This window comes from Pseudoalteromonas sp. B160 (genome assembly GCF_037162485.1).
In the GTDB taxonomy this organism is placed as follows: Bacteria; Pseudomonadota; Gammaproteobacteria; order Enterobacterales; family Alteromonadaceae; genus Pseudoalteromonas; species Pseudoalteromonas rhizosphaerae.
The window spans coordinates 865,069-922,739 of sequence record NZ_JARLUX010000001.1 but is presented as its reverse complement, the minus strand read 5'-3'; the positions used below and the strand labels follow the sequence as shown (position 1 = coordinate 922,739).

The 57,671-nt window shown below is 40.3% G+C and carries 54 protein-coding genes and 8 pseudogenes (1 of these 62 running past the window's edge); 34 read left to right on the top strand and 28 right to left on the bottom strand.

Going from position 1 to position 57,671, the window contains the following annotated elements; translation table 11 throughout:
- The first annotated feature begins 199 nt into the window (after nt 1–199).
- The 3 genes from P4S61_RS04295 (at nt 200) to P4S61_RS04285 (ending at nt 2,204) form a co-directional block, all read left to right on the top strand.
- Nucleotides 200–991, top strand: coding sequence for a LytR/AlgR family response regulator transcription factor (locus tag P4S61_RS04295; protein ID WP_220493146.1), 792 nt, complete (start codon nt 200–202; stop codon nt 989–991).
- Nucleotides 992–1,111: 120 nt separating this feature from the next.
- Nucleotides 1,112–1,945 (top strand): CPBP family intramembrane glutamic endopeptidase, encoded by an 834-nt coding sequence (locus P4S61_RS04290; RefSeq protein WP_337117837.1) that lies wholly within the window; start codon nt 1,112–1,114, stop codon nt 1,943–1,945.
- A gap of 10 nt (nt 1,946–1,955) precedes the next feature.
- Complete coding sequence (locus tag P4S61_RS04285) at nt 1,956–2,204, top strand: hypothetical protein (RefSeq protein WP_145237690.1); 249 nt, start codon at nt 1,956–1,958, stop codon at nt 2,202–2,204.
- A 731-nt stretch (nt 2,205–2,935) separates the two neighbouring features.
- Here the strand turns inward: P4S61_RS04285 and P4S61_RS04280 are convergent.
- Nucleotides 2,936–3,829 carry a LysR family transcriptional regulator gene (locus tag P4S61_RS04280; protein ID WP_145237687.1) on the bottom strand — a complete coding sequence of 298 codons (894 nt, stop codon included), beginning with the start codon at nt 3,827–3,829 and terminating at the stop codon, nt 2,936–2,938.
- 148 nt (nt 3,830–3,977) lie between these two features.
- Here P4S61_RS04280 and P4S61_RS04275 point away from each other — a divergent pair, with 148 nt between their 5' ends.
- A complete protein-coding gene (locus P4S61_RS04275; protein ID WP_145237684.1) occupies nt 3,978–4,733 on the top strand; it encodes an SDR family NAD(P)-dependent oxidoreductase in 756 nt (251 codons plus the stop codon).
- Between the two features lie 263 nt (nt 4,734–4,996).
- Here the strand turns inward: P4S61_RS04275 and P4S61_RS04270 are convergent, their stop codons facing one another.
- The 7 genes from P4S61_RS04270 to P4S61_RS04240 form a co-directional block, all read right to left on the bottom strand.
- A complete protein-coding gene (locus P4S61_RS04270) occupies nt 4,997–5,563 on the bottom strand; it encodes a DUF2799 domain-containing protein (protein ID WP_145237681.1) in 567 nt (188 codons plus the stop codon).
- Between the two features lie 160 nt (nt 5,564–5,723).
- Nucleotides 5,724–6,308 carry a ShlB/FhaC/HecB family hemolysin secretion/activation protein gene (locus P4S61_RS04265; protein WP_337117833.1) on the bottom strand — a complete coding sequence of 195 codons (585 nt, stop codon included), beginning with the start codon at nt 6,306–6,308 and terminating at the stop codon, nt 5,724–5,726.
- Nucleotides 6,309–6,559: 251 nt separating this feature from the next.
- The gene (locus P4S61_RS04260) at nt 6,560–7,357 is read right to left on the bottom strand and encodes a hypothetical protein (RefSeq protein WP_337117832.1); all 798 of its coding nucleotides are present in this window, start codon (nt 7,355–7,357) and stop codon (nt 6,560–6,562) included.
- Between the two features lie 128 nt (nt 7,358–7,485).
- Nucleotides 7,486–7,866, bottom strand: a complete 381-nt coding sequence (locus tag P4S61_RS04255; protein ID WP_145237675.1) for a hypothetical protein — start codon at nt 7,864–7,866, stop codon at nt 7,486–7,488.
- A complete protein-coding gene (locus P4S61_RS04250) occupies nt 7,863–8,231 on the bottom strand; it encodes a hypothetical protein (protein WP_179959150.1) in 369 nt (122 codons plus the stop codon). The genes P4S61_RS04255 and P4S61_RS04250 overlap by 4 nt, the downstream gene beginning before the upstream one ends.
- 116 nt (nt 8,232–8,347) lie before the next feature.
- The gene (locus P4S61_RS04245) at nt 8,348–9,238 is read right to left on the bottom strand and encodes a dienelactone hydrolase family protein (protein ID WP_145237672.1); all 891 of its coding nucleotides are present in this window, start codon (nt 9,236–9,238) and stop codon (nt 8,348–8,350) included.
- An 84-nt stretch (nt 9,239–9,322) separates the two neighbouring features.
- The gene (locus tag P4S61_RS04240; RefSeq protein WP_337117831.1) at nt 9,323–9,541 is read right to left on the bottom strand and encodes a hypothetical protein; all 219 of its coding nucleotides are present in this window, start codon (nt 9,539–9,541) and stop codon (nt 9,323–9,325) included.
- A gap of 211 nt (nt 9,542–9,752) precedes the next feature.
- Here P4S61_RS04240 and P4S61_RS04235 point away from each other — a divergent pair, with 211 nt between their 5' ends.
- The 4 genes and pseudogenes from P4S61_RS04235 (at nt 9,753) to P4S61_RS04215 (ending at nt 12,903) form a co-directional block, all read left to right on the top strand.
- Nucleotides 9,753–10,616, top strand: coding sequence for a PA4780 family RIO1-like protein kinase (locus P4S61_RS04235; RefSeq protein ID WP_337117830.1), 864 nt, complete (start codon nt 9,753–9,755; stop codon nt 10,614–10,616).
- Nucleotides 10,617–10,734: 118 nt separating this feature from the next.
- The gene (locus P4S61_RS04230) at nt 10,735–11,067 is read left to right on the top strand and encodes a PBPRA1643 family SWIM/SEC-C metal-binding motif protein (RefSeq protein WP_145237663.1); all 333 of its coding nucleotides are present in this window, start codon (nt 10,735–10,737) and stop codon (nt 11,065–11,067) included.
- Nucleotides 11,068–11,586: 519 nt separating this feature from the next.
- Nucleotides 11,587–12,119: pseudogene (locus tag P4S61_RS22885) on the top strand (GGDEF domain-containing protein).
- Nucleotides 12,120–12,318: 199 nt separating this feature from the next.
- The gene (locus P4S61_RS04215) at nt 12,319–12,903 is read left to right on the top strand and encodes a YqaA family protein (RefSeq protein ID WP_145237660.1); all 585 of its coding nucleotides are present in this window, start codon (nt 12,319–12,321) and stop codon (nt 12,901–12,903) included.
- Nucleotides 12,904–12,932: 29 nt separating this feature from the next.
- On the opposite strand, the gene P4S61_RS04210 is transcribed toward P4S61_RS04215, so the two are convergent.
- Nucleotides 12,933–14,909, bottom strand: a complete 1,977-nt coding sequence (locus P4S61_RS04210) for a phytase (protein WP_337117828.1) — start codon at nt 14,907–14,909, stop codon at nt 12,933–12,935.
- A 240-nt stretch (nt 14,910–15,149) separates the two neighbouring features.
- A complete protein-coding gene (locus tag P4S61_RS04205; RefSeq protein ID WP_337117827.1) occupies nt 15,150–16,316 on the bottom strand; it encodes a hypothetical protein in 1,167 nt (388 codons plus the stop codon).
- Between the two features lie 131 nt (nt 16,317–16,447).
- On the opposite strand from P4S61_RS04205, the gene P4S61_RS04200 reads away from it, so the two are divergent.
- Both P4S61_RS04200 and P4S61_RS04195 read left to right on the top strand, forming a co-directional pair.
- Nucleotides 16,448–16,903, top strand: a complete 456-nt coding sequence (locus P4S61_RS04200) for a MarR family winged helix-turn-helix transcriptional regulator (RefSeq protein ID WP_337117826.1) — start codon at nt 16,448–16,450, stop codon at nt 16,901–16,903.
- Between the two features lie 95 nt (nt 16,904–16,998).
- Nucleotides 16,999–17,736, top strand: coding sequence for an RIO1 family regulatory kinase/ATPase domain-containing protein (locus tag P4S61_RS04195; RefSeq protein ID WP_149980918.1), 738 nt, complete (start codon nt 16,999–17,001; stop codon nt 17,734–17,736).
- 44 nt (nt 17,737–17,780) lie between these two features.
- Here P4S61_RS04195 and P4S61_RS04190 read toward each other — a convergent pair whose 3' ends face one another.
- The 3 genes and pseudogenes from P4S61_RS04190 to P4S61_RS04180 form a co-directional block, all read right to left on the bottom strand.
- A complete protein-coding gene (locus P4S61_RS04190) occupies nt 17,781–19,193 on the bottom strand; it encodes a family 43 glycosylhydrolase (protein ID WP_337117824.1) in 1,413 nt (470 codons plus the stop codon).
- A 201-nt stretch (nt 19,194–19,394) separates the two neighbouring features.
- Nucleotides 19,395–19,861: pseudogene (locus P4S61_RS04185) on the bottom strand (hypothetical protein).
- Complete coding sequence (locus P4S61_RS04180) at nt 19,861–21,003, bottom strand: PepSY-associated TM helix domain-containing protein (protein WP_337117823.1); 1,143 nt, start codon at nt 21,001–21,003, stop codon at nt 19,861–19,863. Before P4S61_RS04180 ends, P4S61_RS04185 begins: the two are co-directional and overlap by 1 nt.
- A 101-nt stretch (nt 21,004–21,104) precedes the next feature.
- Here P4S61_RS04180 and P4S61_RS04175 point away from each other — a divergent pair, with 101 nt between their 5' ends.
- On the top strand, nt 21,105–23,267 hold the full coding sequence (locus P4S61_RS04175) for a TonB-dependent siderophore receptor (protein ID WP_337117822.1): 2,163 nt from the start codon (nt 21,105–21,107) through the stop codon (nt 23,265–23,267).
- A gap of 61 nt (nt 23,268–23,328) precedes the next feature.
- On the opposite strand, the gene P4S61_RS04170 is transcribed toward P4S61_RS04175, so the two are convergent.
- The 4 genes and pseudogenes from P4S61_RS04170 to P4S61_RS04155 all read right to left on the bottom strand — a co-directional run bounded on the left by P4S61_RS04170 (nt 23,329) and on the right by P4S61_RS04155 (nt 26,175).
- Nucleotides 23,329–24,165 (bottom strand): mechanosensitive ion channel family protein, encoded by an 837-nt coding sequence (locus P4S61_RS04170; protein WP_182819701.1) that lies wholly within the window; start codon nt 24,163–24,165, stop codon nt 23,329–23,331.
- A 35-nt stretch (nt 24,166–24,200) separates the two neighbouring features.
- Nucleotides 24,201–24,908, bottom strand: coding sequence for an LrgB family protein (locus P4S61_RS04165; protein ID WP_337117821.1), 708 nt, complete (start codon nt 24,906–24,908; stop codon nt 24,201–24,203).
- Nucleotides 24,901–25,193 (bottom strand): annotated as a pseudogene (locus P4S61_RS04160) (CidA/LrgA family protein). Before P4S61_RS04160 ends, P4S61_RS04165 begins: the two are co-directional and overlap by 8 nt.
- A gap of 189 nt (nt 25,194–25,382) precedes the next feature.
- Nucleotides 25,383–26,175: pseudogene (locus P4S61_RS04155) on the bottom strand (crotonase/enoyl-CoA hydratase family protein).
- A 297-nt stretch (nt 26,176–26,472) separates the two neighbouring features.
- Here P4S61_RS04155 and P4S61_RS04150 point away from each other — a divergent pair.
- From P4S61_RS04150 to P4S61_RS04130, 5 genes are all read left to right on the top strand, one after another.
- Nucleotides 26,473–27,639 carry an efflux RND transporter periplasmic adaptor subunit gene (locus P4S61_RS04150; protein ID WP_182731872.1) on the top strand — a complete coding sequence of 389 codons (1,167 nt, stop codon included), beginning with the start codon at nt 26,473–26,475 and terminating at the stop codon, nt 27,637–27,639.
- Nucleotides 27,640–27,650: 11 nt separating this feature from the next.
- Complete coding sequence (locus tag P4S61_RS04145) at nt 27,651–30,761, top strand: efflux RND transporter permease subunit (RefSeq protein WP_337117820.1); 3,111 nt, start codon at nt 27,651–27,653, stop codon at nt 30,759–30,761.
- Nucleotides 30,762–30,873: 112 nt separating this feature from the next.
- A complete protein-coding gene (locus P4S61_RS04140) occupies nt 30,874–31,194 on the top strand; it encodes an HI1450 family dsDNA-mimic protein (RefSeq protein ID WP_145237630.1) in 321 nt (106 codons plus the stop codon).
- A gap of 61 nt (nt 31,195–31,255) precedes the next feature.
- Nucleotides 31,256–32,071, top strand: coding sequence for a DUF481 domain-containing protein (locus P4S61_RS04135; protein ID WP_337117818.1), 816 nt, complete (start codon nt 31,256–31,258; stop codon nt 32,069–32,071).
- A gap of 16 nt (nt 32,072–32,087) precedes the next feature.
- Complete coding sequence (locus P4S61_RS04130) at nt 32,088–32,540, top strand: hypothetical protein (RefSeq protein WP_145237622.1); 453 nt, start codon at nt 32,088–32,090, stop codon at nt 32,538–32,540.
- Between the two features lie 61 nt (nt 32,541–32,601).
- Here the strand turns inward: P4S61_RS04130 and P4S61_RS04125 are convergent, their stop codons facing one another.
- Together P4S61_RS04125 and ygfZ are read right to left on the bottom strand one after the other, a co-directional pair.
- Nucleotides 32,602–33,087, bottom strand: coding sequence for an FKBP-type peptidyl-prolyl cis-trans isomerase (locus tag P4S61_RS04125; protein WP_145237619.1), 486 nt, complete (start codon nt 33,085–33,087; stop codon nt 32,602–32,604).
- Nucleotides 33,088–33,099: 12 nt separating this feature from the next.
- Nucleotides 33,100–34,011: a tRNA-modifying protein YgfZ gene (ygfZ, locus tag P4S61_RS04120; protein ID WP_182819699.1), complete on the bottom strand. Its 912-nt coding sequence runs from the start codon at nt 34,009–34,011 to the stop codon at nt 33,100–33,102.
- Nucleotides 34,012–34,141: 130 nt separating this feature from the next.
- On the opposite strand from ygfZ, the gene P4S61_RS04115 reads away from it, so the two are divergent.
- Nucleotides 34,142–34,393 carry an FAD assembly factor SdhE gene (locus tag P4S61_RS04115; RefSeq protein WP_054205400.1) on the top strand — a complete coding sequence of 84 codons (252 nt, stop codon included), beginning with the start codon at nt 34,142–34,144 and terminating at the stop codon, nt 34,391–34,393.
- 40 nt (nt 34,394–34,433) lie between these two features.
- Entirely contained in the window at nt 34,434–34,805 is a 372-nt protein-coding gene (locus P4S61_RS04110) for a hypothetical protein (RefSeq protein ID WP_246175499.1), read from the top strand.
- Here the strand turns inward: P4S61_RS04110 and nadB are convergent.
- Nucleotides 34,765–36,390 (bottom strand): L-aspartate oxidase, encoded by a 1,626-nt coding sequence (gene nadB, locus P4S61_RS04105; protein WP_145237612.1) that lies wholly within the window; start codon nt 36,388–36,390, stop codon nt 34,765–34,767. The genes P4S61_RS04110 and nadB overlap by 41 nt on opposite strands.
- Nucleotides 36,391–36,653: 263 nt before the next feature.
- On the opposite strand from nadB, the pseudogene rpoE reads away from it, so the two are divergent.
- From rpoE to pdxJ, 10 genes and pseudogenes are all read left to right on the top strand, one after another.
- Nucleotides 36,654–37,234: pseudogene (rpoE, locus tag P4S61_RS04100) on the top strand (RNA polymerase sigma factor RpoE).
- Nucleotide 37,235: 1 nt separating this feature from the next.
- Nucleotides 37,236–37,850 (top strand): sigma-E factor negative regulatory protein, encoded by a 615-nt coding sequence (locus P4S61_RS04095; RefSeq protein WP_337117816.1) that lies wholly within the window; start codon nt 37,236–37,238, stop codon nt 37,848–37,850.
- The gene (locus P4S61_RS04090) at nt 37,851–38,807 is read left to right on the top strand and encodes a MucB/RseB C-terminal domain-containing protein (protein ID WP_145237603.1); all 957 of its coding nucleotides are present in this window, start codon (nt 37,851–37,853) and stop codon (nt 38,805–38,807) included.
- Nucleotides 38,808–38,819: 12 nt separating this feature from the next.
- Entirely contained in the window at nt 38,820–39,269 is a 450-nt protein-coding gene (locus P4S61_RS04085; RefSeq protein ID WP_182731875.1) for a SoxR reducing system RseC family protein, read from the top strand.
- Between the two features lie 69 nt (nt 39,270–39,338).
- The gene (lepA, locus tag P4S61_RS04080; RefSeq protein WP_337117815.1) at nt 39,339–41,126 is read left to right on the top strand and encodes a translation elongation factor 4; all 1,788 of its coding nucleotides are present in this window, start codon (nt 39,339–39,341) and stop codon (nt 41,124–41,126) included.
- Between the two features lie 39 nt (nt 41,127–41,165).
- Entirely contained in the window at nt 41,166–42,101 is a 936-nt protein-coding gene (gene lepB / locus P4S61_RS04075; RefSeq protein WP_182758783.1) for a signal peptidase I, read from the top strand.
- A pseudogene (gene rnc, locus P4S61_RS04070) lies at nt 42,091–42,779 on the top strand (ribonuclease III). The gene lepB and the pseudogene rnc overlap by 11 nt, the downstream one beginning before the upstream one ends.
- Nucleotides 42,769–43,701, top strand: coding sequence for a GTPase Era (gene era / locus P4S61_RS04065; RefSeq protein WP_145237593.1), 933 nt, complete (start codon nt 42,769–42,771; stop codon nt 43,699–43,701). Before rnc ends, era begins: the two are co-directional and overlap by 11 nt.
- Before the next feature lie 17 nt (nt 43,702–43,718).
- Complete coding sequence (recO, locus tag P4S61_RS04060; protein WP_145237591.1) at nt 43,719–44,408, top strand: DNA repair protein RecO; 690 nt, start codon at nt 43,719–43,721, stop codon at nt 44,406–44,408.
- Between the two features lie 62 nt (nt 44,409–44,470).
- A complete protein-coding gene (gene pdxJ, locus P4S61_RS04055) occupies nt 44,471–45,202 on the top strand; it encodes a pyridoxine 5'-phosphate synthase (RefSeq protein WP_182758784.1) in 732 nt (243 codons plus the stop codon).
- A 69-nt stretch (nt 45,203–45,271) separates the two neighbouring features.
- Here the strand turns inward: pdxJ and P4S61_RS04050 are convergent, their stop codons facing one another.
- Both P4S61_RS04050 and P4S61_RS04045 read right to left on the bottom strand, forming a co-directional pair.
- Nucleotides 45,272–45,463: a hypothetical protein gene (locus tag P4S61_RS04050; RefSeq protein ID WP_149980895.1), complete on the bottom strand. Its 192-nt coding sequence runs from the start codon at nt 45,461–45,463 to the stop codon at nt 45,272–45,274.
- 54 nt (nt 45,464–45,517) lie between these two features.
- A complete protein-coding gene (locus P4S61_RS04045) occupies nt 45,518–45,691 on the bottom strand; it encodes a DUF1328 family protein (RefSeq protein WP_145237585.1) in 174 nt (57 codons plus the stop codon).
- Between the two features lie 518 nt (nt 45,692–46,209).
- Between P4S61_RS04045 and P4S61_RS04040 the strand changes: the two genes are divergently transcribed.
- The 4 genes from P4S61_RS04040 to P4S61_RS04025 all read left to right on the top strand — a co-directional run bounded on the left by P4S61_RS04040 (nt 46,210) and on the right by P4S61_RS04025 (nt 49,968).
- Nucleotides 46,210–46,455, top strand: a complete 246-nt coding sequence (locus tag P4S61_RS04040) for an OadG family protein (protein ID WP_182731879.1) — start codon at nt 46,210–46,212, stop codon at nt 46,453–46,455.
- Nucleotides 46,456–46,465: 10 nt separating this feature from the next.
- Entirely contained in the window at nt 46,466–48,250 is a 1,785-nt protein-coding gene (oadA, locus tag P4S61_RS04035; protein ID WP_182731880.1) for a sodium-extruding oxaloacetate decarboxylase subunit alpha, read from the top strand.
- 11 nt (nt 48,251–48,261) lie between these two features.
- A complete protein-coding gene (locus P4S61_RS04030) occupies nt 48,262–49,392 on the top strand; it encodes a sodium ion-translocating decarboxylase subunit beta (RefSeq protein WP_337117814.1) in 1,131 nt (376 codons plus the stop codon).
- Nucleotides 49,393–49,791: 399 nt separating this feature from the next.
- Nucleotides 49,792–49,968, top strand: a complete 177-nt coding sequence (locus P4S61_RS04025) for a hypothetical protein (protein WP_167542971.1) — start codon at nt 49,792–49,794, stop codon at nt 49,966–49,968.
- Nucleotides 49,969–50,454: 486 nt separating this feature from the next.
- Here P4S61_RS04025 and P4S61_RS04020 read toward each other — a convergent pair whose 3' ends face one another.
- Both P4S61_RS04020 and P4S61_RS04015 read right to left on the bottom strand, forming a co-directional pair.
- Complete coding sequence (locus P4S61_RS04020; RefSeq protein WP_182734484.1) at nt 50,455–50,880, bottom strand: hypothetical protein; 426 nt, start codon at nt 50,878–50,880, stop codon at nt 50,455–50,457.
- 366 nt (nt 50,881–51,246) lie between these two features.
- Nucleotides 51,247–52,559, bottom strand: a pseudogene (locus tag P4S61_RS04015) (peptidoglycan DD-metalloendopeptidase family protein).
- Between the two features lie 150 nt (nt 52,560–52,709).
- On the opposite strand from P4S61_RS04015, the gene tyrS reads away from it, so the two are divergent.
- Nucleotides 52,710–53,909, top strand: coding sequence for a tyrosine--tRNA ligase (gene tyrS, locus P4S61_RS04010; protein ID WP_145237578.1), 1,200 nt, complete (start codon nt 52,710–52,712; stop codon nt 53,907–53,909).
- A gap of 63 nt (nt 53,910–53,972) precedes the next feature.
- On the opposite strand, the pseudogene P4S61_RS04005 reads toward tyrS, so the two are convergent.
- The 4 genes and pseudogenes from P4S61_RS04005 to folE2 form a co-directional block, all read right to left on the bottom strand.
- Nucleotides 53,973–54,921, bottom strand: a pseudogene (locus P4S61_RS04005) (cobalamin biosynthesis protein CobD/CbiB).
- A gap of 1 nt (nt 54,922) precedes the next feature.
- The gene (gene mtnN / locus P4S61_RS04000) at nt 54,923–55,630 is read right to left on the bottom strand and encodes a 5'-methylthioadenosine/S-adenosylhomocysteine nucleosidase (protein WP_145237572.1); all 708 of its coding nucleotides are present in this window, start codon (nt 55,628–55,630) and stop codon (nt 54,923–54,925) included.
- A 102-nt stretch (nt 55,631–55,732) separates the two neighbouring features.
- Nucleotides 55,733–56,326: a DUF2726 domain-containing protein gene (locus P4S61_RS03995; protein WP_145237569.1), complete on the bottom strand. Its 594-nt coding sequence runs from the start codon at nt 56,324–56,326 to the stop codon at nt 55,733–55,735.
- Between the two features lie 91 nt (nt 56,327–56,417).
- Complete coding sequence (folE2, locus tag P4S61_RS03990; RefSeq protein WP_182732442.1) at nt 56,418–57,338, bottom strand: GTP cyclohydrolase FolE2; 921 nt, start codon at nt 57,336–57,338, stop codon at nt 56,418–56,420.
- A gap of 213 nt (nt 57,339–57,551) precedes the next feature.
- Between folE2 and arcB the strand changes: the two genes are divergently transcribed.
- Nucleotides 57,552–57,671, top strand: partial view of an aerobic respiration two-component sensor histidine kinase ArcB gene (arcB, locus tag P4S61_RS03985; protein WP_145237561.1) — the beginning only. Its footprint extends 2,205 nt past the window's final position; only the first 120 of its 2,325 coding nucleotides appear in the window; it begins with the start codon at nt 57,552–57,554; its stop codon lies off the right edge, out of view.

The window sequence follows — 57,671 nt, the reverse complement described above, 5'->3', positions numbered from 1 at the left end:
CTTTTGGTTTGACCCCTTTTGGTTTTTTGGCATCTTTTAGATAAGGTCGAATGTCTGTAAATTGTTTATTTATCTAAACCTTAAAAGCAGATAGTAGAACTGTGGTATTTTAACGGTCGAAAATTTCAGAAGGTGTATAAATAGTGAAGTTGTGGCTTAAGGATGATTTGGACTCAAAAAAACGCTTATTCAAAGAGCGATGCTATTTTCTGTGGTCACCTTAGTAATATTATTCTTGTTTCAACCTTTTGGCACGCACAGCGATACTATTTCCTATAAATATCTGCGTCTGTCTGGTTATGGTTTAGTGACTTTTTGTGCTTTATTGCTGGCTGGGTTCATAGAGATATTATTAAGCCGTAGACGGTTAAATAGCCACATTAGAAAAGGCCTTATTGCTACTTTGTATATTGGCTTTGTAGCGGTATTTAATCACAGTTATTTTGTGGTGGCCATATTAGGTGTTTGGCATTGGCAGAATCAATTGTTGTTTGTTTTTTATATTTTAGCCATTGGTTTGTTTCCGATTATTTTTATGTTTTTAGTTAATCGACATTCAGTTGCTATTACTCAGTCTCAGCCAATTGCCCTTGAGTCAAGCCAAGCGAAAAACGCTACGCTAACCTTAGAAAAACAAATAACCTTAAGAGGTGACAATAAAGATGACATTGTACAAGTCAGTTTGTCGCAGATTTTATTTATCAAATCTGCGGATAATTATTGTGAGCTTGGTATGCTCGAAGATGAAAATTGCAGTCGTAAGTTATTGCGCGGCTCGTTAACCAAACTGTTAAAACAGCTTCCAGCTGACGCTCAGGTGGTACGTTGTCATAGATCTTATGCAGTAAATCTTGGTTTAGTTAAGTTATGGCAAGGTAACGCCGGTGGTTTGCAATTGACTATGCAGGCTGGCGATTTGGTAGTGCCCGTCTCTAGAACCTATGTAGAAGCAACAAAAAAGGCCTTGTCATTCGCCCCTAAGGCTTGTTAATCACCGCAAATTTTTGTCACTAAACCCTAAATAATCAGCTTTAGCCCTAACTCATCGCCATGATGAATTGGGCTTGGCATGCTTAGCTCGAATTTTGAATTTCTTACTAAGCAGGTAACTATGAATCACACAATCAAATCACTAATATTATTAACCACCTTTATGTTCTGTCACTATTTTATGCGTGATTTTTGGGGCGAGAGTTGGAGCGAAGTATTACTTAACCTAGATCAACAAACTTATCTTTTACACACCTTGGCGAAATATCTATTTATCTACGGGCCACTTGTCTTAGTGGCGGTCTTATTATTTAAACAACACCCTTGGTATGACGTAATAGGTGTAAACGTGTCTGGCAGTCAGCACTACTTATTGGCAGCTGTAGCTTGTTGTTTGCCTATGACCTTAGGGTATGCATTCTTAAGTACCGAATTAGACCTCTCACTGCCTGGCATTATTACCGGCTCAGTATATGCTGGGTTGTTTGAAGAAATTATCTTTAGGGCAGCGTTATTTGGGGTGTTATTTCACTTTTGTCGTTGGGGATTTATTCCTGCCGCATTAATTAGCTCGGTTATTTTTGGTCTAGGGCATATTTACCAAGGGCATGATGTTATGTCTGTTGTTATGGCGCTAACCATCACAACTATCGCTGGAACATGGTTTGCGTGGTTATATTGTGAATGTGGATACCGCATTTGGTTTCCTATGTTTATGCATATTTTCATGAATGCAGCTTACGGTATATTTGGCATGTCAGGCGGCGCCGCTGGTGACCTAGAAGGCAACCTTTTCAAGGCCACTGCCATTATTCTAAGTATAATTTATGTGCATATACTGGTGCGTAAAGGGAAAACACGGGAAATAGCCTTTAAAACACTATGGCGCAACAATGGCGATGTTAATTCACAACCTCAACCTCAATCAGAACTAACCACTCAAAACAGCTACTAGGAGAACCACTATGTTTGAATTATTTTTAGTTATGCTAGCCCTTACCTCACCGATTTTAATTATCATCTTTGTGCGTAATTATTTTAATTACAAATCTGAGGTCAATCAGAAGATATTAGCGCTGCAAAAAGACACAGATACCGAAGCGGTGAATAACATGCAGAAAAGGGTAGAGCAGCTGGCTAAAAGAGTGATAGTGCTTGAAAAAATAGTCACCGATAGCAAGTTTGAGTTGGGGCAGGAAATCAGCCAATTGTGATTGATGTAACAGACAACAATAAACGGCTCATGTTGAGCCGTTTTTTGTTTAATAATTTAGTAACCTGGAGGAGCGCTATCTAACAAATAAACTTAGTTTCACGTTACAAAGTTTTATGGTCGGCTAATAGATAATGAGACATGCAAGATTTGCTTGCTGACAGTCGCAAAAACGGCAAGAGCGGCAAGAGCGGCAAGAGCGGCCGTACGTCATTCAGAACCATACGAGAACATTGTGCCAATGCCCGTCATTCGAAGTCACGTCAGTTAAACTGATTTTGCGATAAATTGTCAGTCTAGTTCGCATCTTAAAAGGGAAACTAACGCCCAAAACGGTCATAAACATTTATCACCTGACCGTTGAAAAAACAAACATAATGGACTTTGCCGCTAAGCTTGTAGTGTTTTTTAAAGCCAAAATCTTTAATTAAAAGCCAGAGGGGTCAAAAGCCAGAGGGGTCAAATCTTGACTTCACACATCAAGAATCATCAATGTCCGCTTCTACCACTTTGCCGATATTACGGCTGTGAGCGATAACCCTCAAGATTTCAAAAATACTGTTTATATTTCATAGTGCCCTTAACTGGGAAGCAGTGAATTATATTGAGAGTGAGTCTACGTAAAAAATTTAGTTCTTAAAATATTTTCAAGTGAACCTTTTTGGAATAAGTACAAGGCGGTTTTCACAATAGATGTGTTCAATAACGTGACCCAAAGCGCTGTGACTTTTATTACCTTGCTAGGGTGATTGATTGCAGCCAATTCATAAATACAGTTAGGCGTTTAGTTGGTTGTCTACGTGATGAATAGAGTAAAGACACCGGCATTGGCTCGGCTTCAAATTGAGGTAGGACAGAAATTAGTAGGCCTTTCTTGATGAGGTTTTCTGCACCAATCGCGGGGAGTTGGGCAATGCCAAGCCCTGCTAAGCAAGCATCTAAATAAGCATCTGTGCCATTAACCGCTAGGCTACTTGGCATGGATTGTTGTTTTACCTTGTCGCCTTCCATGTATTCAAATTGGGCATCGAGATTACCAAGCGTATGAGAATATTCGATCAGTTTATGATTGGCTAATTCTGCAAGACTCTGTGGAATACCATATTTTTCAACATAGCTTGGCGACACACAATTTACGCTTCGGTACAGCGTTAATGGGCGAGCGATAAGGCTGCTATCGTCAAGATTACCCACTCGAATGACGCAATCAATGCTTTCTTTAATTATATCAACTCGATAATCTGCGCTGCTGATCTTTAGGCGTATGTTGGGGTATTTTTCGAGGAAGTCGGATAAATGCGGAATGACAACCGTTGTGGCAAAACGACTAGGCATGTCGACTCTGAGTACCCCGCGAACATCATCAGAGTTACGTTGGAACTGGCTTGCCAAAGCGTCTAACTCGGCGAGCAGAACTTGGCACTGTGGTAAGTAAGTCTCGCCGTCTTGAGTTAAGGTGACGCTGCGCGTGCTGCGATGAAAAAGCCGCGTGCCTAATTCACTTTCAAGCCCTTGAATAGCACTTGATACGCTTGACTTTGGCAGGCCAAGTGCGTCTGCTGCCTTGGTAAAGCTGCCAAATTGAGCAACCAATACAAAGCGCTGCATGGCTTCAAACTTGTCCATATCTTCTACCTTTGTTTGTTTTATCCGAACAATGTTATCACTTTTGTCATGTATATCGAACACAATAAATTATCTACTCTGTTCTACGTGGTCAGAGCCGCTATGGTTTAAGGTTTTAAAATTGTTACAGAATAGATTGGAGAGAGTGATGAATAAATTAGCAATTATTACTGGTGCTAGCCGTGGGTTAGGAAGAAACAGTGCTTTAGCGTTAGCTGACAAAGGCATAGACGTTATTTTTACTTATCACAATAATGTTCAAGCGGCACAAGATGTGATTGAAGAGATTCAACAAAAAGGCCAAAAAGCCTTTGCCCTTCAATTGGATACGCGCGATTTTGATGCCATTCCTGAATTTGTTAGTCAGGTTGACGGATTGTTGACCAATGAATTTGCACGAAGCGATTTCGATCATTTGTTAAATAACGCTGGCGTAGGTTTACGGGTAAGTGTTGAAGAAACCACTTATGAAGAGCTAGAAAATATGCTGGCAATCCATGTAAAGGGACCTTTCTTTTTAACGCAAGCATTATTACCGCATATTAAAGACGGCGGTCATATTCTCAATATTTCTTCAGGTTTGGCACGTTTTAGTATGCCAGGTTCAAGTGCCTACGCGATGGCCAAAGGTGCAGTCGAAGTCATGACACGCTATATGGCAAAAGAGTTCGCAAACCGACAAATTCGCGTAAATACCTTGGCACCAGGTGCTATTGCGACAGACTTTGGCGGTGGTAATGTGCGTGACAACCAACAAGTGAACCAAATGGTGGCATCTGTTACCGCTTTGGGTCGGGTTGGGGAGGCTGACGATATTGGTAAAGCCGTTGCCATGTTGCTTAGTGAAGACAGCGGCTGGATTACGGGACAGCGAATTGAAGCGTCTGGCGGTATGTTTCTTTAATTTTCAGCTAATATTAGTGCTCTGCCGCATTATTTTTTATAAGGATTCAAAGCCCTCTGCGTGAGGGCTTCATCGCTACTATAAAGCTCTTAATATATTGTCAGAATTAGTTAAACTCGAGCAGTGTTTACTGGCTCAGACTTGCTTTGACAGTTCAAGTTAAGACTTATTCACATAAATTACAGTGGTTTTTTTTAATCTGAATTTTGCTTTCGCTTTTTGCATTAACCCAGCCCTATTATTACAGGCTGGGCAGAAGGTAATTAAGGAAAGGTAATTTCAACTGTTGAGGCTTTATTCAATAGTGGTAATAAGGATTTTTCGCGTCTTAAGTCCTTTAACTCACGTTCTAATTGGCGTTGCTGTGTATTTAGCTCTTTACGCTGCGTTTGCGTGATGTTATTGCTGTTTAATTGCTGATTAAGTTCAGAGAGTTGTTGTTTTAGCTCGGTTATACGGTTATCAATTTCTATACGACGTTGTTGAATTTGATAACGGTCGTTACCTTCTTCCCACGCTTTTCGAAATGCACGGCTGTTACATACACCGTTATACGAGACTCCGCGCATAGCAAGAGTAAAGCCGTTTTCAGGTTGACAATACACCGCTAAACCACTTTCGTAGCTACTTTTAAATTGTGCTATGTTTGGGGTAATATTGTAATCGTTACACGTCGCGATCTTTGTTATACCATCGGCATAATCACCACCATTTACGCCGTGTTCATAACCTAAACTTTGCCAATTAGCGACTTTACACTCATCTTGACTTAACGTTGTGCAGCCATTTAGTAGTGCTATACAACTTAATATAAATAAACGATTTGGCATAAACTTCCTGTTCTGTATCGGATTTACTGACATTTTAAATGATCTTTAGCATCGACATTTTTGTTTTGCCGATGCCTTATCTTACTTGCGATCGCTATAAAAAATACACATTTAAATATGTTATAGACTAATTTTATGTAACAAATCTAGTCGATACAAATTAAAAAGTTGTACCCACCGATAATCCAAGTTGCCATGAGTCGACCGCTTGGTAATTACCAAGGGGTTTACTTAAATCGATATGTACGACGTTGTCATTACTAGAGCGCGATGAGAACAGACGAATACCTAAACCAACACTACTAAGCGTACTATCAGTGATATTAGGTGTTTGCACTTTGCCAGAGGCACGCCCAACATCGACAAAGCCCACAAAACCTACATCGGCAATTTGATATAAATTTATGTTTGGATATATACGTATCTCTGCGCTAGCTTGTATACTTTGTGTGCCATGTTGGTAACTTTGTGGAAAGCCGCGCATACCTTCTTCACCACCTACAGCAAGTGGTTGTTCAGCGAATTCGGTATTTTGCCACTGTGCATTTATATGACCATACAAGGCAAATAAAGGGGAGAGACGCAGGTTAACTTGCCCTTTAGAAAATAAAGCGACACGATCTTCAAGTTCAGTACCAATTTCGGCATTTAAGCCGCCGCTAAATCTAAACAGGGTGGATGAATCGCTCGCCCAGGCTTTGTCGATCCCCGTTTCAACAATAAAGCCTTCACCAGGATTAATCATATCAGCACCAAATTTGGCGTTTAATTCCCAGCCAAGGTTAATATCTTCGCTGTGATTGATAAGGTCGATGTCTTGAAGTACGGTAAAATCATCTTGTATCCAGTGAACGCCAAGCCAAGGTGTTGCAATGGTAAAGTTATTTAAGTTAGCGGGAAGCGGTGTGTTGGCAACTTGATCATAGCGGGTGTCTTGATAATCAATCCCCGTAAGCCAATGCGTTGTTGCGCTGCTGTCTTGTGACCATACGCCACCTACTGCAAGCTGCCCTTGTGTATCATCAGAAAAAAACTCAGAGCGAGTTTCGCCATTTTGATATATAGAGGTTTTTGTTGTTGTGTTTTAGCATAATAACGTCTTAGAGCATCACTACTTCGTTGATAAAAAGGTTGTTGATAGTCAAACATAAAAACTTGTCCATCGTCATAGTCATCGGCTTGCAAGCTCAATGTCGCATGCGGTTGCCACGGCACAGGCATTTGCAGCATGGTATGATAACCGCTGCGTTCGTGATCTGTTTTATATTTTACTGATGCGCGTATGCCATAGCCTAAAAAGTTTTCTTCTTTAAAACCAATGCTGAACTTGTTATTGCCACTGCTGCGACCAAAATCAATGGTTGGTAATAAACTCCAGGTGTCCCATGTTTCAACAATTACGGCTTGGTCATTGTTGTCATTACAGTTTGGCGTTGTGCTGATCTTTGCGTCGCGAATATATTTTTTCTTACGCAGGATACGCTCAGCTTCTCTTAATTGCGTGTCATCGACTTGTTCGCCTATCTGAAATGGTAACTGCTCATGAATAACTGCTTTACGAGTATCAATATGTAACCAATTAATAAAGCGATGTAAGGCTGTGGTTTCAGGTGAATGCGGATCAAAAATTGGATTGTTTTTGATAATTATTTCACCAAGCGGTGCATTTGGTTCAATGGTCGCAGGCTGGGGCTCAATAGCATTACAACTCGATATGGACTCGAGTGAGTTAGCAGTCTCTGCATTGCTACAGCAGCAGTAAAATAAACAGCTAGTTAAGATGATGCGTTTCATAAGTGCCTGAGTTTAATGACTGCGTTGAACATGAGTCTGTTCAGCGCAGTGTGGTAGTAATTTAAACTCAGCATAGAAGGCAATACTTAAGGAAAGCTTAACTTAAACTGAAAGTTTGATTAGCCAATCTAAAGCGGTTTTTTACTGCGAGGAGCGCCTAGTACAATCGCTATTTGGCAGACACATATCGACAAAAATCCACTTATGCCCAAAGCTCCGCCAAAATTACTAAGGTAAGGCACTAAATTATCAAACAAAATCGAAAAAATAACACTGGCAGAAAACAGCGTGTAAATACCAAAGCGTTTTGGTGCGCTCATGCCTATAAATGTGCCACCAAAAAAAATGCTGCTATATAGCTCTGCGTTGAACTCGGTGGCAAGTAAAATAAGGTAAGCGATAATAGCTAAAATTGCTGACGCTCTAATCGCATCTAGACGGTTGTGCTTCGCTAAATAAAAGGTCAAAAACGCGCCAAGTAAAGCAAGTGTTACCGATGATAAACTCATGCCGCGAGCCCTTTAGCTAATACAAACAAAGCAACACTAATAAAGGCAATACTTCCTAATTTACCACCAAAGCCAGTAAACACTTTAGTCGTCAGTACGTATAAAATAGCCCCAATCAATGAAATAATTGCTAATTCCCAATAGGTATTAATCAACCCCTGAGAGCACATTCCAGCAAAACTACCAGCATAAACAGCTGCGTAAGGATGATTTGCATACTGTTTTGGAAAAGGAATAAAGCTGCCAATAAGTCCGGTTAGGCAAGATGCAATAACCGCAGGCACTGCAAATTGCGTATGAAGGGTAAAACAAGCGACACATCCACTAAAAAAAGCGATGTATTTTAGGAGAAAAAATTTAGTCATAGAGTCGGTGATTTTTCTTAACTGAAGTACTTAATTCTGAATGAAGTTAGTGCTAGCTTATTATGCTTGGCACTAACATTATGCAATTAATCAAGGTGCAATTAAACTAGATATAATTAAACAAGGTGTTGCTCAAAAAATGCTAAAGTTCGTTGCCATGCAAGTTCTGCATTCGGTTTATCGTAACGGCCCGTTGAGTCATTATGAAAACCGTGATTGGCATCTTTATACATATACATTTTGTAATCTACATTGAGACTTTTTAAATCGCGCTCATAGTCAGGCCATGTTGCATTTACGCGCTCATCAAGCTCGGCTAATTGGATCATTAACGGGGCTTTAATATTTTTGCGCAGAGCTTCGCTGGCGGGCGTGCCGTAAAATGGTACTCCGGCGCTTAATAATGATGAATCAACCGCAGCGAGGTAATTGACAATATAACCGCCAAAACAAAATCCAACGGCACCAAGTTTACCATTACTGAGTGGGTGTGATTTTAAATAGTGGGCTGCGGCAACAAAATCATTTTGAATTTTCTCTTTATCCATTGAGCTTTGCATGGCTCGCCCTTCGTCATCATTACCCGGATAACCACCTAGCGGAAATAGCGCATCGGGTGCAAAAGCGACAAAACCCGCTTTGGCTAAACGACGGGCCACATCTTTTACATAGGGGTTTAAGCCTCGGTTTTCATGCACCACTAAGACTACCGGGCGCTTGCCCTTTAATAGCGTTGGCACTACTAAATAACCTTGTCCTTTGTTATGACCATTGGGAGAATCAAAACTTTGGTAAGTTGCTTTAATTGATTCATCATTAAACGAAACTTGTTCGGCTAAGGCATAATTTGGTAATAACGCTGAAGTGAGCACTGTCATTGAATAACCAAGGGCGACTAAGCCACCAAGTTTTTTCATAAACGTGCGTCTATCCATTTTGCCATGAGCGTATTCATCGTACCAATCAAAGGCTTCTTGAGGGATGTGATCTGAATGTGGGTTATTCATTGCAGTGCCTATATGTTATTGATTTAAGATTTAATAACATAGCTGAGAGAACTCAAAATGTATATTGCTGTATGATTAATATACCTAGCTAACTTCTTCACCGGCATGTTTTGCGGCTAATTCATCAAGTTCTGCGCAAGTGTAATCAAACCCCGCGCCATCGAATTGATAATTTACTTTAACGTCAAAACCACCATTAAGAAGTTTTGTTTTTACCTGGGCGACAGGCCAATGCTTTAATTCGTTTAAAAAACGATTAGCGATTTGACCAGATTGAAAGCGATAGCGTATTTCTGAATTCATATAAAGTAAGTATAATTTGGGCTGTTAACTTCGCAGTTTGTGGATTTAGCCGATTTAGTCAAGTTTTTTGTTCTTTAACATGCTTGATAAGTTCAATTGTGCGCTTATTAGCATTGGTTTTCGTCTGCTTTTGCTTTAACGTAAGGGTCTGTCAGATAAAATAGTTTGCGAGAAGATTACAAGGTATGCCTAAGTACGGTATAAGAGTGTCATGAAAACGCCAAAACAGATTTTACCGTTAATAGAAGACGGTATCGTTGATGAAGTCATCAGCCAATTAATGAGTGGAAAAGAAGCCTCGGTTTATGTGGTTCGCTGTGGCGAGCATATTCGCTGTGCGAAAGTGTACAAAGATGTACAACACCGAAGTTTTAAACAAGCAGTAAAATACCAAGAAGGACGTAAAGTACGCAATAGTCGCCGCGGTCGTGCGATGGAAAAAGGCTCTAAGTTTGGTCGTAAAGAACAAGAAAACGTGTGGCAAAATGCAGAAGTAGATGCGCTTTTCACGCTTTCTCGGGTTGGCGTAAAAGTACCACAACCTCATGGTTGTTACGATGGTGTACTGATCATGGATTTAGTCACCGATAATGATGGTGATGTTGCGCCGCGTTTAAATGATGTGAGTTTAACTGCTGAGCAGGCAATTGAAGATCACGCTACTATGGTTCATTACATTCGCTTAATGCTATGTGCGGGTATTGTGCATGGTGATTTGTCTGAATTTAATGTGTTAGTAGATAGCTACGGTCCGGTGGTGATTGATTTACCGCAGGCAGTAAATGCGGCGGCGAATAACAATGCGCAAGAAATGTTTTTACGTGATGTACGCAACATGCGCTTGTATTACGGGCAGTACGCACCAGAAATACTCGATACGCGTTTTGGTGAAGAAATGTGGGCTTTGTATCAAGCGGGTGAATTAACAGCAGAAACTGTTCTTTACGGTGAGGTTGCAGATAACCATGTTGAGGCTGATGTTGATTCAGTGCTTGATGAAATCAAAGCTGCATTTGAGCAAATGCAAGAAAACCAAGAGCGAATAAAAGCAGCACAAGCACCTGAAGACGACTAAAGTTTATTAGCTTCATTATCGATTTTAAAGATGCGCGCTAACAGCATTAAATTCTGTTAGACTGCGCAGCCTTTAGCTACTCGCGGTGAGTTGCTTTAAATGACAGTTAGGAACGCAGGTGTCAAAATTTTTCTATCGTGGTAAGCCCGATATTATGGGTAAAAATAATCAAGGTACTTATCAGCCTAAACCGAAAGTAAAACCTGGTAGCGAAGAAAATCCGCTCGTTTTACAGGTGCAAAGCGCTGCACGTGAGCTTGAAATAAACGCTATTTTGATAGCTAATGATTTATTTGCAGATATTCGTGTTGATAGTACGCTTGCTGAAGATATTACTCCTTTAGATATTGTGCTTAATAAACCTGTTACTCAAGTTTTTGAAAAAACACCACAACGTAATGATCCATGTTCGTGTGGCAGTAATAAAAAATACAAAAAATGCTGTGGTTAAAATACCTTGTTTAGGTGTGTAAACTCAGGTTGGTGCTGGTGTTAGGAACTTAAAAAATCAGCTCCAGTGATATAAAACGGCAGTTGTATTTAAAAGCTATATATTCATTAGCTTGTGATAGCGTTATTTAATATAGCGCTCACTTAATCAGCGAAACGTGTATGAAATACAGTGATAATAAACTTCAACAACAAACGGCAAAAAACACCTTACAACACGTGTTTTCAGCTGTATTTGTAGTTACTCTGTTTTTAATAGTTACCTCGTATATTTATTTCTATCCTGAATTAGATAACAGTATTTTTTAATGGTGTCCTTACCGACGCAATTAACCTATTAATTGTGGTGGCTATTTTTATCATTGTCCAAAGGGCCAACTTATCAGTTTTTGCTTATGTTAATTTAAGCATCGGTTTATTATTGTGGTCGGCGGGTTTAACCTTTGATCTACTTGATGAAGTGCTGATCCAGCCTTTGTTTATTGGTATTTATGTTGAGGATGTTTTACGTACTGCAGGCATGTTGTTTACTTGTTATGGTTTAAAGCTAACTATAGGCGATTTAACAAGTGTGCAGCAGCAGTTATCAAAAGAGCTGATCACTGATTATTTAACCCAAATAGCGAACCGCCAATTCTTTTATCAATATATGCAAAAAAATCAATCAGCCCCGTATACAATTTTGCTTATTGATATCGATTTTTTTAAAGTGATTAATGATCAGTTTGGTCACGATAGGGGGATCAAGTACTGATCGAATTATCATCTTTATATGCCAAAGCTTTACCGAATAATAGTGTCTTTGCACGTTTAGGTGGTGAAGAGTTTGCAATATACCTGCCCGGTGATAACCGACCAAAAGCCTGCGATTTAAGTGAGCAATTACTATCACTTGCACATACCATTGAACTTGCTGCTAATCGAACGGTAAGTGTAAGTATTGGTGTGTCATTTAAGGCCCCAGAAGAAGCGTTTAATGAGGTAGTTAAACGTGCTGATCAAGCCTTGTACAAAGCGAAAAATAGCGGCCGTAGCCAATATTACATTGCTTAATCCCTAAGCGATTGATTACAGTAAAATTTACAATTTTAATTGGGGGTTTTTACACTATCAGTTAAATTTATTTGCCTGTTCCTGTTAAATTTTATTAAAAAATGCTTATAAAACAATGTACTTATTAATTATGCAAGGCTGGTATTGAGCTTGCAATATGCTTATAAATATAACTTATAAGCACTACCAAGGTGATACTATGGCTGTTATGCAGCGCTTAAAGCAAAAAACACGACAATTTATTGATTCAAAGCATATGTTAACCAGCATAACGGCGGCTTCATTTTTAGAGTCAACAATAGTTCCTATTCCTCTTGAAGCAGTATTGGTGCCGTTGATGCAAGCGCGGCGTGAAAAGCTTTGGCTGATAGCCTTAATGGCGACTTTAGGCTGTATTATTGGGGCCTTGTTTGGTTACGCGCTTGGCTATTACTTGTTTGATGCGGTTGGCGATTGGGTGATCAATACCTTTTCAAATCCAGAGCAGTTTGAACACGTAGAACAACAAATGCAGCAGCAAGGTTTTTGGTTTGTAATAATGTTGGGGATAGTGCCAATTCCTTTTCAAATAGCTATGCTCGCAGCGGGTGCGACCAAATATTCATTAATAATGTTTTTAATTGCAACGACTATTGCTCGCTCAATTCGGTATTTTGGTCTGGCGCTGGTGGTGTATTATGCTGGCAATCAAGCAGAGCGAATTATTACAAAACATAAAACCAAAGCAATGCTTGGTTTGACTGTGTTGGTGTTAGTTATTTGGTGGTTAACAACGGTAATATAGCCGCCAAGTGACGGCTATATTTGTTTAGTTTACTTAACATCGCCATGGATAAGTGAATGTACTTGGCGCCAATCCACCAGTTTAAAATTTTGTGGTTGCTGTGGCATACGATTGTAGCCATCTTGCACTATTAATACGCCAAGAGGGTAGCCAGGCAGCGGTTTGGCTGTAACGGTTAAGCCATCGGTTTCTGACACGCCATCAATACCGTTATTTAAGTTTGCAAGAATATTAAACTTACTGACAAACTCAAGGGTAGGGTGTTTTTCACCTTTATTTATGCGATACACGACATAACTATCGTCACCTTGGCTAGATACCACTAATAAGCGCTCGTCTTTACCATGATAAATCTCCATACCTTCTACATCATCAACTAGCATTTCATTCACGGATTGCAATAAAATAGGCGCTTGCTGTGAATCAGGCTCTGCTTGGATAAACCAAATACCAGCGTCTTCCTCACCGGCAAAAAGTTCCCCATTTTTATCGTCACTACTACAGCCTTCTGGTTGGCTAGGTAGATTAAATTCGCGCACCAGTTTGCCCGAGACTTGTTGCTGTTGGCTGGTTATTTTATATTGCTGATATAACCCTGATTTATCATTCACAAATACATAGTCACCTGATTTCGATGAATACATGCATAAGCCATAAATCTCACTCAAATTGGTAGCCACGCTACCTAAGTGGTGTACGCTGTTTTGTATGTCGACAGTGAACAAACTAATGCTATTTTCACTACGGTTACTGGCTGCAATTAGAGTGTGAGTTGGGTTGTTGATATTACTACTTTGACGAACGTCAACATTGTTAACTCTACCTACGTCAAGGCTTTGAATTTGCTCTCCAGCTAAGTTATAGATCATCAGTCCGCGACGTTTATCGGTGCCAATGATCAAGCTTTTAGCGGCGTCGGTTGGATGCACCCAGATGGCTGGATCGTCTGCGGCATCACCAAATGCTGCAACTGGTGTCGTTTGCACGTTTGCATACACATGTGCTGTTTTTGCAGTGGTGGTGTTGGTTTTTGTCGTACTGGTGATTGGGTCTAAAATTAACTGGCTGCTGCGGTACGCGCCACTTTCATCGTCATACATAATGGCTTGAGCAGTAGTGGCGTTATTATCAATTACCACAGAACCAATACTGAGATCTCCAGAGACACGCCACTTTTGTTGTATACCTTGCTCTGGATTATATCGGTATAGGGTGTTATTGCTGCTGCTAGTAAACCAGAGGCTGCCATCAGTGCTGGTGGTTAATGCGCCAATACCGCTGGCCAGTTCACCAAAGGGAGCAACCATGGTAAGAGGTTGTTTACTCGCTGAAGATTCTGCATTGGCGTTCATTTGCCAAATGCCAAGTTCTTCTTCACTGATAAATAATTGTTGGCTTACATCATTAACCGCACAACCCGCAGCTTCATTTACACCGGCAAATTCTCGGACCGCAATGTTAGTGGTTTGCTCTGTGGCAAAGTTATAAATTAAGGTTTCGCGCATTAAGCCGCGAACATCAGCAACAAAAGCAGAAATACTCCCCGTATTGTGATTGTTAAATAGGCAGACCGCTTCAGGTTTTGCTTGCGGTGCAACAATCGGTGTGTGCTCCGTTAGCTGCCAGTTGCCGTTACTTTTAGTTAGGGTGAAAATGGCAACCAGATCACGTTCGTTATCAATACTGGTCACTAAAAAGCGATTATCGCCAATAGTACGCACTGACAGAGTTTCAAAGTTACCCGCGTTAAGTACTTCGCTATGTTGTTTATTTTGCTCTACTACAATTAAGCCTTGGCTTTCACTGGCTAGTAACCATGCATCATCAAAAAGCCAAGCAGCTTGCGAACCTTGAACATTATTTTGTTGCCAAAATGGTGCGCTGTTAAGCTTTAGTGTAGTTTGGCTTGGTTGAGTGGAATTAACATCTTGGCTGCTGCAAGCGCCTAATGTTGCTGTGAGTGTTAATATGCTCAGTGCATAAGCAAGTGGTTTAAGTGTTGGCACGAGTAAAGTCCTAAGTTAGCCATGTATGCGATGCAAGCTAAATAACTTTTATGACAAAACCGTGACAAAAGAAAGACTTCTGCAGTGAGAGTAAAGCTATTTAGGTTTCCTTTCATTCAATGCTTTTTATTTTATCTATCTGTTTTTATTGGTTTTAATTTTTAATTGTTAGTTTTAAAATGACCCATTAGGGCATCGCTTTCATGCTGAGCTGATGTGACCCTAAGCATGATATAGCGGTTATTTTTCTGTGATGGTGGTGTGTATTTCTGTTTTCATTTGCGCTAATGCTTGCAGCACGGAACGTTGCCAAATAGCTTTAAATGCCTTACTAAATAAATATAAGAAGAGCAAAGGCATGATAAATAATTTGATGATTAGTAACGACACTAAGTTTAAAAATTCAATAAATAAGCCCTCTAAAGAATTAGCCATATCTGTAATGCCAGTGGTAACGGTATCAACGACTTTGCTAATTAAATTGCCAGAATTACCTGCTAGTTGGTCGTTATAATCATGCAGCTGTTGTTGCAGTTGAGCTTTCTGTTGATATAACGCGGCGAACTGATTGTTGATAGATGCTTGTTGTTGCTTTAACTCGCGTTGTTTTTGCAGTAATTGTTTAGCCTCGGGAAGCTCTGTTAAGGTGAGTTTTTCGGCTAAACTGCGGGTCGTTTGAATGGCGTCAATTTGCTTATTTAATTGCTCAAGCTGCTGTTGGTTATCTGTAATAATTGCTTTTAATTGTTGTTGCTGAACGGCAATAAGTTCGAGTTCATCGAGAGTTGTTTGCTTGTCACTGTTAATTTTTGCGCTCAGTTGTGCTGATAGTGTGGAGGTTGCATTAGCCTGTACGCTAAGTGTGTCAACGGTCTTTTCAACATATTGATTTTGATAATTAATTTCTTCATCTAGAAAGGCTTGGCTGGCAAGCCCAGTTGCAAGTACTACAAATGGAATTAAAAACCGCACTAAAATCAGGCTAGCGAGTAACTTACCTTTAAGCTGTTTTAAATACCCAAAATAATCACAGACTAAATAACTAATGACGATGGCGGTAAACAAGGTGCTAAAAAATACCCCTGATGAAATAGTAAATAAAATCCGCTGGATAAACAGTGAGCCTAATGATATGCGCATCGCATCGGCAATGTATTCGGCTAAATCGTTCACCGGATCAAGCAATTGTGCAGGCGCTATGCTGGCTATACCAATACCGACTTCAGCCGACTGCAATAAAGAAATAATGCCGTTAACACTGCGCGCAGAAGCATAAACTAATGATGACTGCACTAAGGTTTGGTCAAGAAAATCCATGACATAGCTGTTAAATTGCTCTGACCAGCAAAGTAGTAGCAGTATAAGTATGGCAATATACTTGATAACATCTCGTTGTTTACTTTGCATGTATTCCTCAATAACATTAGTTAGCTTGTTTGACGCTACACTAATTAGGTGTCACTACGCAATTATGTTTGATTGAATTATTATAGGTATTAATGGTCAATGAGTGACCTTCACGCAGTTTTTGAGAATTTATGAAAGAGTCCGCTTCACTTGTACAATGTTGTATTGATGATCTTGATCCCGTTCAAGATCTGGGTCGGTTAGTTGCTTATTTACGGTCAAATTTAGTAACTCATCTAGATGCTGGCCTTACGCCAATGGATTTAACTTCGGCGCAATATATTGTTGTGGTGCTATTAGCTCGAGGCAAAGTGCATACTTTGGCAGAGCTATGTGAGCATATGGTTTATGATCGTGGCGCGATGAGCCGTTTGTTGTCTCGTTTAGAAGAAAAAGGCTTAGTTGCAAAACAACAATCCGCAGAAGATCGCCGCTCTACGCTATTATGCCTTACGGAAAAAGGCCAACAGCTTTACCCTGAAATACTCCCTATTGTGAATAATATTTACCGCACAGCACTAATCGACTTTTCTGATGATGAAAAAAACTGTTGGCAAAGCTGTTATTTAGAGCAATCCATAATTTGAAATCGTAAATCTAGCTAAGGGTTATATTGCTGTGAGTGCAGAGATTTGATAATATAGTTGCCTAGGCATTTATATTTAACAAGTCGCAGGGTGTTATGATCGAAGCTACTTTATTACAGCAGTTACAGCAGCAATTTCCAGAACATCAGTTTGCAGCCGAAAATTTAAATGTTGTTCATACCGGACGTTTTGCAAATGCTATTGTCTATCGTTATACCGATCAGCAACTCGATTTAGTCATTAAAGATTTTCAACATAGCCCTTGGTGGGTGAGAAAAACCTTTGCGCCTTTATCGGTGAATCAAGAGTATAAAGGGCTGGCTCGTTTAGCTGGCATAACTGGAGTGAGTGGGCGATTTTTACGATTATCGCCGATTGCTGTTGCCTATGACTATATTACAGGCACACCACTTAAACAGTTAGTACAACAAAAAGAAGTGCTACCCGTTAGTTTTTTTAAAGATTTTGAACGACTGGTTGCATTAATGCATCGCCGAGGGGTTGTACATTTAGATTTGCGCAATTTGGGTAATGTGCTTTGTAGTGATGATGGTAAACCGTATATCATCGATTTTCAGTCGACGATACGATACGCGCGATTTCCTCGCTGGTTACAGCAATTTATGCGTGGTGCAGATATGTCGGGTGTTTATAAAGCATGGGCAAAGCTTGCTGATCAACCTCTGCCAGATGCCAAAGCTGATTATTTAAGTAATTTTAATCATGTTAGAAAGCGTTGGATTTTTAGAGGTTACCCGATCCAACGTGCATATATGTGGGGATGTGGAATAGCTACGCAAATCGCCTCCGCTATCATGGAGCGTTTTTTATAAAGCGCGTTATTACACGCTTTATAAATGTTGTTAAGTTGGCTGGTTTAAAATCTTGGCCAACCATTTGAGTCCCAATTTAGTGTGCTGATCAATAGTTTTGGCACACCGTTGTCACCTTTATCATAAGCATGGCGAACCATTACATCGGTATTAAGAATATCTTGGCCGCCAGGTCCGGCCCACTGGCTGTTACCAGCATCTAAAATACTGCCACCACCAGAGAGCATATTGTTGCCATTCTTGTCTAAGTAAGGACCACGAATATCCGTTGCACGCCCATATGCGATACGATAGGTGCTATCGGTTCCTGCGCAACATTTACCAACAGATACAAATAGGTAGTAATATCCTTGGCGATAGATGATCGTTGGTGCTTCAATGCCACCTGAGCGGCTAGCAAGGGAATAGAGCTCACCAAATGGTTTCATCGTTATTGGGTTGATCCGCATTAACTTGATACCTGAATTCCACGAACCGAATGTTAACCATGGCGCACCATCTTTGGCGACGACTAAATCTGGGTCAATGGCATTGTAGTTATTGCTGTTGGTGGTGTTTATCACTAAACCATCATCACGCCAATTACCGGCAGAGATACTACTTGCTGAGGTTAAACCAATTGCCGAAACACGCGAGCCAAAGGTTGATATTGCATAATAAAGCCAGCTGCGGCCATTGTAACTTTTAAGTTCAGGCGCCCAAACATCAATGCCATCGTGTTCAGACACATAGTTAGACCACCAATTTAAGCCATTGGGAAAAATCGCTGCGGCATCATTCCAAGCAACGCCATTATTTGACCACTTTCCAGCGATACCAGGCCCAGTTTGAAATATCCACCACGTGCCATTTTCGTAACTGATGGTTGGATCGTGAGTGACTAAACTACCGGTTAATGGCCAATGATCCGTTGCGCCATTGGTAGTTGAAGGATCAAAGGGAGCGGATTCTACGTTGGCCAGTTTATTGAGCTGCCAAAGCTGTGCATCACTGCCATTGTATGCCCATTGGCTGATATTAGCCCCGTCATTGCCGTCAAAGTCATACAGATCGAGCGCTTTTTGGCTATTGGCATTGATAAAGCTCACATAGCCGTTGCCTTCGCTATTAATTTGCCAATGCTGCGTTGCACCAGCGCTATAGTCATATTGGACTACGTTTGCGCCATCACTAGTTGACCACTCAAAGACCTCCATTGCTTTACCGCTGTTAAGGTTTATTACAGAGTAGTTATTATTTTCAACCTGAGTAATGAGCCAACGTTGGGTATCGTGATTAGTATTAGCCCATTGGCTAATATTCGCGCCATCCGCAGTTGATGCATTGGCGACTTCGACAAATTTGGCGCTATATTTTGATTTTATGGTATAGACACCATTATCGATAGCGAATGCATTATTAAAAAATGGGCTGGCGGCTAAACTAAGCCAGCAAAGTAATTGTGTGGAAAATTTCATTTTATCTCCAAAGTACTGTGTGTGTATGATCCGATAGCTCAAGCAAATTTAGCATTCGATGAGCAGCTCAACGATTAACCTTTAAAAGATTAATTATAATACTTTATTATATTATTACTTTTGTAAAGATAAATGGTGATTTAAGTTAAATAAAGGTTGGGTTTGGGTGGGCGTGGGAGCATGTTTTGCTCCCCATTGTTGTTAGTTAATAAACTGGCTTGGAATTTCCCAGCTTTGAACTAGCAATTCACCTTGCCACGTTTGGAGTGTGATCCATGCCTTATCTTTGCTGGTTATTAATTTTGGTGCAATAGCGTGCACATGTTGACCATGACGCGTGCCATGTAAAATACCTTCATCGGCTTTTGATAACTGACTAAGTGGTAAAGGAGTGGGGCCAATATTCATGTAACCTTGGCGTACATCTGCTATTTTTCCTTTATTAAACATTACCATAAAATCTTTAACGTATTCACCATGGTGGCTATAGGGGGCGCCATATTAAGTGGCATGGGTGCAAGGGTAAACTCTCCCATTGTTTGCTCGCCCCATGAGTCAGGAAATATGAGAATCATTGATTGATATAAAAACCAAAATGGTAAAATTAAAATACTAGCATGTAGTAGATACTTATAGCGTTGCCACCAAGTACTTTTAAGTCGCGCCATTATTGTGCCTCCTGAATATAGTCAGTCGTTAGCAGCTGCGCCTTTGTTGTCTTAGCTAACTTACTACGCCACATCATAAAGCCTGTAATAGACATACCGCTTAAGATCACGCCAAAAATAAACCAAACTAGCTTGGTCCAGATCCCGCCAATTGTGCCGTAATGCAAAGGGTCTGCAATATGAGAAATAGTTTGTAGAGCGTTCATTGATCCAGGACTTTTAGTCTGTGCTAATTCGCCTGTCCAAGGATTTATTGTCGTTGAGAACGCATAGTCATCATAGAAAATAGTGTTGTTCGAGCCGCTGATACTGTACATGCCTCGGCTATGTTCTGGGAACATGATGTAATGAGGTTCAAAGTCAGTAAACTGCTGCTTAGTGAGCTGTAGAGCCTGACTTAGACTGATGGCCGGTACCGTTTTAGAGGTGGGCAAATCAGCTATGCTTACCAGCGGCGGATGCTCTTCAATATCAATTTCGTTATGCCACATAATTGCTTGAGTTAAATACCAAAACCCCGTTAAGCTCATAATGAGTAAAAACCACATAGACCAGACGCCAGCCAAGCTATGTAAATCTTTTAGTAAGGTTTTTTTACCTTGATTAAAGCGCAATTTAGGCTGAGTAAAAGCACACCAGAAATTTTTATAAATAATCAGCCCGGTGACTAATGCGCCAAACATGACTATTGCCATTGTAGATACAAGATAATAACCGACGCTATAACCAGATTGCCATGGAAACAACAGCCAACCATGTAACGCGCGCATAAAACCAATAAAGGTGATGCCTTGATTAACTGCTTGTATTTGCCCTGTGTACTGATTTACGTAGGCAATTGCTTGGGGTTTATTGTGATCTGTAAAAATAATAGCGTTTACTAAATACGGTTCATACACCAATACTGATGTGATATCAGCAGTTGGATGTTGTTGTTCTACTGCTGCTATTAATTCATCGATTGGTTTTGCAGGCAAATTGTTAGGATTACTTGCTCGAGCAGCAGGGTTGGTTAACCAGGTAAGCTCATGACTCACTACAGAGAGAGTGCCTGTAATACAAATAAAACAGAATAAAACCCATACAGGCAATGAGAACCAGCCATGTAATTGAAACCAAAATCGCTTGCTTACTTTAGCCATAGTGAAACCTATTGTTAATGATATTTGTTATCATTCATATTGCATTTCAATAATTGTACTATTAAACTACCTTCAATTTCAATTTGTCCTAAGGAATATTAATGCAGTTAAGTGGAATAAATACACCGTTAAGTATTTTATCTTTGACTCTTCTTTCACTGTTAAATCCTTCTAATGCTGTTGCCGAACAGCATGCTGTGAGTGAAGATCACGATTTAGAAGTTATTACGGTAAAAAGCCAACGAGGTTTGATTTCATACATGAGTGCGTCTGGTGCAAAATCAGACGTGCCAATTATTGAAACTCCGTTGTCTGTTTCAGTTTTAACGCAAGAGCGAATTGAAGATTTAGGCGCACTAACTATTCAAGATGCAATTGGTTATGTGTCTGGTTTATATAACGGTCCATACGGTGTTGATACCCGTGGCGATTGGTCGGTTATTCGTGGTGTGTCGCCCGTACAATACTTAGATGGCTTAAAATCGTTGTATGGTAGTTATAATAATGTTCGCACTAACCCTTATGGATTGTCGCAAATTGAAATACTCAAAGGGCCGAGCTCAGTACTTTATGGACAGGGGTCAATTGGCGGGATTGTTAACTTAGTCAGTAAAAAACCAGAAGCTGAAACATCAGGACAGCTTTGGGGGCAAGTTGGTAATTACTCGCGCAAACAAGTTGCGGGAGATATTACCGGTGCATTAAATGATGATGCTTCATTACAAGGGCGAGTAATTGGTTTATGGCGAGAGAGTGATACCCAAACCGATTATGTGCCAGATAACAGTATTGTGTTTTCTCCATCATTAACCTGGTATGCCACTGATGATACAAAAATAACGCTATTAACTAATTGGCAAAAGAATGAATCAGGCACGAGTACCTCGTTCTTACCTCACTCAGGCACCATTTTAGAAAACGAAAACGGCAAAATTCCATCAAGCCGTTTTGTTTCTGAGCCAGGTTTTGATCGTTATGATACTGAGCAAGCGTCAATCACTGCGATTTTAGAGCAAAATATTAATGCTGATTGGCAGTTTAAACTTGCTGCGCGTTACACCGATAGTCATGCTGATTATCATACGATTTATGGTTGGCCACCTAAATTTTTAGAAGATGGGCGCAGCGTCAAGCGAGTGTCTTATCTTAGCTCCGCTGATTCGCGGGCTATTGCCAGTGATGCCCAGTTTCATGGCAATATAATAACCGGTAATATTGAGCACACAATAGTGATGGGGCTTGATTATCAAAATGCTTATACCGATAACGACTCTGTTTCTGGACTAGCTGGCACGCTAGACTTATTTAACCCGAAATATGGCCAAGTCGCTAATTTACCAACGGTAGATGATATCGTTGATTATGACTCGTCAAAGGTTTATCAAACTGGCTTATATATTCAAGACAGTATGAAAATTGCTGATAAGTGGATAGTCTCAACAGCATTACGTCGCGATAAAGCAACAGCAAACCCTGAAAACGGCAAAAGTGAGTCACAGTATGCGACCACCGGTCGTTTAGGCTTGATGTATTTATTTGACTCAGGGGTTTCACCGTATGCAAGTTATAGTGAATCATTTGAACCATTAATAGGTCAAGATGCTTACGGTAAAGCATTCGAACCAAAAACGGGTGAGCAAGTTGAAGCGGGTTTAAAATATCAACCAGCAGGTACAGAGCATTTATTAACAGCTGCGGTGTATCATATCGTTGAGCAAAATCGCACCACCAGCTTACCAGCTGAACAGGTGGGTAATACAAATCTTATTGACCCTAATGGACAAGTTCAGCAAGGTGAGGTAACTGTTAAAGGTATTGAATTAGAAGCACAGCTAGCTTGGGATACAGTCGATGTTTACGCATCTTATGCATACACTGACGGTTATGTTAGTCAAAGTAATACTCTTGGTGAAGATGGTGCAAAGTTAAGTGCCTTGCCAGATCAGCAAGCATCTATTTGGAGTACTTGGCGACCAGAGTCATTGAACGGCTTTAAAATGGGTTTTGGAGCACGATACGTTGGTGAAACATCAGATGGAAGTGCCTATGTTGAAATGAATAATATAGTTTTAAATGATCCTATTAAAACGGATAACTATACTTTATTTGACGCTATGATTGGTTATGATTTTGATGACTATAGTTTTAGTTTACAAGCGCAAAATTTAACGGATAAAACAGTGATTACATCATGTTTAGCGCGTGGAGATTGCTTCTATGGTCAACGCAGAACTGTAACTGCGAATGTGCGCTATAAGTTTTAAAGCTGTACTATACTAGCCGTAAAAAGGGAGCCGTCAGCGGCTCCCTTTTTATATACTGCATTTAACTATCAAGATCGTGCTTATTAATAGTAATCACCCGTTGTGGGAATGGAATTTCAATATCCGCACCTTGAATCGCACTATATACACCACCGTTTACGGCCAGCTTGGTTTCAATTATTTTCGTCGTCGGCACCCAGTAGCGGTAACTAATAGTTACTCCACTTTCAGCAAACCGTTCAATGCCAACTTGTGATAGCGGTTCATTTGCGACTAACTCATGGTCTTTCAATACGTTTTCTATAAGCTCTATAGCATGCTCAGCACTGGCATTATAGGCAATATCAATTTCACCTTTGACCAATGAATAATTAAATGAGTTATGCAGTATTTCGCCAACGATGTGTTTGTTAGGAATAGTAATTTCGACTTTTTCTTCATTGATCAAAATGGTGTAACCTAGCTCAATGGTTTTTACTTGGCCGCTGACATTTTTAACTTCAATCGTGTCACCAACGATAAAGGGGCGGGTGGCAATAATAGCCAAGCCTGCGCCATAATTTGATAACATCCCTTGCAATGCTAAACCAGCACCAAGAGAAGCTGCACCAATTGCAGCGACAAAAGGTGTGACACTTATGCCAATTTTACCTAGCGCAATAATAATGAACATAACGATAAACAATACTTTCACTACATTACTGACAAAATTAGTGAGAGTAATATCAATATTATTACGCGCCATTAAAGCGGCAATCATCTTAGATATTTTTTGTGCCACCCACAAACCAAAAATCAAGATCAACAATGCGCCAACTAATTGCATGCTGTACTTAACGAGGTACTCACTGATCATGGTGTAGTATTTTTCAACTTGTTGGATTTCTGTACTGATCATCTATTATCCATAAATAAAGTGGTTAAACTATTTCATCATAGCAGAGCTTGACTCAAAAAAGGATAAAGTAATGGTACGATTAAAGCGGTAAGTAATGCGCTCAGTGCCATTGCCACTGAAGCAAATGCACCAATACGCGGATGCTCAACAAGTGCGGCGGCGGTGCCTATTGCATGAAATGCAGTACCAATCGCAACGCCTTGTGCCTGATGGTTATAAATGCCCACCTGACGAAGAATAAGTAGCGCGAACAAAGCACCTAATAAGCCGATAAAAATCACCATCGCAGCTGCCAACGAAGCAATGCCTCCGAGTGAATCAGTCACTAATAGAGTAATGGGAGTAGTGACCGATAAAGCGGCAACAGATGCTGCTAATTGTGCAGGCACATTAAATGCAGCACTGAGTAAGGTTGCAACCACAGTGGCATTGATTATGCCCAGACTACAGCAGCCAACAATCAGCAAGAGATTTCTTCGTATATGCACAAATTGTTGATATAGCGGTAATGCAAGCGCAACAATGGCAGGCTCCAGTAAATAGCTTAATAACCGGCTATGGCTGGCAAATTGCGAGTAGGGCAGTGAAAAACTCACTAGTAATATGGCTATAAGCGTAATAGTGATAAAAACGGGATTAGTCAGCGCTTTTAATAAAGGATTGTTAATGGTTGTATTGAGCTTCCTTAATCCTAAAAACAGCGTGATAATTACAGGAATATTTAACCACCATAGATCAATCATGTTCAATCCTGCCTTTAAATACACTGATCACCGTTGCGATAAGCAGTAAGCTGGTCAATGGCACCAAAATGAAAACTGCACTGAGAAATTGCCATTGCAGGGCGATGATCTCAAGGTGTTCGATAAAACCAACTCCAGCAGGGATGAAAAAAAGCGGCATGACATTTAATAATGGCTTAGCACAGGGAGTTAAGTGATGCTCTTTAACTACGTTTGTTAAAAGTAACGTAAGTAGCATTAGCATCGCTAAGAGGGGGCTGGAAAGCTGCCTTGCAGCCAGTGCATGATTATTTTTGCTATCGCCAAACAACCCAAAATCAAACAGCTGCTGAGTAAATAAGGGAAGATTTTTTAAGCACTTGGGGTCGGGGATCCATTGATTATTTACTCACTACAGGTCGTATTATACTTCATCATATTTGCTTGTTGAAAACTATGCGACTTATTGCTTAGCGTTGATATTAAGTGAATTTGTTACCAACGTTTACTATTTTGATACTCAATGTTATCGGCGCCTTTGGCTTTTGCAATGGCCTTTTTTGTATTGCTGTTAATAAGCAGACGAATTTGGCTAATGGTTTCTTTTGCTAAAATTTGTCTTCTTGGAGTGTTAAAACTTTGTTGAGTAACGCGTTTTATTGCCGCTAAAGTATCCGGTGAGCGAGCTAATAAGGTATTGATCATTGCTAAACAGCGTTGTTTTGGATCCGCATTTACTTCGGTTATTAACCCTAATTGCAGCGCTTTATCAGCACTAATAGGATCTGCATGACTGGCAAGCCACATGGCATCGTCACGTTTTAGTAAGCTAGGTAGTACAACATTTGCACCCATATCAGGGCATAGTCCCCAGCGCGCTTCCATAATGGCTAATTTAGCATCTGGGTGCACAATCCGATAATCAGCCCCAAGAGCTATTTGCAGGCCACCACCAAAGCAATTACCTTGGACGACTGCGAATACCGGCACACTTAGTGATTGCCAACCCAGCACAACTTGCTGCGCTAAATTACAGTTACCCAAGCAACCATTTAAATAGCAACTTGGCAATATTTATGGGACTTTTCATAACGGCAGCAACATCCAGTCCAGCACAAAAATGCTCACCATCACCTTGAATAACGACAGCGCGGATAGTCGGGTCTTTTTTAATTTTTTTAATAATACTTGTCAGCTGTTTGAACATGACAAAATTCAACGCATTTTGTTTATCTTTTCGGGATAATGTAACGAAGGCGATTGCCTGTTGTGTTTCAAAGTTAATCATGTCAACTCCTCTGACCTGTTTCAGTTTAGCTTACGAGTTAATTGAATTGATGTAAAGCGTGGCTTTTTTGAAAAACAAGCTGTTTTAGAGTCAGTTATTATTAACTTGAGATACAAATGATTACAAATTGGTCTATATTTTTAATCGAGTGGCTTGTTATATAATCAGCCAATAATAGCCTCTGAACGTAACTTGACGTTTAAGGATAATTTAAATACATACATAAAGGTAGTTGCGCAGCTACCAAGGAGATAAACCATGCTAAAAAGGTTCACGCCTAGCATTTTAGGAACTTACATGTCATTAGCGATCAAAGGGGTAGTTGGTACAACATTAATCGCTTTTTTAGCTGGTTGTTCAGATGATAACGCTACCAAACAAGTCGCTCCACCTCCCGCGGTTTCAGTATTTAATGTTGTTACCCAAGAGGTGGGGAATTATCGAGAGTTTGTTGCTCGCACGGAAGCTCATCAGGAAGTAAAAATTCGCGCTCGTGTTGAGGGGGAATTAATTGAACGTCATTTTGATGAAGGCTCATTTGTTGAAAAAGGACAGTTATTACTAAGAATTGACCCAAGTGAATACCAATCCTCTGTTGCTGAAATTGAAGCAGACTTAAAAAGTAAACTTGCTGGTGAAGATGGTGCGTCTCGTGATTTAAAACGCGGTAAAGAAGTTGCTGCACAAGGGTTTATTTCACAATCTGATTTAGATAAATTAACCACTAAATATGAGCAAGCCGCTGCTGCTGTTATTTCTGCAAAGGCCAGCCTTGAAAAAGCAAAATTAAATCTAAGTTACACCGAGATAAAAGCGCCGTTTGCAGGGCGTATCGGTAAGGTTAATTATGACGTAGGCAACATTGTTAGCCCTTCCTCAAATGAATTGGCGGAATTGACTGATGTGGATCCAATTTATGTTAATTTCCAGGTCGAAGAAGGCGATTACATTAGTTATCGTCAAAAACATCAAGATAGTGCTAATAACCCTCAAAATGTACCAATAGATTTATCCCTGCGTTTGCCAAATAACTCGGACTTGGGATCAAAAGGGCAGTTAGATTTTGCCGATACGAAAATTGATCGCAGTACTGGCACTGTTGAATTAAGAGCTACATTCGCTAATCCACAGAACATTATAATGCCAGGCTTGTTTGTCACCTTAATTGTTGAAAGTAAAGATAAGCAATTACAAGCACTTATTCCTCAAGCTGCAGTACAAGAAAATCAACAAGGTAAATTTGTATTAGTAGTGGGTGAAGATAATAAAGTTGCAACGCGTATTGTGCAATTAGGACGGCGTATCAATGCGATGTGGGTCGTTAAATCGGGTCTTGAAGAAGGTGAGCAAGTGATTGTTGAAGGTTTACAAAAAGTACGTCAAGGGGTCGAAGTTAAACCAGTCGAAAAAAAGGTCGATCACACCACAGGTACAATTTCTAGCCAACCAGACGCTGCAAACTAAAGGAAACGCACATGATAAGTAAAACGTTTATCGCGCGGCCTAAATTTGCCCTAGTCATTTCGATAGTGATTACGCTAGCGGGTTTGATTTCCATGGGTTTGCTGCCAGTTAATATGTATCCCGAGATTACTCCACCGCAAATACAGATCACCGCAGTTTACCCAGGTGCCAGTGCGCAAATAGTGGAAGAGTCAGTGGTCAGGCCCATTGAAGAGCAAGTCAATGGTGTCAAAGATATGATGTATATCGAGTCCAGCTCCAGTAATAATGGCACGGCTACGATTACGGTATACTTTAAGGTGGGCACGGATACTGATATTGCTCAAGTAAATGTGCAAAACCGTGTTGCCTTAGCTGAACTAGGGTTACCCAGCGAAGTAACCCGCCAAGGTGTATCGGTTAAGAAAAAATCCAGTTCAATGTTATTGGGTATTAACTTGTATTCTAGCCAAGCAAACATTGATGCCATTTTTTTAAGTAACTATGCAACAAACTACTTAACTGAACCGCTGGGCCGAATTAAAGGCGTGGCATCGGCTGAAGTTATGGGTGAGAAAACCTACTCAATGCGATTGTGGTTACGCCCAGATAAAATGGCGGCGTTAGGGCTGACAGTAGGCGAAGTTAGGGCGGCATTACAAGAGCAGAACACTATAGTTGCAGCTGGTAAGTTAGGTGCGGCACCGAGCTCACCAAGTCAGCAGTTTGAATATTCAATTCAGGCTAAAGGGCGTTTAAAAACTCCAGATGAATTTGGCCAAACAATTATTCGTGCTAATCAAGATGGTAACTTTGTACGTTTAACTGATATTGCCCGCATCGAACTTGGCTCAGCAGATTACAGCACTACAGCTAAGTTAAACCAGCAAGATACTGCTTTTATAGTTATTTACCAATTAACAGATGCCAATGCAACGCAAGTGGCAAGTGATGTTAAAGCCACCATGGCAGAGCTTGCTAAGCAATTACCAGATGGTGTTGAATACTCAATACCATACGATACGACAGAGTTTATTAATCGCTCAATCGAAGAAGTGATTGTTACATTATTTCAAGCTGTTGGCCTGGTTGTTTTAGTGGTGTTTTTGTTTTTACAAAATTGGCGCGCGACACTTATTCCAACTATTGCCATTCCAGTATCGTTGGTGGGCACGTTTGCTTTTATGATGGCTATGGGTTACTCAATTAACTTAATCACCTTATTTGGTTTAGTGCTAGCGATCGGTATTGTGGTAGATGATGCAATTATTGTAATTGAGAATGTTGAGCGGATCCTCAAAGAAGAAAAGCTGCCGATTAAAGAGGCTGTCACTAAAGCGATGGAGCAAGTAACCGGGCCTATAATTGCGACCACCCTAGTTTTATTAGCTGTATTTGTGCCAGTAGGCTTCATGCCAGGTATTACTGGGGAGCTTTATAAGCAGTTTTCTGTAACGATTTCGTTTGCGGTATTAATTTCGTCCGTTAACGCATTAACCCTAAGCCCAGCTTTATGTGCCTTATTGTTAACTGAAAAGTCAATGAAACCGATAAAATGGCTGGCGCCAGTTGAAAAAGGCATTGTTAAATCAACCTCCATCTATTCTAAAATTATCCACTTTATTCTAAAACGCTCAGCGAGAATGGCTATTTTTGCCTTAGTTATTTTTGTAGCGGCAGGTTGGCTTGCTAAAAGCGTTCCAACAGGCTTTGTCCCAGCCGAAGACCAAGGCTTTGTATTTGTAGATGTGCAATTACCAGATGCGGCGGCTTCGGGACGCACTGTTGATGTGATGCATAAAATAGGTGATATTATTAAACAAGAACCAGCTGCAACCGATTTTATTGCTGTATCCGGTTTTTCTTTGATTGGCGGGGCGGGTTCAAATAATGCTTTAGGTATTGTTATTTTAAAAGACTGGGAAGAACGCACTAGTACTGAACTTGGCTTAAAGTCAGTGATTGGTCGTTTGATGGGAAAAATGTGGGCTATGCCTGATGCGCAGATAATGGTATTTAACCCGCCGCCAATTCCTGGTTTGGGTAATAGCGCTGGTTTTGAGTTTCGTCTGCAAGACAGTGAAGGCCGAGATCCTATTGAGTTGGCACAAGTACTTAATGGGCTGGTATATGAAGCGAACCAACATCCAAGCTTGAGTAATGTGTACAGTACTTTTAGAGCAAATGTACCGCAGTACTTTTTAGAGATAGATCGCAATAAAGCTAAAGCTCAAGGGGTTGCATTAAGTGACATATTCTTAACGCTGCAAGCCCAGCTCGGTTCATTATATATTAACGATTTCAATCAGTTTAGCCGTACTTACAAAGTAATCATGCAAGCTGAGAGTGAGTTCCGTAAAAATCCCTCAGACTTGCAGCATTATTTTGTGCGTAACAATGAAGGCGACATGGTGCCATTAACGACACTTGCTAAACTTGAACCAATTCTTGGGCCAACAACCCTCAAGCACTTCAATTTATATCGTAGTGCGAGTATTAGTGGTCAAGCAGCTGCGGGGTTCTCAAGTGGTGATGCAATAGCTGCCATGGAAGAGCTAGCTAAGCAGTTACCTAATGGCTATGTATTTGAATGGGCAGGGCAATCTAAACAAGAAATTGAAGCTGGCAATATGGCACCGTTGCTATTTGCTTTGGCCGTTCTATTTGTTTACTTGTTCTTGGTTGCACAATATGAAAGTTGGACGATCCCTTTTTCAGTTATAGCAGCGATTCCACTGGCAATGTTTGGTGCAATGTTAGCGTTATACGTTTTGGGTATAGAAAATAATATTTATGCGCAAGTGGGGTTAGTACTGCTTATCGGTATGTCGACCAAAACTGCAATTTTGATTGTAGAATTTGCGATGGAAGAACGCCTTGCAGGTAAGAGTATTTTTGATGCGGCTCTTAGTGCAGCTAAAATGAGGTTTCGTGCGGTATTAATGACGGCTCTTTCATTTGTATTAGGTGTATTACCGTTAGTATTTGCAACTGGCGCTGGAGCGGGAAGCCGTGTATCGCTGGGTGTCACTGTGCTAGCCGGCATGTTAGCAGCGACTATATTGGGTACTTTGTTGGTGCCGTTATTTTATAGTTTGGTGCAGTCAATGCGCGAAAAAATAAAGGGTACAGCGACTTCATAAGCGTAAAATAAGCTTTGTATAAAAAAAGTCAGGGAAACCTGGCTTTTTTTGTCAAAAATTTGCTGAGGTTTGATACTATATCTGGCATTAGCATCATGAAAGGTTTATGGCAATGACAGGACCCCGTTTATACAGTGAAGAAGAAGTAACGCATCAAGCTTACGATATCTTTTTAGAGTTAGCCCCAGATAACCTTAGTGAGCAAGATGTTGATGATTTTAACCAGCATCGAGAAGAGCTTGGCTTTATTGAAGAAGGCGAGCCTGATGATCAATGGCAAGATTTTGTTGCATTAGAAATAGAGCCAGAATTATTTATTCAGGTGTTAGTGGGACTTGAATTCGATAATCAAGATATTCTATTTGCTAAAATTTTGATTAGCCGTGATAAAGATGCGCCGTTTTGTCATATATTATGGAAAGATAGCGAATAATCTAGATGCAGTATCTTAGTGAAAACAGCCTTGTTTTAAATATCAACACAGTGAGCGAACAGTGATTAGGTTACTGCTGTTGTTGGGCTGCCTGCTTAGCTTTAAAGTCTGGGCAGTTGATCCTTTTGAAGACTTTCATGAGTATGGTCAACTCTCAGATGAAGAGATCCATAAAATCCATCAAGGCGAACTATTATACGGCGATACTGAATTTGGACTTATTGTTAGTCGCGGTAATACTAACTCGACCAGTTTTAAGTTCAAAGGTAACTTATATCAAGACCTTGATAAATGGCGTAATCAATTCAAAATAGATAGTTTATATAAACGTGATCGTAACGATGCTACTGGTAATGATGAAGTCTCGGCAAACCGTATATTTTTCTCTGCGCAGGGCAACTATAAAGTTGGGGAAAAAAACGCCTCATTCTTTATGTATGGTGATTATGAAGAAGATGAATTCAGTGGTCTTGAGTTTAAAAGTACGCTTGCGGCAGGTTATGGTAACCGTTTGTATCAAGGGGTAAAAAACCAAGTTGATTTTGATATAGGGCCTGGTTTATACCGCTCGGTGGCGCAAGATGATGCTGAGCTTGAAGATGAGCAAGACAAAACCAAAACCGGCTATTTATTACGTTTAGCACTGCAGTGGGAGCGAACTGTCTCGACTCGAACACGTTTCAATCAAGATTTAAGTATTGAGCAATCATTGTCAGGATTAAACTCACGATTAAAGTCAGAAACATCATTGATCAGCCAAGTGATGGGTGCTATATCATTAAAGTTTACTTATTTATATCGTTATAATTCTAAGCCGGAAGACGACAAGTTAAAGTTTGATTCAGAACTAAGTGCGACATTAGTTTATAGTTTTTAATATTTTAGAGAGTGTTATGTATCAGCATAAGCAATTTGCACTGTTCATTTTTGTTATTCTAAGCTGGATTGCCAGCTTTGTTGGTTTAGCTTGGTATTTAATTGGTGCCGATATGCCGTTAATGGTATTTGCAGCGATTTTAGTGCTGGTGGGTTTTTTGTTCCATGGTTTAACCATTAAAGTTGATGACAGCCAAATTAGCTGGGGTTTTGGTCCTGGTGTGTTTGGTGATAAGTTGCAGCTAGTGGATATTATTGAAGCTAAAGCAGTAGAAAATTCTTTTCGTCATGGTATTGGCTTACGTATTACCCATGATGGTTGGGTATACACAGTGTCAGGATTTAGCGCAGTACAGCTAACTTTAAAAGATGGTAGCCAATATCGCTTGGGAACTAACGACCAAGATGGTTTACTGGCAGCGTTGGCGGGTAAGATAAGCGAGCCAATAGCAGAGCCTACACTCGTTTGATTAAATTATAGATATAAAAAAAGCGCAGTAGCGCTTTTTTTATTGTCGGTTTAAGTCGATATTAGTGATCGTGACCACAGCCGCCATCACCATGAACATGGCCATGCTCTAGTTCGTCTGCTGTTGCATCACGCACTTCAAGTATTTCTACATCAAAGTTTAAAGTGATGCCAGCGAGTGGGTTATTACCATCAACAATTACATCTTCTTCTTGAATATCAATGATCATTACAGATTGATCGCCGTCATCTGTTGAGGCACGAAATTGCATACCAACTTCAATTTCCATACCTTCAAACATCGACTTTGGTACTGCTTGCATCAGATCATCATGGCGTTCGCCATAACCTTGCTCTGGTGGCACAGTAACACTGAGTGTGTCGCCCGCTTTTTTACCTTGTAGGGCATCTTCGAGGCCTTGAATTAAGTAACCGGTACCAACGATAAAGATTAGTGGCTCACCATCAAATGAGTTATCGATAGAGTTTTTGTCATTATCCATGACTGAATAATGCATTTTTACCACTTTATTTGTTGCAACGATCATAGTCACTCCTATTTATTCGTCTTCGAGAGAGTAGGGTAGAGGAAGGATTGATAGCTCTACCGTTGGGGCATGTTTTGCACGCAGTAACTGACTAGGTTCACTGTCGTTTGGCAACACAACAAGGCCAAATAAGGTTTTACTTTGTTGATTGTAGGCTTGGCTTATTAATTTGCCAGCACGACGCCAGTTTTCACCCATTTGGGTTTCAAGCTCTGGCTCTGCTAATTCTCCATCGCTGTGCCCTGATACGATATACATAGCGCGTTTATTTTTACCAAGGTATTTCATGCGGGCAACGGTTTCTTGGCCTGTGTAACAGCCTTTACGAAAGCTTACTCCACCGATTGCTTGCAGGTTAACCATTTGTGGTACGTATTCACCGAGTGCCGCTTCATTGAGCTCAGGCTCACCCGCTAAAATACTATGTTGGTGCCACAGCGCGTCGTTTTCAAGGGCGATAACCTCATCAGGCAGTGAAAATTCATCATTAACCATCAGTAAAATGCGGTTTTTTGCTAATTTTAGTGCTTTACCATGACTAAAATCGCAAGCGCTATCTTGCTCATTAAAATGAATGTTCAACGCATTTAAGGTTGTAGCTAGATCATCACCGATTAAACCAATTAACTTGCTGGTAGCAGCTTGTATTTCAACTTTTGAAAACACCGCATACTTTTTTAATTCCGTTAAAGATTGAGTGGTTTCAACCGCTGATGCTGCTAAATAGTAACTATCCTGATAAGCAAATAACTTTGCTACACTCCATAATTTACCTTTGGCATTACAGTGCCCAGCCCATAAGAAGTTGGTTTGGTTGAGCTTATTAATATCTTGGGTAATTTGGCCATGAAGGTAGGCGAGTTTATCAACACCGCTAATGCGGATCAGCTGATGTGATAAAGGGCATGCGTGTACTGTTGACATAAAAACCTGCTTTACAATAAATGTAGGCGCGTATAATACCGTAGTTAGCGCTGCTGGTATAGATGCATAAATAGCTGTTTATTCAGGTGCAATTTGTTAAACTGCTAAGTAACTTAGTACGAGGTAAAAAATGACTGAAATTCACAATAAAGCGCGTATCCGCTGGGCTTGTCGCCGCGGCATGTTAGAACTAGATGTGTTATTTATGCCATTTGTAGATGAGGCATTTGATTCGTTATCTGTACAGCAGCAAGCTGTTCTTCAACGTTTGCTAGAAGCGGATGATCCCGATCTATTTGCGTGGTTTATGGGCCATCAAGAATGTAAAGATCCTGAGCTTAAACAGATGGTACAACTGATTTTAGACCGAGTTCGTGTATAGGTTTAGGGTTACTAATAATGTTCCAGACCACAGGCCTTTTGTGGTCTACTTTAGCTTGTTCGCAGTGTGTTATAGCTTATTTTTAACTAGCATATTAGCGCAATTTATTTGTGTCGCCAGTAGTACTGTTTTTGGCTATGTGAGTTGGCACTGGTATAAAAAATCCCATCCTCAGCAAGGCGTTTTTATATTAGATTCTACGCAATGTCGTTTTGAAAATAATACGCTAAAAATAAATGGCCATATCAGTAACAAAAGCCGTGTTTATCAAAGCAGTGTTTGGTTATATATTAATGGCTTTGCAAGCTCCCACTGGCTGATTATTAATGCCAGCGGGGTTGATGAACTGAGTTTTGTGCGCTTGAAACGTCTTACTTTGGCTGCTCGTCATGAGCAAGCGGAGTTAAAATAGTGGGCGTTGGATTATCATTTAACTGTGGGTAGTCAATCGTATAATGCAAGCCTCTGCTTTCTTTTCGCTCCATTGCACTGCGAATTATAAGCTCTGCTACTTGCACTAAATTACGCAGTTCAAGCAAGTTATTCGAAACGCGGAAGTTTGCATAATAATCACGAATTTCTTGCTGTAGTAATTCAACTCGGTGTAACGCACGTTCTAGGCGTTTAGTTGAACGCACAATGCCAACATAGTCCCACATAAATAGTCTTAGTTCATGCCAATTATGGGTGATCACCACTTCTTCATCTGAGTTAGTTACGCGGCTTTCATCCCACATCGGCAGCACTTTTAATGCTGGACTATGTTGTATTTTTGCTAAAATATCTTTTGCTGCGGCGTGCGCGAACACAATGCACTCTAGTAATGAATTACTGGCCATGCGATTAGCGCCATGTAGCCCCGTATAAGCGACTTCGCCTACCGCATATAAGTTATCTAGATCGGTCTTGCCGTTAAAGTCAGTCATTACTCCACCACAGGTATAATGTGCCGCAGGAACCACTGGAATTGGATCTTTAGTGATATCGAGCCCGACACTTAAGCATTTTGCATAAATGGTCGGGAAATGCTCAATAATAAAGTCTTTATCTTTATGACTGATATCTAAATACACACAGTTAGCACCTAGGCGCTTCATCTCAAAATCGATAGCGCGGGCAACAATATCGCGTGGTGCGAGCTCTTCACGCTCGTCAAAGTCTTTCATGAATCGTGTGCCGTCAGGGCGCTTTAAATAAGCACCTTCACCGCGCATCGCTTCGGTGATCAGAAAGTTTTGTAGCTCTGGGTGATATAAACTGGTCGGGTGGAATTGGTTAAATTCCATATTAGCTACTCTACAACCTGCCCGCCAAGCCATGGCGATACCATCACCACTGGATACATCAGGGTTGGATGTGTAAAGGTATACTTTACTGGCACCACCGGTTGCTAAGGCTACAAACTTAGCTGAAATTGTTTCGACTTTCTTTGCCGCTCGGTTCCACATATATACGCCATGGATATGTTTACCGTTTTGGCCTAATTTTTTATCACCAATTAAATCTATTGCGTTGTATTGTTCTAATAAGGTGATTTCTGGGTGCGCTTGTACTTGGCTTATTAGCGTTGTTTGCACTGCTCGGCCGGTAGCATCTGCAGCGTGCAAAATTCGACGATGGCTATGGCCGCCTTCACGGGTTAAATGAAAGCGCTCTTTGCCTTTGCTATCAAACTCCATATCAAAAGGCACGCCTTGCTCGATTAGCCATTGCAAGCAATCATGGGCATTACTAGCGGTGTATTGCACGGCGGCTTTGTCACATAAACCACCACCGGCATCTAAGGTGTCTTGTACGTGAGATTCAATGCTGTCATTCTTTTTATCAAACACGGCAGCAATGCCGCCTTGTGCATAAAGTGTGGAACCTTCCGTCAATTCACCTTTACTGATCACGGTAACTTTACAGTGATTAGCTAAAGATAATGCTAATGAGAGGCCAGCTGCGCCGCTGCCAATAATAGCGACATCCGTGATATGGTGTTTATTTTGGTTCATGTCCGTGGTCTTTGCGGTTACAATGCCCAGATACTAATGTATAAACAGTAATGAGCAAATAATAATATTATGATAGGCGTATATGTATCATATTTGGCGCGACACTATTAGTGATTTTCAACTTTCGCCAACATATTTATATGCTATTTTATAAAAAAATAATATTAAACAGAACTTTTCATTCATGCAGCAGTCAGAGTATTTGTAAACAATGGCAGGATATGAATGACAAGCAATAATCAGACAGAGGAGTACCGGCTCGAATGAGCGAGCAGGATTTGGATTTAGCGCTAGTAAAAGGGTCCAGCAGGGCGATAAAAATGCCTTCAATCTTTTAGTAAAGAAGTATCAGAACAAAATAGCCGGTTTGATTTCACGTTATGTATCAAATCAAGGCGATATTGCTGATGTTGCTCAAGAAGCTTTTATTAAAGCATACCGCGCACTTCCAAACTTTAGAGGGGACAGTGCCTTTTATACTTGGTTATACCGTATCGCCGTTAATTGTGCTAAAAATTACTTAGTGGCTCAGGGCCGCAAACCGCCAGCAAATGATATAGATGCTGACGATGCAGAGTTTTATGAAGGGTCTGATGCAATGCGTTCAAATGCATCCCCTGAAAACTTGCTACTAAGCGAAGAAGTTCGCGCAGTGATTTTTAACACCATTGATAGTTTGCCTGAAGATCTTAAAACCGCGATCACTCTACGAGAAATCGAAGGGATGAGCTATGAAGAAATAGCCGTGGTGATGGATTGCCCAGTCGGGACGGTGCGTTCGCGTATTTTCCGTGCCCGTGAAGCAATAGATAACAAATTAAACCCATTAATAGGCGAGTCTTAATATGACAAAAGCACACGTTAACAAGTTGGATAATCAGCATCTATCCGCATTACTTGACGGCGAACAATCATTAACTGATGAGGTTATTGCCCAGCAAGATGCGGCAACCTTAGGACGTTATGCGCTAATAGGTGACGTAATGCGTGCTGAGTCAGAAGATGCTTTCGTCTTTGATATAAGCGATAGTGTTGCGCAAGCGCTGGAAAGTGAACCAGTTTATGCTGATTTCACACAATCTGCGTCACAACCTGCACTATTGGCTGCCACGGGCACCGATAACGTAGTGGCGTTTAACTGGCGCAAACCAGTTGCACAACTTGCAATTGCAGCAAGTGTTGCCATGTTTGCAATTGTTGGTGTACAAACATTGCCACAAGGTGAAAACTCACCTAGCAATGAAATTCCGATGTTACAAACAACACCAGTAACAGGAATGGCATCACCAGTTAGCTATTCGTCAGAACCCGCTTTACAAAATGCAGAGCAAGGTTTGCGTGAGTTACAGCAACAGCGTATTGGCGCGTTAGTATTAGAACATCAACGCCAAGCACGAGTTGCATATTCATTAGAAAAAGCTCACACTGAGGCGCAAGCCGAAGAGGAAAAAACTAATTAAATGAAAGTAATTACTTTTATTTTGTCGTTGGTATTAATGGCTCCAGCCTTTGCTGACGACGAAAACCCCGCAAAAGAGCTTCTGCTCAAAATGGCTGACGCCGTTCATAATCGTAACTTTGACGCATCATTTGTGGTCGTCAAAGGGAAGACAATGGAACCATATCGTTGGTTGCATGCAAAACAAGGTAATACAGAACTCGAGCATTTGAGCTTACTCAATGGCGCAGGCCTTGAAATGGTTCGTATTGATGATCAAGTTACTTATTTTGAGCCACAGTCTGAACCTTATTCAATAGATACTGATTCTATAGCAGGCCCAATCCCAGAAGTGTTATTCAAAGATGTTGAGCGTTTAAGCCAACATTACGATTTTGTGCTCGGTGGTAAAGGCCGTATTGCAGGACGTGCTGCCCAGCTTGTGCGTATCGAATCAAAAGACGAATATAAGTTTAATTATTGGCTGTGGCTTGATGCAGAGTCATCGCTATTACTAAAATCTGCTTATGTTAATCATGCCGGTGAGATGTTAGAACAACTACAGTTAACTCATATTAGTGTAACCGAAGAGCCCGCTGCGTTATTACTTGAAATGCTAAATCGTAAGTTTCCAACGCCATTACCAGCAGCGGCAATTACTCAACAAGAAGCAAGTACAGAAAGTAATAATTGGCAAATAGGCTGGTTACCGGAGGGGTTTAGTTTGTTAAAATCAGACCGTCATAAGCTTGATTTGAACAATGAACTGACGGATTATTATTTATACTCAGATGGTTTTGTCGAAATTTCAGTGTTTGTACAAAGACCATTACCTGGTCGCAGGCCAAGCGGTGCATTGTCATCCGGTGCCACGACAGTATATGTGCATAATAGCGGTAGTTTTGATGTGTCAGTGGTGGGGAATATTCCAGCAATGACTGCAAAAGCAATTGCTGAATCGGTTGCAAGACCCTTGTAATATAAGCTGATAATGATAGAACAAACCCTTACAGTGGTGTCGATTCAAGGCGCCACTGCGCATTTAGAAGCCCAACAAAAGCAAGCCTGTGAAGGGTGCAACGGCCGTTGTGGTTCTCAAATATTTAGTAAGTTATTTGGCACTGCTAAAAAAACCTTCCCCTATCGCTTTGAAATCCCTGTTGTGGTTGGGCAAAAAGTAACCCTAGCACTGGATGATAGCCACATGGTAAAGCATGCTTTTGCAGTGTATATGTTGCCTTTGGTATTAAGTCTGGTATTTGCGTTAGTGGCTGCTGAGGTTTTTTCTGTGCCTGAATGGTTGCAAATCATTGCCGCTATAGGTGGTGGTTTTACTGGCTTTGGCATTGCTAAAAGCCGAGTGAAAAGCCTAAAGCATGATGTTAAAGTAATAAAAATTCACCCAATTAGCCTCCCTTTAACTCAAATAGATGGTGATTGAAGCCAATTAAATGTAAAATTGCGGCTTTATACACTCAGTCCATTAAAATAGAAGTTTAGAATCCAGTTTATGAAGCATATCCGTAATTTTTCGATCATCGCCCATATTGACCACGGTAAATCGACCCTTTCAGATCGTTTGATCCAAGTTTGTGGTGGTTTAACAGACCGCGAAATGCAAAAGCAAGTATTGGATTCAATGGATATTGAGCGCGAGCGTGGTATCACCATTAAAGCGCAAAGTGTAACTCTAAATTATAAAGCCAACGACGGTGAAACTTACCAACTTAACTTTATCGACACCCCGGGACACGTTGACTTTACTTATGAAGTATCGCGCTCGCTGGCAGCGTGTGAAGGTGCATTATTAGTTGTTGATGCCGGTCAAGGTGTTGAAGCGCAAACTCTAGCGAATTGTTACACTGCCATCGAAATGAATTTAGAAGTAATTCCGGTATTAAACAAAATCGATTTACCACAAGCTGATCCACTTCGTGTAGCCGAAGAAATTGAAGATATTATTGGTATCGATGCCCTAGATGCCGTGCAATGTAGCGCTAAAACAGGTGTGGGTATTGCCGAAGTTCTTGAAATGATTGTTAAGGACGTACCGCCACCAGTGGGTGATAAAGACAAACCGCTACAGGCGCTTATCATTGACTCATGGTTTGACCCGTATCAAGGTGTTGTATCGCTGGTGCGTATTAAGCACGGTGAATTAAGAACGGGCGACAAGATAAAAATTATGTCGAACGAGCATATACACACTGCAGATCAGGTTGGTGTTTTTACACCAAAGCAAACCAACACCGGTATTTTAAGAACTGGTGAGGTAGGTTTTGTTATTGCGGGTATTAAAGAAATACATGGTGCGCCAGTAGGTGACACTATTACCCATCAAAAAAATGCAGCACCTGAGCGCTTACCGAGCTTTCAAAAAATTAAACCACAAGTTTATGCCGGTATGTTTCCAATTGCCTCGGATGAGTATGAATCTTTCCGTGATGCGCTTAATAAACTTAGCTTAAATGATGCGTCGTTATTCTTCGAACCAGAAAATTCAACAGCACTTGGCTTTGGCTTTCGCTGTGGTTTCTTGGGCATGTTGCACATGGAAATCATTCAAGAGCGTTTAGAGCGTGAATATGATATTGACTTAATTACCACCGCACCAACGGTAATTTATGAAGTTGTAACCAAAGAGGGTACGATTCAGATTGATAACCCATCTGATTTACCTGCTGTAAACGATATTTTAGAAATTCGTGAGCCCGTTGTTGAAGCTAATATTCTTGTACCACAAGAGTACTTAGGTAGCGTTATTACGCTTTGTATTGAAAAGCGTGGTATGCAAACTAAGATGAACTATCACGGTAAGCAAGTCGCTGTTACTTATGAACTGCCAATGGCTGAAGTGGTGATGGACTTTTTCGATAAGTTAAAGTCAACCAGTCGTGGTTTTGCCTCGCTGGATTATAACTTTAAGCACTTTCAAACATCAGACATGGTGCGCGTTGATATATTAATCAATGGTGAGCGCGTTGATGCGCTTGCGATTATTGTTCACAGAGACAGCGCGCAATCGCGTGGTCGTCAATTAGCTGATGCGTTGAAAGAACTTATCCCTCGTCAAATGTTTGATATAGCAATTCAAGCGGCAATTGGCGCGCATGTTATTGCTCGTACCACTGTTAAGCAATTACGTAAAAACGTAATTGCGAAGTGTTATGGTGGCGACGTGAGTCGTAAGAAAAAGCTACTTCAAAAGCAAAAAGATGGTAAAAAACGTATGAAGCAACTAGGCAATGTTGAAGTGCCTCAAGAAGCATTTTTAGCGATTCTTAAAGTTGGTAAGTAAGTTTCTTAACCAAATTACGTAAGATAAAGGATTTAATGCATGGCAGGTTATTTTTCAATATTTTTAGTTTTGTTAACTCTAGGCTCAGGCTTAATTTGGTTAATTGACCATTTTATGTTTGCACCAAAAAGGCAGCAACGCTTAGATCTTGCGCAAAGCTCTGCTGGCGGCGAGCTTGATGAAGAAACTGCAGCATTAATTGCGCCAGAACCGACGATTACTGAAACGGCAAAATCAATTTTTCCGATGATTGCGGCTATTACGATTTTTAGATCGTTTATATTCGAGCCGTTTCAAATACCATCAGGTTCAATGATGCCGACACTATTAGTTGGCGATTTTATCTTAGTACAGAAATATTCGTATGGCGTGAAAGACCCTGTTTGGCGCACTCAATTAGTTGATGTTGCAGAGCCTGAACGTGGTGATATTGTGGTATTTAAATACCCATTAGACGAACGTATTGATTATATTAAACGTGCGATTGGTTTACCGGGTGATAAAATCGTTTACCGCGATAAGCGTTTATACATTCAGCCAAATTGCGAGCAAGGACAAACACAGCAAGGTGACTTATTGTGTAATGAATTTAATAAAATTGATATGGAGATCATTAATCGCGATGAATTTAAGCAAGGCTCTATGGATTTAGTCCGGTTAGATGAAAATTTGACTACGCTAAAACATAATATTTTAATTAACCCTGAAGCGCTGGAAATGAAAGGGCGTTACTATCAACAACCAGGTACACGTTCTGATGAATGGGTAGTGCCGGCTGATCATTATTTTATGATGGGTGATAACCGCGATAACAGCCAAGATAGTCGCGTATGGGGCTTTGTGCCAAAAGAAAACTTGGTGGGTAAAGCTGTCTTTATATGGATGAGTTTTGAATTTGAGAATGGCCCAGATGACATTTTACCAGGCTGGGTTCCAACTGGTGTTCGTTTTGAACGCCTAGGTAATATTCAGTAACAATGAAAAAAATGTAACAGAGTTATATAGCAAAATAGGGTATACCTTTATTGATCAAGTATTGCTTGAGCAGGCGATGACCCATCGCAGCCATAAAGGACAACACAATGAACGCTTAGAGTTTTTGGGCGATTCCATTTTAAGCTTTGTCATTGCCAATGCTTTATATAGTAAGTTCCCCAAAGCGCGTGAAGGCGATCTTAGCCGCATGCGTTCAACGCTTGTGCGTGGACAAACCTTAGCTGAATTTGGTTTAGAGTTTGGCCTAGGTGATTACTTACGCTTAGGGCGGGTGAACTTAAAAGTGGTGGTTTTAGACGTGAATCAACTTTAGCTGATGCGGTTGAAGCAATTATTGGTGCGGTATTTTTAGATGCTGGCATTGATGTTTGTGGAGACTTGATTTTGGCGTGGTACGAATCTCGCCTTGATGCCATTTCGCCAGGTTTAAACCAAAAAGATCCTAAAACATTACTACAAGAATACTTACAAGCCCGCAAATTACCTTTGCCAGGCTATACTGTAGTAGATACTAAAGGTCAGGCACACAATCAAACGTTCACGGTTGAATGTATTGTTGAAGGTATGGATAGCATCATCTCAGTTGGCAGTTCTCGTCGTAAAGCTGAACAAAAAGCCGCTGAAAAAGCGTTGAAGATACTTAAAAATGAATCTTGATACATTGATCCAACCGCACACGCGTGATTTAGATACTTTTTGTGGCATGGTCGCTATTGTTGGCCGCCCAAACGTTGGTAAATCTACCTTGCTTAATGAAATTATTGAGCAGAAAGTAAGTATTACCTCGCGTAAACCGCAAACCACACGCCACCGTATTATGGGTATTCATACTGTAGGTAAGCACCAAGCCGTGTATGTTGATACACCAGGCCTGCATGTTGAAGAAAAGCGTGCCATTAACCGTTTAATGAACCGTGCTGCTTCAAGTTCATTAGGTGATGTTGAGCTAGTTATTTTTGTTGTTGAAGGTACTCATTGGAATGCTGACGATGAAATGGTGCTTAACAAAGTAAAGCAAAATGGCAAACCAGTATTACTTGTGATGAACAAAATTGATCAAGTAAAAGACCGTGACCTTGTGCTACCGCATATGAAGTGGTTAGGCGAAAAGTTTGATTTTGTTGGCATTATGCCAGTATCTGCGACTCAAGGTAAAAATATCAACCTGATCAAAGATGAAGTAACTAAGCGTTTACCACCGTGTGAATTTTACTTCCCTGAAGATTACGTAACAGATCGTTCAATGCGCTTTATGGCAGCCGAAGTGATCCGTGAAAAGTTGATGCGCTTTATGGGTGAGGAGCTTCCTTACTCAGTTACCGTTGAAATTGAGCAGTTTAAATGGCAAGAAAATGGCATTTGGCATATCAATGGCTTGATTTTAGTTGAGCGTGAAACGCAAAAACGTATGGTTATTGGTAATAAAGGCGAAAAGCTTAAAGTGATTGGCCGCGAAGCCCGTAAAGATCTCGAAGAAATGCTTGATAATAAAGTGTTTTTAGAACTTTGGGTGAAGGTTAAATCAGGTTGGGCTGACGACGAGAGAGCACTTCGCAGTTTAGGCTATGGTGAAGATTAATAGCCTAAGCGATATTTATGGATAGCGACTTCTACACGGCATATTTATTACACCGACGTCCTTTTAGTGACTCACAAGTAATGCTTGATATGTTAGTAGAAGGCGTTGGCCAGTTGCGCATGCTGGCGCGAATTAGCGGTCGCCAAGCAACAAAATACAAAGCTCAGTTACAACCCTTCCAAGCTTTACTGGTAAATTATACCGGTAAACACGACCTGAAATATATCCAACGATTTGAACTACATGGCACGCAATCCACACTAGTTGGGGATCAGCTTTATTGTGGGTTTTATCTAAATGAACTAACCAACCGCATTGTACCAATTAATGAACCAATTGATCATGCCTATCAATTGTATAAAACTCACCTACAACAGCTTAACCAGCACCCTAACTTACAAGCTGTATTACGTTCTTATGAATTTCAATTATTAGAATTATTAGGCTATGGCGTTGACTTTAGTTTTGATGCCGCAGGCGATCCAATTTCGGCAGAGCAAACGTATAGTTACTTTGCTGAATACGGCTTTGTTGCCCAAGAAAATCAAGGCAGTGGCTTTTCTGGCGCGCAGTTAAATGCAATTGCAGCTCATGACTTTAGTGCGCCGGATGTGTTATATATGGCAAAACAATTAAGTCGTCATTTAATGAAGCCTTTATTAGGCAAAAAACCATTAAAAAGTCGCGAGCTGTTTATATCCAAATAGTTTGGGTATTCACCAACAATCTTAATACGGTATTTTTAACCGTTATTTTTACAGGTAAAAAAATGAAAGATATTCTTTTGGGTATAAACGTTGATCATATTGCTACCTTACGCCAAGCTCGGGGTACAAGTTACCCAGATCCAGCACATGCTGCGAGTGTTGCTGAGCATGCTGGCGCTGATGGGATCACTATTCATTTACGTGAAGACCGTCGTCACATTCAAGATCGTGACGTGTATGTGATGGCTAAAACAATCCAAACACGAATGAACCTTGAAATAGCGGTTACAGATGAAATGATTGATATTGCTTTAGATGTTAAGCCAGCTTATGTTTGCTTAGTACCAGAAAAACGCGAAGAGTTGACCACCGAAGGCGGTTTAGACGTTGTTGGTAATCTAGATAAGATTAAAGCCGCGACAGCAAAATTAACTGACGCCGGTATTAAAGTATCGTTATTTATCGATGCAGACAAAGCACAACTAGATGCAGCTAAAGCCTGTAATGCCCCTTATGTTGAAATTCATACTGGCGCTTATGCGGATGCGCAAACTGATACCGAGATACAAAAACAACTTGAGCATATTCATCAAGGTGTAAAGTATGCAGCAAGTTTGGGTTTGATAGTAAACGCCGGCCACGGTCTTCATTATCATAACGTGAAACCGATTGCTGCTATGAAAGAGATTTACGAACTAAACATTGGTCACGCAATTATAGCGCGTGCAGCCATAGATGGATTAGATAAAGCAGTACGTGACATGAAGCGACTAATGCTAGAAGCGAGAGCTTAATTTTAACTTCTCTTAAAATGCAAAAAACGACTCAAAAGAGTCGTTTTTTATTATTTGTATCTAACTGGATTAACAGTTAGTTTCTTTAGCGTTAACGCCTTCTTTTACTTCTTCACAGGCGTCTTCTACTTTGTTTTGTACGTCGGTTACAGCTTCATCGATGCGTTCACCGGCCTCTTCTGCATGATTGTCTTCACAACCCATGATAAAAAAACTAGCGAATAAAGCGATCACAGCAGTTTTAATAGTTGTCGATTTCATAATGTAATTCCTTGTAAAATTAATAAATGTGTTGTTATTTAAAATAAATTGTTATCACTTAGGGACATTGCCGCGCAACGCACCTGAAACGAGTGAAATAACTAACAATACAATAAAGATAAAAAAGATAATCTTAGCAATTCCTGCTGCGGCACCTGCGATACCACCAAAACCTAACACTGCAGCAATAAGCGCAATAACTAAAAATGTAATTGTCCAGCGTAACATTGTCGTCTCCTTGGTTTGTTAATTTGTTCAGAGTAAATAATGCCAGTTACATGCCATGTGTTTAAATCCTTTATTATCAATAGGATAGTGTTTATTTTATTTATTTTCATGAATTAGGTGGGAATTATTTACAGCTTTATCTGTAACTTATACTCGGCGTCCTGAAAAATAAATATTTCAGTATGATTTTTTGGTAAGACCAATTTCATGTTGAGTGCTTTTTCATTAATTTAACAGTTGTTGAGTAGTTCGGTTGGTAAGTTATTAAGGTGCAGATTAGATTTCACTTATAAGTTATAGCTATATTCAGTATTTTTATCATCTATATCCTATTAAATTATAGTAAAAAGCAGTGTGTTAACTTTGCTGAAGATATGTTAGCTTTATATTAATTGGTTTTACCAATTTACAAAGTGTTGGACTTGGTCTGTTTCTTTGATATGATTATTGCATAAATATTTAAATAAAGTGATTTTTTACCTATCTTTCGGGTGGGTAAGAATACTCAGGGGGGCAGAATGGATATAGGTCAATTACTTGCTACTGCAGCAAACTTAATGCTCACTGGGATGGTGGGAGTTTTCGTTTTTCTTTCGTTGTTGATTGCAGCAATTACCGCTATGTCTAAATTAGCGAGCCGCTTTGAACAGCCGGTTGTAATGCCAACGCGCACACCATCGATCAAAGCACCCGGTGTACCAAGTGAACACATCGCTGCGATAAGTGCTGCCATAGCTCAGTACAAAAATAAACAAAAACTATAAGGGATGACTTGTGGCTAAATTAAAATTAACAGAATTAGTACTTAGAGACGCGCATCAATCATTATTAGCAACGCGTATGCGTTTGGATGACATGCTACCGATTGCACAAAAATTAGATGATGCAGGTTACTGGTCGATCGAATCATGGGGTGGGGCTACTTTTGATTCATGCATTCGTTATTTGGGTGAAGATCCTTGGGAGCGTATTCGTGCTCTTAAAAAAGCTATGCCAAATACTAAACAGCAAATGTTATTACGTGGTCAAAACCTTTTAGGCTATCGTCATTATGCAGATGATGTTGTTGAAAAATTTGTAGAGCGAGCGCACAAAAATGGTGTTGATGTGTTTCGTATTTTTGATGCGATGAACGATGTTCGTAATCTTGAAACGGCTATTAAAGCTGCGATTAAAGTTGGCGCACATGCACAAGGTACAATTTCGTACACAGTAAGCCCGGTTCATACACTTGATATGTGGTTAACGCTTGCCAAGCAGCTTGAAGAGTTAGGCTGTCATTCAATTTGTATTAAAGATATGGCTGGTTTGCTTAAACCATACGATGCAGAAGAGTTAATCAAAGCGTTAAAAGAAACAGTCTCTATCCCAATTGCAATGCAGTGTCATGCCACAACAGGTTTAAGTACTGCTACTTACCAAAAAGCGATTGATGCAGGTATTGATATGCTTGATACCGCAATTTCATCAATGAGTATGACTTACGGACACAGCGCAACTGAAACGATTGTATCGATTGTTGAAGGTACTGAACGTGATACTGAGCTGGATTTAAATCAACTCGAAGAGATTGCTGCTTATTTCCGCGATGTTCGTAAAAAATATGCCGCGTTTGAAGGCAGCTTAAAAGGTGTTGATGGCCGTATTTTATTAGCGCAAGTGCCTGGTGGCATGTTAACTAATATGGAAAACCAGCTTAAAGAGCAAGGTGCTGCGGATAAATTGAATGAAGTATTACTTGAGATCCCACGTGTACGTGAAGACTTAGGTTATTTACCGTTAGTTACACCAACATCACAAATTGTTGGTACACAAGCAGTATTAAATGTATTGACGGGCGAGCGTTATAAAACTATCACCAAAGAAACTGCCGGAGTGCTAAAAGGTGAGTATGGCGTAACTCCTGCGCCGATGAATAAAGAATTACAAGAGCGCGTACTTAATGGCGCAGAAGTCATTACTTGCCGCCCAGCTGATTTATTGCAACCAGAACTAGAAATACTCCAAGCTGAGTTATTAAAAGAAGCAAAAGAGCAAGGCTTAAGCTTAGCGGATGAGCAGATTGATGACGTTTTAACGTATGCATTATTCCCACAAATTGGGTTGAAATTCATTAAAAATCGTAATAACCCAGATGCTTTCGAAGCTGTACCAAGTGCTGAATCTGCTAATAAAGAACAACCAGTTAGCAATAAAAAAAGTAACAGCAACACAGTAAAAGCAGAGCAGTACAGCGTAAAAGTAGATGGTAAAGTTTATGATGTAGTGGTTGCACAAGGCGGTGAGCTTAAAGAAGTAACACTTAAAGATAGTGAGCATATTCCACAATCGGCGTCAGTTGCTTCCGGCGAAACACTTAACGCTCCACTTGCTGGTAACATCTTTAAAATCAAGGTGAAAGCGGGTCAAACGGTAAATGAAGGCGATGTAGTGATCATCATGGAAGCGATGAAAATGGAAACTGAAATTCGTGCAACCCACACCGGTACTATTGCTGAAATTCTTGTTGCTGAAGGTGATTCAGTGGCAACGGGTGACGCTATGATAGCACTAGCTTAGGAGCTCAGAGGATGGAAGCATTATTAAACCTCTGGCAAGCAACAGGTATTGCTAATTTTACATTTCCTGCGCTTATTATGATCGCAGTAGGGTGTTTATTGTTGTATCTGGCAATTGCGCGCAACTTTGAGCCGTTATTATTATTACCAATTGGCTTTGGGGCAATATTAACAAATATCCCCGTAGCGGGCTTATCAGACCCTGGTGGTTTGCTGTATTACGTTTATCATATTGGGATTGATACCGGTGTATTCCCATTATTAATATTTATGGGTGTTGGTGCACTCACTGATTTTAGTGCCTTGATAGCTAATCCTCGTATGTTATTGCTAGGTGTTGCAGCTCAGTTTGGTATTTTTGCAACCTTGTTTGGCGCAATTTTACTAAACTATGTACCAGGTTTTGAGTTTTCTTTACAAGATGCGTCAGCAATTGCGATTATAGGTGGTGCAGATGGCCCGACGGCAATCTTCTTAGCCTCAAAACTTGCTCCTGATTTATTGGGTGCTATCGCCGTAGCTGCATACTCATATATGGCGTTGGTGCCAATTATTCAGCCGCCAATTATGCGGGCTTTAACCACACCAGAAGAACGTAAAATTCAAATGCCACAGTTACGCACCGTATCAAAAAAGGAAAAAATTATTTTTCCGTTAATGGTATTGAGTTTAACGATTTTGTTTTTACCTGCAGCAACGCCACTGGTAGGCATGTTCTGTTTAGGAAACTTGATGCGAGAGTCTGGTGTGGTTGACCGTTTAAGTAATAGTGCACAAAACGAGATCATAAATATCACCACTATTTTCCTTGGTTTAGCTGTAGGCTCTAAGCTTGCTGCAGATAAGTTTTTAACCGTAGAAACAATTGGTATTTTGGTACTCGGCGCCTTGGCTTTTGCAATTGGTACAGCTTCAGGTGTATTTATGGCAAAAGGTATGAACAAGTTCTCTAAATCACCAATCAATCCACTCATCGGCGCGGCTGGTGTATCAGCTGTGCCAATGGCTGCACGCGTAGTTAATAAAGTGGGTCTGGAGAATAATCCGCATAATTTCTTATTAATGCATGCAATGGGACCAAATGTTGCGGGAGTACTGGGTAGTGCTGTGGTTGCAGGTATCTTGTTAGCGCTGGTAGGTTAAATAAATCATTAAACTATACCCAGCGAGCTGAGTATGGTGAGGTAACTTTTACTTCCAACCGACTGCGCAGTATTTACTGCGCTTTTTTTGCGCTTAGGGTCTGTTGACCTTTCAGGGTTAAAATTTGCTCAAACTAGGGGCGATTTAATCACGGCGCGAGATTTGTAACCTAGTGGGCTAAGTAAAAATCGAGCAACAAAGAGTTAATCGCCCCTAGGCAGAACCCTTCGGGCAGCGCGTGTTTGGCATTTATGCCGCGTTATCTCCTATTTATGGGGAATAACCACACTACATAGGCTCTGCCTTGCCTAAAAACCAAACGCGCAGCTGCAAATTTAACCTCGAAAGATAAACAGACCCTAGGTATACTCGATAGATATTTTATTAAATAGGAATGGTATGAATATCTTCGTGATTTTAATTTCACTGTTTGTTGCATTAATCATTCTTGTGCCACTACTTGAAAAGTATCAGTCTAAAATGGGCCTAGATGGTGCGACTAAATATGCCAAATACATCTGGCCATTAGTGATGATTTCATTGGTTGTGCAATTGATTTATGTGTTGGTGAGATAGAGCGTAGCCGTCAGTTTTAAGATTCAGGGCAGCTAGAAGCAGTAAGTTGCCCAGCGTTAAAATTGCCTGCGTAGGTTGTGGTTGAACACCCCGAAACCCAACGAAAAATATCCTGCCAGTCTGCATCAATGCACAGCATTATCGGATGTCTTAAATGCAATAACTGACGATTCATGAACCATTATGTGTGAAGTCAAACTTTTAGCTTGTACTATTTAGCCTCAACAGGTTTAAAATCATCGATAGATATTTGGATACATATTCAGCATGAGAAATAAATCGCTTCTCCGTCCTTGTTGTCCTACTTATTCAATAAATTTCATTGCTGTTGCAAGTGAGTTTGCAGATGAAGTACTTAACATGTTTTTTGACTAATAAGTCATGTAATTCTTGGTTGTCTAGTTTCATACAGAATCATTGATGGGGGCACAATGACAAAGCCAGTCAAAACTAAACGTAGCAAAAGGGTTCCGTATGACAAACTTGTTAGGCATCTGCAAGGTTATTGACACGAATAGCTCCCATGTGAAGCCCGTATACAATTGAGAGTTTACTTTTGGTGTTATGAAAAAATATCATATAGGCAGTGTTATTTGGCTCACCATACTCTTCCTTGCTGCCGTAATATTCCAAAAACCAATTAAGCTTCTCCGCCTTTTCATTCTCACTGCTATTAAACTGATCTGTGAGATAGTTTATGTATGAAACCCTATCATTCGCAAAGCCTACGTGAATACGAGTTACGTCATTTTCAACAACAAATTCAAAATCTATGTCTTTTTTACTTGAATCTTCAATCCTTTCTACTGATGAGAAAGTCGATAGCTTTCTGAATACTTTATCAGGAGTTAAATCCAACTCTATGATTGGGAATTCGGGCTCAAACTTTACCTTTTTGAAGATGTTAAACATAGGGTTGCCTAATAATTTTATCTACGACATTTGTCGTTTTATAAACCGACAAATCTCCATATTACGATGTATTTATCTTAGTCATCAAATAAACAGCTGTATATAATTAGTAACTTCGTTTCACTTTTCTAAATGCAGCAATACACCCAAATGGTAGAGAGCAGTAACATTGGACAAAATTCAAGCTGCTATTGATGTATACAGTTAGTTGCTGATTAGTTTTGTTTTATTGTAAATTAACGCGTGACTATTTTATCGGGGTCAGAACACACAATCTTATGGCTTATGGCTTATGGCTTATGGCTACAGCTCCACAAAAAAACCGTTGCTATTGGCATAGCAACGGTTTTATATTTTCTGGCCGCTTTACTTAAGCGCTAACTGTAGCTCTCGGTTGCGCTCTAGCTGCGCTAAGAAGTTATCTGCTATTGGTTTAAACTTAGCAAGCTCGTCGCGAGGCAGAGGCTCTGACTTCGGTAACTTAACCGTTTTAGGGTTACGGTGAACGCCGTTAACTAAAAACTCGTAGTGTAAGTGCGCGCCTGTTACACGACCGGTGGAGCCGACAGTACCAATTTTTTGACCTTGCTTAACTTTTTGACCCGTTTTAACTAGTTTCTTGTTAAGGTGTAGGTATTTAGTGACGTACTGTGTGCCGTGACTAATAAATATATAGTTACCATTATACTTACTGTAACCAGCTTTAATTACTTTACCATTACCAGAGGCAACTACTGGCGTTCCAGTACGAGCTGCGTAGTCAATCCCACGGTGTGCTCTTACTTGTCCTGTTACAGGGTGTAAACGACGCGGATTAAAGCTTGAGCTAATATATTTAAAGTTAACTGGTGCACGTAAAAATGCTTTTTTCATACTACGCCCTTCAGGCGTGTAAAAAGTACCATCGCTGTGACGGATAGCCGCGTAACGTTGACCTTGGTTAATAAACTCAGCGGCAATAATTTTACCTGTGCCAATAAACTCGCCATCAACATAATGCGATTCATAGATTAAACCAAATTGATCGCCTTTACGGATATCATTGGCAAAATCCACATCCCAACCGAATATATCAGCAAAGTTCATTATTTGCCGTTCACTTAAACCAGCAGCAATACCTGAGGTCCAAAAGCTGTTAGTAATTTCTCCGCCTGTTGATTTAGTTAATGTTTCAATTTCTTTACTATCAATAGACGTATCGTAGTTACCTTCTTCATTTAATGTAACGAACAGGGTATCTGTTTTTGAAATCACATAACGTAACTGTGCCAAAGAACCATCTTCGGCGGTAGCAAAGCTTAATGTTTCACCAGGGTGAATTTTACTAAGTTTACGTGTTTCTGCATTGGTATTAAGCAGTTTATGAACGGTTTGCGCCGAGAATCCGGCGCGTTTGAAAATAAGTGCTAAATTGTCACCGTTTTTAACTTCGAAATCGATGAGATCGTATTCTGGGAGTTTTGCTGCATCTTCTTGCGAATTTAATTCAGTTAATTGCTCAACGTCATCAACTTTAATTTGTAATTCGTAGCGCTTGCCAATTTCTAACGCATCAGCGCTATTGTCTTTAGAGGCGGTGGCTTTTTCTGAAGGAATGAGTGTTAAAGCAGCAATAGCAGAAACCAAGCCTAAAATAAGCAATTTGTGTTTTTTGGGAGAGTGTGCACAACGCGAACCATAACGTGCCTTTTCCTGCTGTCAAGATAATTAATCACTAATATTGCAGGATATACTTAATAAAGCGTTAATACCAGTGTTTTGTAGATTTAAACTGGCGCGGATTTACGCTAGAATCACCAGACTGACTGAATTTTTTGGAGTAATACATAGTGGACTTACAAACCGCTCTAGCAGAGATAAAACGCGGTGCTGAAGAAATATTAATTGAAGACGAGTTAGTCGAAAAGCTAAAGTCTGGTAAAAAGCTAAAGATCAAAGCTGGTTTTGATCCAACTGCACCTGACTTACACTTAGGTCACACTGTGCTAATTAATAAAATGAAAACCTTCCAAGACTTAGGTCATGAAGTGATTTTCTTAATTGGTGATTTCACCGGTATGATTGGTGACCCAACGGGTAAAAATGTAACTCGTAAGCCACTAACCCGTGAAGATGTATTGGCAAATGCTGAAACATATAAAGAACAAGTATTTAAAATTCTTGATCCGGCTAAAACCACGGTTGCTTTTAATTCAACTTGGATGGAGAATTTAGGCGCTGCAGGTATGATCAAGCTAGCAGCACGTCAAACGGTTGCTCGTATGCTAGAACGTGATGATTTTAAAAAGCGTTACGCTGGCGGACAATCAATTGCGATTCATGAGTTTTTGTATCCATTAGTGCAAGGTTGGGATTCAGTTGCGCTTGAAGCTGATGTTGAGCTCGGTGGTACTGATCAACGCTTTAATCTATTAATGGGTCGAGAGCTACAAAAAGACGAAGGCCAAAAGCCACAAACCGTATTAATGATGCCTTTACTTGAGGGCACTGACGGTGTGCAAAAAATGTCTAAGTCATTAGGTAACTACATTGGTATTACTGATGCCCCTAACGATATGTTTGGTAAGATCATGTCTATTAGTGATGAGCTGATGTGGCGTTATTATGATTTGCTAAGTAGCTTATCAATTGACGAAATTGCTGCGCTTAAAGAAAAGGTTGCACAAGGTACTAATCCGCGTGATATTAAAATCGATTTAGCAAAAGAAATGATTGCTCGTTTTCACAGCGATGCGGCAGCTGTTGGTGCGCATGAAGATTTTATTAAACGTTTTCAAAAAAATGCCTTACCGGATGATATCCCAGATATGACTGTAACGATTGATGAAGATACCGTATTTATTACTAACTTGCTTAAAGAAGCAGGCTTAGTTGCGAGTACATCAGAAGCTATGCGAATGATCAAACAAGGCGCAGTTAAAATCAATGGCGAAGAAAAGGTCACTGATACTAAGCTTGAAATTGCAAAAGGCAGCACAGCTATTTATCAAGTTGGTAAGCGTAAGTTTGCAAATATTACCTGTGCTTAATAGGTAAAGAATGAAAATTCAGTTTTAAAAACCAGCTTCGGCTGGTTTTTTACTCTTTGTGATCTACAACATTGTTTTAATGATTTCGATGCCAAATATAACCAGTAACCAAAAGCCACGCGCTTGATTTAGCCGATTGATCAATACAGTAATATCATCAGCCTGCGGTAAACGTTCAGTACCAATACGCATTTTATCAAATCGAGTATCTTGGTATATGGCAGGGCCACCGAGTTGCACACCAACAGAGGCCGAACAACAACTTAATAACCAGCCACTATTTATTTGATAAAAATGTCGTCCATAATGCTTGATATAATGAATGCTCAATTTACTGGCTTTACTTGCTGCAATAGTCAGCGCCAATATCCGCGTAGGTAACCACTCAAGAATATATAATAGCCAACTAAGTGATTTTAAAAATGGGCTATTAGGCATAATATCTTTTGCGCCAAGCTTGGTGGATCAAAGTCAGTAAGCGATAAGCCAGTGCAGCCATAGGGCCAAATAGTAGATAAAAGAAAATAACGCTAAAGTAATGACGAGCAACTCTTAAGATCAGCGTTTCCATGATAGCTTTGCAAAGACCTGGGCCTGATAATTTATCTACCTGACGAGCAAGTAGCGGTTTTAATAACTCTCGGGCTGTAGACTTTTGATTTTGTTTAACGAGTCGTGCAATGCGCAGCGCTTTACTTTCTACACTTCGCCACTCTAGGCTGAGGTATAAAATTAACCCAGCTAATAGTTCAGGGTAATAGGCGAATTCAAGCAGTAAGACTACCAAGGTCATGATCACTAAAATGACTAAGGTGAAACACAACGAGGATGACAAATATTGGTAACTTGCAGGTTCACTCTTTCGAAAAACGCGTTTCCCAAGAGCTCTAAATACCGCAGTTAAAAATGTATTTGGGTGATACCAGCTTACCAAAGGTAAAAAGCGCTCAGCAAGGAGCGCTAATATAAATACAATAAAGTCCAAATGTTGCTGAACTAAATTGAGTAACACGTTAGAGCGTTACCGTAGTCAGCTTTTCTAGTAATGCGACCACCATTTTTGATGAGTTTATTGAAGCGGTTTCTAGGTATTCTTCAAATGACTGTGGTGACTCTTTACCTGCAATATCAGACATTGAACGGATCACTACAAACGGTGTAGCTAAAGAAAAGCATACTTGTGCAATGGCAGCGCCTTCCATTTCTACAGCTAACATAGTAGGGAAGTCCGCGCGGGCTTTATCAATACGCACCGGATCACACATAAATGAATCGCCAGTACAAATTAAGCCGATCAGGGTCTTCACGTCACTGATGCTTTCAACACTTAGTTGTGCAGCCTCTATTAATTTAGGGTGAGCGGCAAAACCAGCAGGCATCTGTGGTACTTGGCCAATTTCATAACCAAAAGCGGTTACATCAACATCATGATGACGTACCTCAGATGAAATTACCACGTCGCCAACACTCAGAGATGGATCAAAACCACCGGCAGAGCCTGTGTTGATCACACAGTCTGGTTGAAAATTATCAATTAATAACGTTGTTGCAATACTAGAGGCGACTTTACCAATACCTGATTGCACTAAAGTCACAGTGTTACCAGCTAATTCACCTGTATAAAAAGTGAAACCTGCTTTAGTTAGAATTTGTGGATTTTGCATTGCTTCACGCAAAATTTTAACTTCTGGCTCCATCGCGCCAATAATACCGACATTCATAATTTTAAATTCCTCTAATTAGATGTTTAGATTATACGTGAAGTTAGCGATAAAAAACAAAAATGCGAGCTTAAAAGCTCGCATTTTATCGTTTAAGAAAACTTATATTTCAGCTAAAGCTGTGGAATGGGCTTTAGCTTGCGAAGGAGATAGTACCGCCGGCTTAGTAACACGGTTGCGTGTCGGGCGACTACTTTGTGCTGTCGGCTTGCCAAGCTTAAACATAATTGCTTCGCGTACTTCTGATGGCCGATAGCCAGATTTAACTTTCATACGGATATGTGGAATGCCAGCAGCTTCAAGTGCACCATTAACAAACCAGTCTCGTTGTGCTTTATGACCATCTTTATTGGCGTTGTTTACTAAGTCAACCGCTGCCACAATCGTCATCTTTTCTTTATCAATCAGCACATAATCCAGTTGTTTGTTTTTTGCTTTAGCGATTGCAGCACGTTTAGCTTTAGCAGATAAACCTTTTTTACAATCGATGATATCGATTAATTTTACACGGCTAACAATTTTATATTGATCGCCTACAGCACGTTCTAAAAGGTTTAAGAATGAGCTTTCAACTTGCGTAAATACACTGGTTTTACGCGTGAATGGGTAAGGGTTTCCGCCATCATCGGTAAACTTTGACGCAACAACAGATGCCCCTACGACTAATACTAAAATTGATAATAAAGCGAATTCCATACGGTAACTCCACAACAACAAATTGACACTATAAATTACTTAGCAATTTACGTGCCCAGTTGTAATGAAGTTACACTTTATAACAGCTAAGTTATGGCTGGTATCCGCCAGCAATTCCTTTTACTGCAATCGCTACAGCATCATGGGCATGCAGAGATTCATAATGGTTTATTTGTAACCAGTAATCGGCGTATTGTGCATCTTCTAACACGGCTTTGATTTTACGCGCAGCATCTTCACAAAACATCAGATTTTGACCATTTAAACGGGCGAATTCTTGCTCATCTTCACGCTTAACTGCCGCTTGTACAGGGGTTTTAAGCTCATCTTCAAGAGTATTGATCAAGCTTAAAATATCAAACTCACGGATGCTACTATCTAGTTTGACTTTTACATTGGCAATAGAGCGTTGAGAATGCGGTGTGGCGATTATGCCATCGGTACTGCCAAGCCAGTTGACCACTTCTTCATGGCTAAGAGTATGCTGCTGAAACTTTTCAACAAAGGCTTGTTGAATAAGTTGGCGAGCTAATGCCGCTGAGCATGGGCAAGTTGATGAGTAAGTTACATCAAGGCTTAATTCAAAACTAAGTACACCGCGGTCAATTTTTGCCACTATGGTCAACGGGTAGCTTTTCCAACCCGCTTTGCCGCTAAGGAGTGATTTTCTGCGCAGCGGTAGTTCAAACTTAAATTCAATTTTAGCTTGGTCGCTTAATCCAGTGTGACTAGAGATAAAGCTATCGAGCGCTTGTGCAATAGTTTGCGGGTTAACGTGTTGCTCAGTTGACAGGGTATCGAGCGCTAAAAATAACCGCGACATATGAATACCTTTTGCGTCTTCTTTGTGAAGATTAACAAAAGCACGAGCTTTAGCGTTGACATTAATAGGCGCAAGATCACGAGATTCAAATAAAAAAGGCAGTTCAATATCAGCCATACCAACCCAGTCTAATTTACCTGTTTGTAAGGCGGGAGCCGTATCTGCTATATCGGGCATGTTGCTTTGCATGGAAAATCTCGTTATTGGCAATTGTAAAGCGCAATATTTTACACGAAATAAATAAAAAATACGTGGTAGATGAAAATTTTCTGTTTTCGTCGCGGAACATGAAAATAGTTAATGCAAAAGTGCTAAAATCCTAACACTAGTCGTTTTTTTATAGCTGTGTAGTCAGCTGATTTTTTATATACTTATATGTATAGCTAAGAGACAGATTTATATATGATCGATTCCTCTTTGAGTCCATGGGCTCGAATACTTTCTAGTTTAATTACTCGATTTGGTGAATTCAAAACCGCAACTATTTGTTATGTCTTACTATTAGTACTGGCATTAATATTA

What these genes read in the sequence shown, in the direction of transcription:
- P4S61_RS04090 (WP_145237603.1), top strand. Translation starts at nt 37,851, where the DNA reads ATGAAAGTAATTACTTTTATTTTGTCGTTGGTATTAATGGCTCCAGCC.
- P4S61_RS04200 (WP_337117826.1), top strand. Translation starts at nt 16,448, where the DNA reads ATGAAAGAGTCCGCTTCACTTGTACAATGTTGTATTGATGATCTTGAT.
- nadB (WP_145237612.1), bottom strand. Translation starts at nt 36,390, where the DNA reads ATGAACCAAAATAAACACCATATCACGGATGTCGCTATTATTGGCAGC.
- lepB (WP_182758783.1), top strand. Translation starts at nt 41,166, where the DNA reads ATGGCAGGTTATTTTTCAATATTTTTAGTTTTGTTAACTCTAGGCTCA.
- P4S61_RS04275 (WP_145237684.1), top strand. Translation starts at nt 3,978, where the DNA reads ATGAATAAATTAGCAATTATTACTGGTGCTAGCCGTGGGTTAGGAAGA.
- P4S61_RS04030 (WP_337117814.1), top strand. Translation starts at nt 48,262, where the DNA reads ATGGAAGCATTATTAAACCTCTGGCAAGCAACAGGTATTGCTAATTTT.
- P4S61_RS04115 (WP_054205400.1), top strand. Translation starts at nt 34,142, where the DNA reads ATGACTGAAATTCACAATAAAGCGCGTATCCGCTGGGCTTGTCGCCGC.
- P4S61_RS04125 (WP_145237619.1), bottom strand. Translation starts at nt 33,087, where the DNA reads ATGATCGTTGCAACAAATAAAGTGGTAAAAATGCATTATTCAGTCATG.
- pdxJ (WP_182758784.1), top strand. Translation starts at nt 44,471, where the DNA reads ATGAAAGATATTCTTTTGGGTATAAACGTTGATCATATTGCTACCTTA.
- ygfZ (WP_182819699.1), bottom strand. Translation starts at nt 34,011, where the DNA reads ATGTCAACAGTACACGCATGCCCTTTATCACATCAGCTGATCCGCATT.
- P4S61_RS04280 (WP_145237687.1), bottom strand. Translation starts at nt 3,829, where the DNA reads ATGGACAAGTTTGAAGCCATGCAGCGCTTTGTATTGGTTGCTCAATTT.
- P4S61_RS04095 (WP_337117816.1), top strand. Translation starts at nt 37,236, where the DNA reads ATGACAAAAGCACACGTTAACAAGTTGGATAATCAGCATCTATCCGCA.
- P4S61_RS04130 (WP_145237622.1), top strand. Translation starts at nt 32,088, where the DNA reads ATGTATCAGCATAAGCAATTTGCACTGTTCATTTTTGTTATTCTAAGC.
- P4S61_RS04250 (WP_179959150.1), bottom strand. Translation starts at nt 8,231, where the DNA reads ATGACTAAATTTTTTCTCCTAAAATACATCGCTTTTTTTAGTGGATGT.
- P4S61_RS04085 (WP_182731875.1), top strand. Translation starts at nt 38,820, where the DNA reads ATGATAGAACAAACCCTTACAGTGGTGTCGATTCAAGGCGCCACTGCG.
- era (WP_145237593.1), top strand. Translation starts at nt 42,769, where the DNA reads ATGAATCTTGATACATTGATCCAACCGCACACGCGTGATTTAGATACT.
- P4S61_RS04255 (WP_145237675.1), bottom strand. Translation starts at nt 7,866, where the DNA reads ATGAGTTTATCATCGGTAACACTTGCTTTACTTGGCGCGTTTTTGACC.
- P4S61_RS04165 (WP_337117821.1), bottom strand. Translation starts at nt 24,908, where the DNA reads ATGATTGATCTATGGTGGTTAAATATTCCTGTAATTATCACGCTGTTT.
- P4S61_RS04180 (WP_337117823.1), bottom strand. Translation starts at nt 21,003, where the DNA reads ATGGCTAAAGTAAGCAAGCGATTTTGGTTTCAATTACATGGCTGGTTC.
- P4S61_RS04025 (WP_167542971.1), top strand. Translation starts at nt 49,792, where the DNA reads ATGAATATCTTCGTGATTTTAATTTCACTGTTTGTTGCATTAATCATT.
- P4S61_RS03995 (WP_145237569.1), bottom strand. Translation starts at nt 56,326, where the DNA reads ATGGAATTCGCTTTATTATCAATTTTAGTATTAGTCGTAGGGGCATCT.
- P4S61_RS04240 (WP_337117831.1), bottom strand. Translation starts at nt 9,541, where the DNA reads ATGAATTCAGAAATACGCTATCGCTTTCAATCTGGTCAAATCGCTAAT.
- P4S61_RS04270 (WP_145237681.1), bottom strand. Translation starts at nt 5,563, where the DNA reads ATGCCAAATCGTTTATTTATATTAAGTTGTATAGCACTACTAAATGGC.
- P4S61_RS04040 (WP_182731879.1), top strand. Translation starts at nt 46,210, where the DNA reads ATGGATATAGGTCAATTACTTGCTACTGCAGCAAACTTAATGCTCACT.
- folE2 (WP_182732442.1), bottom strand. Translation starts at nt 57,338, where the DNA reads ATGCAAAGCAACATGCCCGATATAGCAGATACGGCTCCCGCCTTACAA.
- P4S61_RS04045 (WP_145237585.1), bottom strand. Translation starts at nt 45,691, where the DNA reads ATGTTACGCTGGACAATTACATTTTTAGTTATTGCGCTTATTGCTGCA.
- P4S61_RS04020 (WP_182734484.1), bottom strand. Translation starts at nt 50,880, where the DNA reads ATGTTTAACATCTTCAAAAAGGTAAAGTTTGAGCCCGAATTCCCAATC.
- P4S61_RS04195 (WP_149980918.1), top strand. Translation starts at nt 16,999, where the DNA reads ATGATCGAAGCTACTTTATTACAGCAGTTACAGCAGCAATTTCCAGAA.
- P4S61_RS04235 (WP_337117830.1), top strand. Translation starts at nt 9,753, where the DNA reads ATGAAAACGCCAAAACAGATTTTACCGTTAATAGAAGACGGTATCGTT.
- P4S61_RS04150 (WP_182731872.1), top strand. Translation starts at nt 26,473, where the DNA reads ATGTCATTAGCGATCAAAGGGGTAGTTGGTACAACATTAATCGCTTTT.
- P4S61_RS04215 (WP_145237660.1), top strand. Translation starts at nt 12,319, where the DNA reads ATGGCTGTTATGCAGCGCTTAAAGCAAAAAACACGACAATTTATTGAT.
- P4S61_RS04140 (WP_145237630.1), top strand. Translation starts at nt 30,874, where the DNA reads ATGACAGGACCCCGTTTATACAGTGAAGAAGAAGTAACGCATCAAGCT.
- P4S61_RS04245 (WP_145237672.1), bottom strand. Translation starts at nt 9,238, where the DNA reads ATGAATAACCCACATTCAGATCACATCCCTCAAGAAGCCTTTGATTGG.
- P4S61_RS04295 (WP_220493146.1), top strand. Translation starts at nt 200, where the DNA reads ATGCTATTTTCTGTGGTCACCTTAGTAATATTATTCTTGTTTCAACCT.
- P4S61_RS04145 (WP_337117820.1), top strand. Translation starts at nt 27,651, where the DNA reads ATGATAAGTAAAACGTTTATCGCGCGGCCTAAATTTGCCCTAGTCATT.
- P4S61_RS04050 (WP_149980895.1), bottom strand. Translation starts at nt 45,463, where the DNA reads ATGAAATCGACAACTATTAAAACTGCTGTGATCGCTTTATTCGCTAGT.
- lepA (WP_337117815.1), top strand. Translation starts at nt 39,339, where the DNA reads ATGAAGCATATCCGTAATTTTTCGATCATCGCCCATATTGACCACGGT.
- P4S61_RS04205 (WP_337117827.1), bottom strand. Translation starts at nt 16,316, where the DNA reads ATGCAAAGTAAACAACGAGATGTTATCAAGTATATTGCCATACTTATA.
- recO (WP_145237591.1), top strand. Translation starts at nt 43,719, where the DNA reads ATGGATAGCGACTTCTACACGGCATATTTATTACACCGACGTCCTTTT.
- mtnN (WP_145237572.1), bottom strand. Translation starts at nt 55,630, where the DNA reads ATGAATGTCGGTATTATTGGCGCGATGGAGCCAGAAGTTAAAATTTTG.
- P4S61_RS04290 (WP_337117837.1), top strand. Translation starts at nt 1,112, where the DNA reads ATGAATCACACAATCAAATCACTAATATTATTAACCACCTTTATGTTC.
- P4S61_RS04175 (WP_337117822.1), top strand. Translation starts at nt 21,105, where the DNA reads ATGCAGTTAAGTGGAATAAATACACCGTTAAGTATTTTATCTTTGACT.
- P4S61_RS04265 (WP_337117833.1), bottom strand. Translation starts at nt 6,308, where the DNA reads ATGATTAATCCTGGTGAAGGCTTTATTGTTGAAACGGGGATCGACAAA.
- P4S61_RS04190 (WP_337117824.1), bottom strand. Translation starts at nt 19,193, where the DNA reads ATGAAATTTTCCACACAATTACTTTGCTGGCTTAGTTTAGCCGCCAGC.
- P4S61_RS04170 (WP_182819701.1), bottom strand. Translation starts at nt 24,165, where the DNA reads ATGATCAGTACAGAAATCCAACAAGTTGAAAAATACTACACCATGATC.
- P4S61_RS04260 (WP_337117832.1), bottom strand. Translation starts at nt 7,357, where the DNA reads ATGAAACGCATCATCTTAACTAGCTGTTTATTTTACTGCTGCTGTAGC.
- P4S61_RS04285 (WP_145237690.1), top strand. Translation starts at nt 1,956, where the DNA reads ATGTTTGAATTATTTTTAGTTATGCTAGCCCTTACCTCACCGATTTTA.